The organism is Nonomuraea sp. NPDC049750 (assembly GCF_040659625.1).
Lineage (GTDB): Bacteria > Actinomycetota > Actinomycetes > Streptosporangiales > Streptosporangiaceae > Nonomuraea.
Genome location: NZ_JBFANB010000058.1, coordinates 1 through 47,829, shown reverse-complemented (window position 1 = coordinate 47,829; position 47,829 = coordinate 1). Strand labels below are relative to the sequence as shown.

The following is a 47,829-nucleotide window of genomic DNA, read 5'->3' as shown; positions in this document are numbered from 1 at the left end:
ACCGCAGGCCGCGACCGAGGGCAACCCCTTCGCCGGCAAGGCCAACAGCGGCGCCACCTGGACCAACGACATCAGCCACGGCGATCTGGTCCGCAGCAACCCCGATCAGACCATGACTGTTGACCCCTGCAATCTGCAGCTGCTCTACCAGGGACGTTCCCCCAGCTCGGGCGGCGACTACGGTCTCCTGCCCTACCGGCCGGGTGTGCTGACACTGCAGCGCTAATGGCGTGGCGGGCTCGGGCAAGGGCGGCCCCGCCCGGGTCATGGTGAACCGGGTCCTGGACGCGGCGGACTGGAAGTGTCCGCCGTGCCCAGGACCCAGGACCATGCCCCGCCACCTACCCGCCTGAGGGAGACACCTGGTCAGACCCGCCCCGCGCACGGTCCTGTGCACCCTGGGCGCGCAACCTTGATCTTGTGAGATCCCCGTCGGCCCCACCGTAGCTAGACTGCCGCCATGACCATGGAGTCGTCCCCCCTCACCATCGCCCAGCTCGCCGAGCTGGCCGGAGTCTCCACCGCGACGGTCTCCAAGGTAGTGAACGGCCGATCCGCGGTGTCGTCCGAAACCCGCGCCGCCGTGGAAAAGCTCATCCGCCAGCACGGCTACCGGCGGCAGCGCCGCCGATCCACCTCGCTGGCCCTGGTGGAGCTGGTCTTCCACGCGTTGGAGGGCGACTATCCCGTCGAGATCACCAACGGCGTGGCGGAGGTGGCTCGTGAGCACGAGATCGTGGTGGGAATATCGGACCTCCGCCGCGACCACACCGCTGGAGACGCCTGGGTGGAGGGTGTGCTGCGACGCCGTCCGAGCGGAGTGATCGCCGTGTTCTCCGGTCTGACGGAAACCCAGCACGAAACGCTCGCCCGCCGCGAGATCCCGCTGGTCCTGCTGGATCCGGCCGACGCTTCCGGCAAGAACATCCCGTCGATCGGTGCCGGCAACTGGAACGGCGGGCTCGCGGCCACCCGCCACCTCTTGGAGCTCGGGCATCGCCGCATCGCCATCATCACCGGGCCTGACTCCGCGCTGTCCAGCCGGGCCCGTCTCGACGGCTACCGCACCGCCCTGGACATGGCCGGCGTGCCCGTTGACCCGCGGCTGGTCGCCCGTGGGGACTTTTTGATCGAGGGTGGCCTGGCAGCGGCACTGCGCCTGTTACGCCTGCCCGACCGGCCGACCGCGATCTTCGCCACGAACGACGGTCAGGCCATCGGCGTCTACCACGCGGCTCATCAGCTCGGCCTGCGCATTCCGGACGATCTCAGCGTGATCGGCTTCGACGACATGCCTTCGGTACGGTGGGCCATCCCGCCGCTGACCACCATCCGCCAGCCCCTCAGACAGATGGCCTCCGCGGCCACCTCGATGGTGCTGAAGCTCGCCCATGGCGAGCCGCTGTCACACAGCCGCATCGAACTCGCCACCGAACTCGTCGTCCGCGACAGCACCGGCCCTCCCGCACGCCTGAGCTGAAGCCCGGCCTCCGGGGCAGCGGGGCGGCCGCCTGCTCACAGGTGAGCGTCAGACCGGCGACGGGCCGCTGCTCTCCCGCGCGATCAGTTCCGGCTCGTTCCAGGTCGAAAGGGACAGGGCGGCCTCCGGCTGCAGCCTGCGCAGCAGCAGGCCGAAACACGCGCGGCCGAGACCCTCGAAGTCGAGCCGTACGGTGGTGAGCGAGGGGTAGAGGTAGGCCGACGCCGGGGTGTCCTCGAAGCCGACCACGCTGAGGTCGCCGGGAATATCCCGTCCCGCCTCGCGCGCGGCCCGCATGACGCCCAGGGCGAGATCGTCGCTGCCGCACAGGATGGCGCTCACCGAGTGGTCCGCCAGCAGGGAGCGCACGGCGAGATACCCGGAGCGGGGAGTCCAGCCGGCCTGCAGGGGCTCGGGCAGGGGTCGTCCGGTCGCCCGGAGCGCGTCCTGCCAGCCACGGGTCCGCTGCGGAAGCGCACTGGTGGAGGACGGAATGGCCACGTATTGGACGGTCTTGTGCCCCAAGCTCAGCAGGTGGCGCGTCGCGTGCGCCGCGGCGGCCCGGTCATCCAACCAGACCTCCCATGGATCGTCGCCCGAGCCGCTCTCGGGGCGTTCAACCGCGGCTGTCACCAGCACGTCCGGCGGCAGCGCGCGTAACGCGCGCACGCCGGGGCCGTCGTAGGCGATCACCATGACGGGCTCCTGGGGCCGGTTGAGGCGCAGAGCGATGTCCGTTTCGCTCGCGCCCGGCTCCAGCACGCTGATGCCCACCGAGAAGCCAGCCGCCCTGGCCGCCTCCTCCATGCCGCGCAGCGTGGCGGCGGCGCCGAACAGGGCGGTGTCCGAGGTCAGCACGGTGACCGAGCTCACCGGGCCGCCGGCCAGCGTCCGGGCGAGCCGGTTGGGCCGGTAACCGAGCTCGGCGATGACCTGCATCACCTTGGCCCGGGTTGATGCGCTCACACGGGTCTTGTCGTTGATGACGCGGGAGACGGTCTGCTGGGAGACGCCGGCCACCCGGGCGACGTCCCAGATGCTCGCGGACCGGCCTGGTGGAGTGTCGTTCGGTGGCATGTGACCGGTACCCCCAAAGATGTCGAGGGCCTTCACGTTGTAGGTGTCGGCCGCCTCCGTCAAGGGGTAGCCCGCCTTCCTGAAGTCGGTGACGTCCGCTCCCTTGATTCCTGCCGTCAAGGGAGAATGGCGACGAGAACTCCATCGTCTGGCGGAGGAGGAGCCGGTCCGCGCGAGTTTCCGCGAACCGGCTCTCAGCAGTTTGGTCAGCTACGGGTCCACTTTTGGTTGGATCCGCCCCAGCAGGAGTAGATCTGCACCTTGGTTCCGTTGGCTGTGCCCGCGCCGACGACGTCCAGGCACTTGTTCGCGCCGACCGCGGTGACGGTGTCGTCGGAGTTGATGCGCCATTGCTGGTTCGCCTGGCCGTTGCAGTCCCAGATGATCACGCTGGTGCCGTCCGCCGTGCCGCCGCCGTTGACGTCCAGGCACTTGTTGCCGTAGACCCGCAGCTCACCCAAGCTGGTGGAGGTCCACTGCTGGTTGCCCTGGCCGTTGCAGTCCCAGATCTGGGCTTGGGCGCCGTTGGTCTGGGAGGCGTTGGCCACCTCCAGACATCTGCCGGAAGAGGTGCTCTTGATCGTGCCGCCGCCCGTGGGAGGCGGGGTGGAGCCACCGTTGAGGGCGTTCAGGACGGCGTCGTAGGCGGGTTTCTTGTTGTAGTTGCCGTCGAAGAGCAGGGGTGTGTCGCCGCTGCGCCATGAGTATTTGTCGGTGATGCCCCAGACGGTGATGCCCGTGCAGCGGGAAACCGCCATGCAGGCCTGGGTGACGCGGCGGTAGGCGTCGGCCTGGGCCGAGCCGGAGCCGCCGATGTCCAGCTCGGTGATCTGCACGTCCACGCCGAGCGCGGCGAACTGGGCGATGTTCTGCTGGTAGTTGGCGGGCGGGTTCCCGAAGTGCGACTGCAGGCCCACGCAGTCGATGGGGACGCCGCGGGCTTTGAAGTCGCGAACCATGTTGTAGACGCCGCGGGTCTTGCCGGCGTTGGCGTCGTCGATGTTGTAGTCGTTGTAGCAGAGCTTGACGTTGGGGTCGGCGGCGCGTGCGGCGCGGAAGGCCTCTTCGATGAAGCCGTTGCCGAGCTTCTGGGTGAACACCGAGCTGCGCAGCGTCCCGACCGCGCCACCGTCGGCGAAGGCCTCGTTGACCACGTCCCAGGCGTAGATCTTGCCCTTGTAGTGGCCCATCACCTGGTTGATGTGGTTGGTCATCGCCGAGCGCAGGTCGGCGGCCGACATGTTGCCGTTCACCCATCCGGGCAGTTGAGAGTGCCAGACCAGGGTGTGGCCGCGGATCTTCATGCCTTTGCTCACGGCGTGGTTGACGATCTGGTCGGCCGGGCCCCAGTTGAACGAGCCACGGGAGGGTTCGATGGGGCCCCACTTCATCTCGTTCTCGGCGGTGACCCCGTTGAACTCCCTGTCCCACGTCGTCACATACGCCGACTCGCCGAGATGACCTGCCGCCACCGCGGCGCCGAAATAGCGCCCGCTTTGCGCCGCCGCCGCGCCCAATGTTCCCGCGGCGGCGCCTGCGGGACTGGCTGCCACCAGCGCGGTGAGTATGCCGAGTGCGCCGGCGAGCAACGCCCGGGCGCCCGATGCGAGTACGCGTTTTTCGCCCATGCCTGAGCCTCCACTAGGGGATGCGGAAGAGAGGGTTCGGAAGAGTCCGTGCGAATCAGCACGCTGCCTGCCGCCTGGACCGCGTCACGAGCCGCGCTCCTGCCGTCCACCACCGACCTCGGCAGAAGGCAGCCCGTTCGGGGACTCAGTGTGGAAACCGGCACGAAACATGTCAAGGGTCTCCCGAAAGTTTCGCCGCCTCCCTCGTGACCGTCGGCCGCTCGACTCATGGCCGGCACGCTTCGACACTGGGCGTTTCGTGATGGCCTGCCGCAGGCAGCGTTGATGAACGTTTCATCAGCGCCGGCTCCGTGGACGGTGACGGGTCTCCGGCCGGCGAAAGGAGAGATGTCCCAGCGCCCCGCACCATTTGCGCCTCGATGGCCGCAGTCCCTTGCCGCGGCGCCAGCAGTAACCACTGCGTCCGGTCCTTGACATGCTCCGGGGAAGCATTTAGACGCTGTGTTATCGATAACGCACTTTTCGCCTTGGCCGGCCGACACGACGCCACCTTCCGTACGACTTCATAGCCCGCCCACCGCGCGTCCTCCCCCTCCCGAGAGGCTCCCGCCCATGTCCTCGACGTCGTACTCATTCAGCCGCCGCAGGCTGCTCAGCACGGCCGCGGTCGCCACCGTCAGCGGCCTGCTGGGCACCAGGCCCGCGCTAACGGCCAGTGCTCCGAGCAGCTACACGCCGAGCTGGTCATCGGTCGACCAGCACCCGCCGGCTCCGGAGTGGTTCCAGGACGCCAAGTTCGGCATCTACTTCCACTGGGGCGTGTTCAGCGTTCCCGCCTTCGCCAACGAGTGGTACCCGCGCAACATGTACAACAACGGCTCAAACGAGAACAATCACCACAAGAGCGTCTACGGTGATCCCTCGGTGTGGCCGTACCACAACTTCATCAACGGCGGCCGGGACAAGGCAGGCAACTGGCTGCAGTTCGCGCCGAAGCTGAAGTCCGCCGGCGGCAATTTCGACCCCAACGAGTGGGCCCAGCTGTTCGCCGACGCCGGCGCCAAATTCGCGGGACCGGTGGCCGAGCACCACGACGGCTACTCGATGTGGAACAGCAGGGTGAACGAGTGGAACTCGGTCGCCACCGGGCCCAGACTCGACCTGCTGCGATTACACGCCGACGCTATCCGAGCCAAGGGCCTGAAGTTGCTGGTGTCCCTGCACCACGCGTTCAACTTCACCGGCTTTTACCAGTGGGTTCCGTCGCAGTCCACCACCACCCTCAAGAAGCTGTACGGCCAGCTCGACAGGGCCACGGAGAACCAGCTCTGGTACGACAAGCTCAAGGAGGTCATCGACGGCTACCAGCCCGACATCATCTGGCAGGACTTCAACCTGAGCCAGATCCCCGAGTCCCAGCGCCTGAACTTCCTCGCCTCCTACTACAACCAGGCCATCGGCTGGAACAAGGACGTGGTCGCCACCTACAAGGACGGATTCAACACCAAAGGCGAGGTCTTCGACTACGAACGCGGCGGGCCGGCCGACATCCAGAATCCCTACTGGCTGACCGACGACAGCATCTCCAGCTCCAGCTGGTGCTACACCGCGGGCATCGGCTACTACTCCCTCAACGCCATGCTGCACGCGCTGATCGACCGGGTCAGCAAGAACGGCAACATGCTGCTGAACATCGCCCCCATGGCCGACGGCACCATCCCGTCCGGGCAGCGGTCGATCCTGCTGGGCATCGGGGACTACCTGCAGCGTTTCGGCGAATCCATCTACGCCACCCGAGCCTGGGCGAGCTACGGCGAGGGCCCCACCAAGATGGGCGGCGGCTCCTTCGTCGAGCCACGACCGGGAACCAACCGGGACATCCGCTTCACCCGCAGCAAGGACAACACCGTGTTGTACGCCACCGTGCTGGGCTGGCCGGGCGGCACACTGGACATCACGACGCTGAACTCGAACCGGATCAACCTCGGCAACCTGGCCTCGGCGCAACTCCTGGGCTCCACGGCCGGCTCGTACATCAACCTGCCCAACCGCGCCCAGGACGGTTCCGCCCTGCACATCTCCATGCCCTCGTCCACCGCCCCGTTCAGCGCCCCGGCGTACGTGGTCAAGCTGACCTTCAACGGCCAGATCCCCGCCCCGGGCTCGGGCCCCCTCCCGACCACCTGGGTGAGGATCACCAACGTCACCACCAACCTTTCCCTCGACAGCGGCGGCAACGTCGCCTCCGGCTCGCCGCTCAAGCAGTGGAACTACGACGGCAGCACCAACCTGCAGTGGCAGCCGGCGGACCTGGGCAACGGGTACTACCGGCTCGTCAACCGCACCAACGGCATGGTCGCCGACAGCGGGGGCAACACCGCCAACGGCGCCTACTGCCTGCAAGCCGCCTGGAACAGCGGCAACAACCAACAATGGAGACTCAGCAACCTCGGCAACGGCCGCTACCAGATCATCAACCGCGGGACCGGCACCGCACTGGACAGCGGCGGCAACACCACCGTCGGCTCCAACGTGAAGCTATGGAGTCCCGACTCCAGCACCAACCTGCAATGGACCATCACCGCGGTCTGACGCGATGGCCGCCGACGAGCCACGATGAGACTTTCAGCGTTGACCCGCGGCAGGCGCGCCCTTACACCGTGGCGTGTTATCGATAACGCATCTCTGGATCGACTCCGAGCAGTGCCGCCACCGATGCCGCCTGTCGCGGAGAACACCTCGTCCACGCCGTCTCCCCCCTGCACCCCTTGCGACTGATCCTCCCATCGACGTACGCCGACATCGGATCGGCAGAGAGAGTTGCACGATGTCAAAACGCAGATCCTTAGTGACCGCCTTAGCGGTCGTGGTACTCGCTGTCCTGGTGGCCGCAGGTGGCCCGGCGCTGAGCGCCAGCCTCAGCACGACCGCCACAGGCACAGCCGGCGCCTTGGCGGCCTCTACGGGATGTGGCAAGGCACCAGGGCTGGCCAGTGGTACGCGTTCGATTCAGACCAGCGGCAAGAATCGCAGCTACATTCTCAAGGTCCCCGACAACTACGACATGAACCACCCTTACCGGTTGATCTTCGGCCTCCACTGGCTGGGTGGCACCGCTACCGATGTCGCCACGGGTCAGACCGTGCAACGGGACGTCTGGGCCTACTACGGCCTGCAGCGCCTGGCGAACAACAGTACGATCTTCGTCGCCCCCCAGGGCTTCAACAACGGCTGGGGCAATTCCAACGGTGAAGACCTGACCTTTGTCGACGACATGGTCAGGCAGATCGAGGGTGCTCTGTGCGTCGACACCACGCAGCTGTTCGCCACGGGTTTCAGCTACGGCGGCGCCATGTCGTACGCGATCGCGTGCGCCAGGGCGAACGTCTTCCGTGCGGTCGCGGTCCAGTCCGGCGGGCAGCTGAGCGGGTGCAGTGGCGGCGCCCAGCCCATCGCCTACATGGGGATCCACGGCATCCGGGACGGCGTGCTCAACATCTCCGGCGGACGATCTCTTCGTGACCGGTTCGTCAGGAACAACGGCTGCACCGCCCAGAACCCGCCCGAGCCGGCGCAGGGCAGCCTGACGCACAGAGTCACGACCTATTCGGGGTGCTCGGCCGGGCATCCGGTCGTGTGGGCCGCGTTCGACGAAGGTCACATCGCCGCCCCGCAGGACGGGGCGGGCGGCGACAGCGGCTCCCGGACCTGGGTCCCGGCGGAGGTGTGGAAGTTCTTCACCCAGTTCCAGAGCGGCCCGACACCGACACCAACGCCGACGCCGACACCGGTTCCGGGGGTGTGTTCGGCGACGGTCGAGACCGTCAACAGCTGGGAGGGCGGCTTCCAGTCGACCGTCACGGTCTGGGCGGGCAGCGCGCCGGTCGACGGCTGGACCGTGAAGTGGACCTGGCCCAGTGGACAGAGCATCAGCAGCCTGTGGAACGGCACGCAGAGCGGCTCCGGCTCCGCCGTGACGGTTCGCAACGCCTCCTACAACGGCTCCATAGCGGCGGGCGCGTCCACCACCTTCGGCTTCACCGCCACCGGCACCGCGGCCACTCCCACCGCCACCTGCACCAGCCCTTGACCCTGCGTTCATCGGGGCGGCCGATGCCCCCTCACCGAGGTCGGCCGCCCCGCCCGATGTCCGTCGCTCACCTCAAGGAGGGTCCTTGCGCAAGGTGGGAGTTCTTCTCGCCGCCGGCATTCTCGTAGGCGGTCTGATCGCCCTGGAAGACCAGGCGGGCGCTCTGGAGAACGGGGTCGCCCGCACGCCCCCCATGGGCTGGAACAGCTGGAACACCTTCGGCTGCAACATCAACGAGACGCTGATCAAGCAGATGGCCGACGCCATCGTCGGCTCCGGCCTGCGCGATCTCGGCTACAAGTACGTCGTGGTCGACGACTGCTGGTTCAACCCCACCCGCGACTCCACGGGGAACTTACACGGCGATCCGTCGCGCTTCCCCGGCGGGATGAAGGCCCTCGGCGACTACCTGCACGCCAAAGGGCTGAAGTTCGGCATCTACCAGGTGCCCGTGGACAAGACCTGCGCCCAGTACTTCGGCGGCTACCCGGGCGCCACCGGAAGCCAGGGTCACGAGGTCCAGGACGCCAAGCAGTTCGCCGCCTGGGGCGTCGACTACCTGAAGTACGACTGGTGCTCGCCCAACGGCACCATCGACGACCAGGTCCGTACGTTCGCGAAGATGCGTGACGCGCTGGCGGCGACCGGGCGACCGATCGTCTTCAGCATCAACCCGAACAGCATCCACGCGAAGACCGGGCCTCAGCGCGACTGGGGCGACGTCGCCAACATGTGGCGGACGACCGAGGACATCACCAACAAGTGGAACACCGGCCAGACGAACGGGTACCCGATGGGCATCCAGAACATCGTCGACGTCACCGTCCCACTCGCGTCGTACGCCAAGCCGGGCGCGTTCAACGACCCCGACATGATGGAGATCGGCCGAGGCGGCATGACCGACACCGAGATGCGCAGCCACTTCGCGCTCTGGGCGATCATGGCCTCGCCTCTCATCGCCGGGAACGACCTGCGCACCATGGACTCGGCGACGACGACCATCCTGAAGAACCAGAACCTGATCGCCATCAACCAGGACCCGCTCGGCCTGCAGGCACGCCAGGTCAGCAACGACGGAACCCGGCGCGTGCTGGCCAAGAAGCTCGGCAACGGCGACGTCGCGGTCGCCCTGTTCAACCAGGGCGGCAGCACGACCACGATCAGCACCACCGCGTCCGCGATCGGCCTGGCGGGCGATTCGTTCACCCTGCGCGACGCGTGGACGAACACCGTCAGCACCAGCACCGGTACCATCTCGGCCGGCGTGCCGTCGCACGGCACCGTCGTGTACCGGGTCAGCGGCGGCACCTCCTCGACGCCGACGCCCACGCCGAGCGGTTGTACGGCGACGTACCGGCTGGTCAACGACTGGGGCACCGGCTTCCAGAGCGAGGTGACCGTCAGCAACAACGGGCCGTCCACGCTCAACGGCTGGACCGTGAAGCTGACACTGGCCGGTGGACAGACCATTTCCAGCCTCTGGAACGGCGTGAACACCGGCACCAGCGGCGCGGTCACCGTCAAGAACACCGCCTACAACAGCACCATCGCCGGCGACGGGGCGACGACGTTCGGTTTCACCGCCACCGGCAACGGCTCGACCGCCCCCACCGGCGTCACCTGCACGACCCCGTAGTGGAACCTCGCGCCTCAAGGAAGGTGAGCACCATGCGACAGGCCAGCTCTGTACGCCGACGGATGGCACTCTCGGCTCACCGGCGACGTCTCCACCCCCACTCCCACCATCACGCCACCGCCGCCGCCGTCAAGGCAGCCGTGTGACATCTACGCCTCGGGCGGCACGCCGTGCGTGGCGGCGCACAGCACGACCCGTGCCCTGTACGCCTCCTACAACGGCCCGCTCTACCAGGTGCGCCGCGCCTCCGACAACGCCACCCGGGACATCGGAGTGCTGAGCGCGGGCGGCGGCGCCAACGCCGCGGCACAGGATTCGTTCTGCGCCGGCACGACCTGCCTCATCACCATCATTTACGACCAGTCGGGTCGTAACAACCGCCTCACCCAGGCGCCTCCCGGCGGCTTCCCCGGCCCGGCTCCGGGCGGGTACGACAACCTCGCGAACGCCGCCTAGGCCCCGACCACGGTCTACGGCGGCAAAGCGTACGGTGTCTACGTGGATCCCGGCGTCGGATACCGCAACAACACCACCAACGGCATCGCCAAGGGAGATCAGCCCGAGGGGATGTACGCCATCTTCGACGGCACGCACTACAACGGCGGCTGCTGCTTCGACTACGGCAACGCCGAGACCAACAGCCGTGACAACGGCAACGGCACCATGGAGGCCATCTACTTCGGGAACATCAAGGTCTGGGGCTACGGCGCCGGCAACGGCCCCTGGATCATGGCCGACCTCGAGAACGGCCTGTTCTCCGGGGTGAACCAGAAGTACAACGCCAACGACCCGAGCATCAGCCACCGCTACCTGACGGCCATCATCAAGGGCGAGCCGAACCACTGGTCGATCCGGGGCGGCAACGCGCAGTCTGGCAGCGTGTCGACCTTCTACAACGGGCCACGGCCCAATGTCGCGGGCTACAACCCGATGAAGAAGGAGGGGGCCATCATCCTCGGGATCGGCGGCGACAACAGTCATGGTTCCGCCGGCACCTTCTACGAGGGCGTGATGACCTCCGGCTATCCGTCGGACGCCACCGAGAACGCGGTCCAGGCCAACATCGTCGCCGCCGGCTACCGGTGAATCGTCCTCGGTAGAACCGAGCGCCGCGACTGCGGAACACCCTGAACCATTGCCCCCGCCGTCCAACCGCTGGAGCCGCCGCGAGAGAGCGGGCCGGCTCCAGCGGTTTGGACGTCACATGGCGTTCAGACGCGGGTCCACTTCTGGTTGTTCTGGCCGTTGCACGCCCAGATCTGCACCTTGGTGCCGTTGGCGGTGCCGTTCCCGGAGACGTCCAGGCACTTGTTCGCCCCCACCGCCGTGATGGTGCCGTCGGCGTTGAGGCGCCACTTCTGGTTGTTCTGCCCGTTGCAGTCCCAGATGATCGCCGCGGTGCCGTCCGCCGTCCCGGCCCCGTTCACATCCAGGCACTTGCCGCCGTACACCCGCAGCTCACCCGCGGCGGTCGAGGTCCACTGCTGGCCGGTCTGCCCGTCGCAGTCCCAGATCTGCACCTGCGCGCCGTTCGTCGATGAGGCTCCGTTGAGGCACCGGTTCGACCCCAGACCCCGCAGCGCGCTCGTGCTGCCCGGGGGCGAGCCGTCGCCCTGCCCGACGCCCCTGCCGTTGAGGGTGAACGAGTCCATGTCGAACGAGTTCGCGGACGGCGCCTTGAAGACGACGTAGACATTGTGGGTGCCACCGGGATCGGTGATCGGCACCGCGGGCAGGGACACGTAGGTGTTCCATCCCCCGGTCGCCGGCACGGGGCTGGAGGCGATGAGAGCCCCGGTCGGCGAGTCGGCGTGCAGTTCGATGGACGCCCCGGTGTTGGACGGCGCCGAGACGCGGAAGGACACCGTGTCGATCCCGGACAAGTTGATCGGGCTGAAGGAAGTCCAGTCGTTGTTGGAGATGTCGCCGATGCGCCTGCCGCCTTCGGCTCCGGGCTCGTCGACGATCCGGATTCCGGACGAGCCGGTGAAGTGCTCGGCCTGCTTGTGCTTGGGCTGCAGGGTGATGCCGGCGCTGCCCTTCAGACCGCCCTTGTCGGTGTAGTCGGCGGACAGGACGTAGTAGACGTTGGCGGCCTCGTCATGGCCGGACGCGGTGGTCGTGACCGTCCCGGAGCAACCGGTGTACTGGCCGGTGTCGTGGGCGTGCTGGTCATGGCCGAGCGCCGTGATCACGTTGACCTTGGCGCAGTCGACGGCGCCGTCCTCGGGGTCGGTGACGTTCACCGTGTAGGTCACCTTGTCGCCGAAGTCGATGAACCCGCCGTCGGGCGGAGCCGAGAAGACGACCTTGGGACGGCTGTTGCCGACGACGATGGGCAACGTGACGCTGCCCGTCTTCCCGCCGGAGTCCCGTACGGTCAGCTTGACGGTGTAGGTCCCGTTGGCGCTGTAGGTGTGGGACGGGTTGGCGCTGGTGGAGGTCCCGCCGTCGCCGAAGTCCCACGCGTAGGTGATCGCGTCGCCGTCGGGGTCGGATGAGCCGGCCGAGGAGAACGCCACCGTCAGCGGCGCCGCGCCCGAGTCGGGGTTGGCGCTCGCCTTGGCCAGGGGCACGCGGTTTCCGGCGACGTAGTCGACCCGGTAGACGCTGTCATCGGTGTTCGTGTGGCCGAATCCGTTGCCCCAGTCGGCCATGTACAGGGCGCCGTCCGGACCGAACTTCATGTCGATCGGCGCATGCGGGGCGAGCTGTGCCACGAAGGGGTTGATCTTCAGGAGGTTGCCCGAGGAGTCCAGCCGGAACTCCTTGACGACGTTTCGGCTCCATTCATAGAGGAACGGCGTGCCGTCGAAATACTCGGGGAACTTGCGGTCAGAGCCACTGGCCGGGTCGTAGCGGTAGAAGGGGCCGCCCATCGGGGCGGCACCGCCGCAGCAGTCGATCTCGGGGAACTCGGCCGAGGCGTGGTAGTTGTACCAGACTGTCGCGGGCTTGGCCGTGGGCAGATTGGTCAGCCCAGTGTTGTTGGGCGAGTCGTTGACGGGCGCCGAGCAGTTGAACTTCGCGCCGGAGGTGTTGGTGGCGAAGTTGTAGTCGTTGAACGGGATGTTGTTGCCGACGCAGTACGGCCAGCCGTAGAAGCCCGGCTGCTTGATCAGGTTCCACTCGACGGTGCCCTCGGGACCGCGACTGGGGTTCGCGGCGCCGGCGTCGGGGCCGTAGTCGCCCAGCGAGATCCAGCCCGTCACCTTGTCGACCGAGAAGCGGAACGGGTTGCGGAAGCCCATCGCGTAGATCTCCGGCCGCGTCTTGGCGGTGCCGGACGGGAACAGGTTGCCGGACGGAATCGTGTAGGTGCCGCCGGGCTCGGGGTGGATGCGCAGGATCTTGCCGCGCAGGTCGTTGGTGTTGGCCGCGGACCGCTGGGCGTCGTAATGCTCCCGGCCCGACCGCTCGTCGATCGGGGCGTAGCCGCTGGACCCGTTGGGATTGGTGTCGTCACCCGGGCCGATGTACAGGTTCCCGCCCGGCCCGAACGCGAGGTAGCCGCCAGTGTGGCCGGGCTCGTCGACGTTGCGGTACGCCGGAACCTCGATGATCTTCTTCTCACTCGCCAGGTCGAGGCTGGTGCCGTTGAAGGTGAACCTCGACACCCGGTTCACCTCACCGCCATTGGACGGCGAATAGTTGACGTAGATCCAGCCGTTGGTGGCGAAGTCCGGATCCAGCGCCAGCCCGATGCCACCGTCCTCGCCGCCGTCGTACACCGGCAGGGTGGCGATGACGCGCGTGCCCCCGCCATTGGCGGGGATCAGATTCACCTTGCCCGAGCGCGACATGTAGAAGACCCTGCCGTCGCCGGCCACGTCGAGTTCCATCGGCTGGTCCGGTGCGCCGTCGAGGGTCACCTTCTGGAACCGGGCCGCGACGGTGCCGCCGCAGTCACCCGGCGCCGCACCCGCCGCCCACTTCACCCCACCCAGCAGGTGCTGCTTGAACAGCGGCTCCGAATAGGAGGACGCCTGGTGACCCATCGCGGTGGCCCACACCCGGCCGCCCTCCGGGTTGTGGCACCAGGAGATCGGGTGATCGGCCCCCATCTTGTTCGGCCCCGCGTCATAGGTGGTCTCGTCCGCGCTCACCAGCACGTGCACCGAGCCCCGCAGGTTCTTGTCGAAGTTGTACCACTCCTCCGAGCGCACCCACCGATCCGGCAGCCCTTTCGTGGAAGGGTGAACCTTGTCGGCCACCTTGGCGGTGCCCTGCAGGATCGCCGAATGCGCGGTCATGTGCGCGCCGGCCAGGGCGACCTGGTCCCACCAGGGAAACTGCGCCTCGATGTTCATATCGGTGGCGTTGTGGATCGCGACGACGCCGTGGCCGCCGCGCACGTACGCCTGGAAGGCCTGACGCTGGGCGTCGTTGTCCCACACCATGCCGCTGGTCTGCAACATGATCACCGCGTCGTAGGTGTTCAGGGTCGCGGCCGTGAAGACGGCGGAGTCCTCGCTCTGGTCGAGCTGGAAGTTGTTGTCGGCCGCCATCTGCTGGAACATCGCGATACCGGCGGGGATGGAGTCATGCCGATAGGCGCCGCTCGCGGTCTTGCTGAACAGCAGCACCCTGAACTGCGGAGCGGCCGCGTGCGCCACCAGCGGCACCGCGGACAGCCACAGCCCTAATAAGGCTGCGGCGAGGGCGGAAAGCAGGCGTGATGTTCGCATGAAGGATCTCCTGGGGGGGTTACCGGCAACGGGCGGAGCTGAAGGGTGGGAAGGCATGCGTCGTCTCGGCCGATGCCGGTCGTCTTCAGCAGCGGCCCACCCATCGATCCGGGCGGCGGGGCCTGACCATGCGACAAGGTGTCGAATCGATTCGAAATGAAAATAGGCCGGGCCAACGTACGTGTCAAGCATGCTTATCCGGTCAGCGAATCCAGGACCACCTTTCCGCTTCCACTCGGCCAGGGCCTCACTGCCTTTATCGGAAATCTGCAGGTGCAGGCGGTACCGCCGATGCCGCGCTGTCCCACCGACACCCAATTGGGCAAGGGAAGGTCATTGAATAAGTATGAAACTTTCAAGGCCGGCTGCCGCCGGTTCGCCAAATGAGTCGCTGTCTTGATCAGAGGGTGCGCAGGTAGGCAAGGCCGTCCACGGCGAGCGCGTCCTGGCTTTGCGCGAGGGGCCGCCAGATGGCGGCCGCGGTGGCGATGGTCTGGTTGTAGGCGGTGAACGACTCGATGACGAGCGGCCCTTGATAGCCGACGTCGTGCAGGGCCCCGGTGAAGCCGGGCCAGTCGAAGCGGTCGGCACCCGGCGTGCCGCGATCGGTGCCGCACACCTGCACGTGCGCGATCCGATCCGCCGCGGACCGCACCGCCTGGGCGGGGTCTTTCTCCTCGATGTTCATGTGGTAGGTGTCGAGCGCCAGGTGGCAGTCCTCGGGCAGCGCGTCGAGGGCCTGCTCGACGGTGTTGATGAGGCTGGTCTCGTACCGGTTGAGCGGCTCGACCGCGAGCCTCACCCCGTGCTCGGCCGCGTGGTCCAGGACGGGCCGCAGCCGCTCACGCAACTCGGCGTAGACCTGCCGGCGCTCGTCCGGTGACAGCCGCCACGTACGGCCGACCGAGGCGTACGCCGGCCCCCCGATCACCGGAGAGCCGACGGTCACCGCTACGTCGACGCAGTGCCGCAGATAGTCCTGAGTGTCGCGGACGGTCTCCGGGGAGGCGGCCACGAGCTCGCGCCCCGGCGGCATGACGAGCACCACGGACGCGGCCAGCCCGTGCTCGGCCAGCACCGCCGCGGCCTTGTCCGGGTTCCACTCGCCGGGTTGCTCGACGGGCAGCTCGATGACGTCGAAGCCCCACCCGGCGATGCGGGGCGCGAGCCGCGCCAGGTCGTCGTCGGTCAGCGGGGAGACCCAGACCCAGGTGTTCACTCCGATGGAGAACATGCGTCCCTCTTCGTCGTCGGTTCGCGGAAGGAGCCGATCAGCTCTTCTTCCCGCCCCAGGCCTCCGGGAACCCGGGCAGGTCCTCACAACCGCACAGCGCGTAGTGCAGCGGCGGCATGTTGGGCTTGAGGTAGGTCGACAGGTTCTCGCTGGTGACCTCCGGCTGTGGCAGGTTCCACATCTTGGGCACTTCCTCGCCCTTGAGGATCTTCAGCGCGGCGATGAGCGGGGTGCGCCACTGGTAGGTCGGGTACGTGGGCGCCACGGCGGTGAGGCCGGCATCCTTCCACTTCTGCAGGAAGTCCTGCTGGTCCTCGCCGTTGATCGGCGGCACCGGCACGCCCGCGTCCTCGAACGCCTCGATCGCCGCCACCGCCGTGGCGCCGGAGTCCATCCAGACGCCGTCGATCTTGCCGTGCCGCTGGATGTAGTCACTGACGATGCTCTTGGTCTTGGCGGCGTCGCCGTCGGTGAACTCCACCCCCACCACCTGGAGCCGGCTCTTGTCGAAGACCACCTTCGCCGCCGACCAGCGGGTCTCCAGCACGTCCACGCCGGGCAGGATGCGCAGCGCCAGCACCTTCCCACCCGCCGGCACCTTCTCGACCAGGAATTCGGCGGCGTCGGCGCCGAAGGCGTAGCCGCCGATGGGCTTGATGAACGTCACCGGGCAGTCCGTCTGCACGCCCCGGTCGAACACGATGACGGGCACCTTCGCGCAGGCGGCCGTCACGGCGGGGGTGAGCGTGGCCGTGGTGTTCGGCGAGACGATCAGCGCGTCGCAGTCCTTGGCCTGCAGCTCGGCGATGTCGGAGATCTGCTTGTCGTCCTTGCCCTCGGCGTCGAGGGCCGTGAACTTCTCGATCTCCTTGTGCAGGCCGGCCTCTGCCTGCATCGTCTTCCAGCCGACCTGGCGCCAGGGGTTGTTGACCGCGGCGTTGGAGAAGCACAGGTGGTACGGCCCGTCCTTCTTGTACTTCGCCGTGTCGACCATCTTCGGGGCGATGACCTGCTCCCAGGGCTTGTCCGTGGGGCCCTGCGGCGTCTGGGAGCGCATCGCCAGCTGAGCGTCGAAGTCCGCCTGTACGAAGAACTTCGACTGCGCGCCCGTGCCCGAACCCTGAGCGCTCGCGGCCGGCGCCGCGGGTTGTGTGGTGGCCACCGGCTTGTCGGTGGTGCAGCCGGCGAGGACGAGCGCGGTGGCCGCGGCGACCGCGGCCTTATGACGCGGCATGTGCGTCTCCTCTTCGGGGGGTGAACTTCCGGGGAAGTCGGATGGCTCCCGCCGCGACCGCGGCGATGATGATGACGCCCTGCACGGTGAACTCCAGCGCCCCCGAGATTCCGTACAGGTTGAGCAGGGTGAACAACGCCTCCAGCGTGAAGGCACCGGCCATGGCGGCGAGCACGGAGCCGCGGCCGCCGCCGAGCACCACGCCGCCGAGCACGACCGCGGTGATGGCCGAGAACTCCAGTCCCTGGCCCGCCTGGGCCGAGACGCCGGCGAAGCCGCCGAGCAGGATCGCGGCGACGGCCGCGGCCAGACCGGAGAGCATGAAGGCGAAGATCTTGGCCCGGTCGACCCGGACCCCGGACAGTGCCGCGGCACGCACGTTGTCGCCGGTGGCGATGAGGGTCTTGCCGAAATCGGCACGCATGAGCCAGATCGCCACCGCACCCACGGCCAGCAGGATCAGCACCGACCACGGCAGTGGCCCGAGGCCGCCGCGGCCGAACATCCGAAAGCCCTGCGACAGCGCGCCACGCGGCGCGCCGCCGGTCCAGAGGAAGACCGCCCCGCTGAGGACGAGCAGCATGCCGAGCGTCACGATGAACGACGGCACTCGCAGCTTGGTGGTGACCACGCCGTTGACCAGTCCGACGAAGAGCCCGACGACGATCAGCAGGGCGAGGACAGGCCCGGTGGCGGACTCGTCGCCGTCGATGAGCCGCGCGGCGATCACCACTTCGGCCGTCACCAGCGAGCCGACCGACAGGTCGAACTCGCCGGAGACGATGACGAAATACTGTCCCGCGGCGAGGATCACCAGCGGCGCGGCCCGTTTGAGGAACGCCAGGAACCCGGCGGGCTCCAGGAAGAAGGGGTTGACGACCGCGATCGCGACCAGCAGCACCATGAGGACCGCGAGGATGGGAAGTGCCCGCCTCATGCCGGCCGCCTTGCCCCGCGCCGGGCGTAGACGGCCACCGCGATGACGATGACCACGCCGCGGACCACGTCCTTGCCGAAGGAGTTGATCTCGAGCTGGTTGAAGATGGTGTCCAGGACGGCCAGCAACAGGACCCCGCCCACGGTTCCCGCGACCCCGCCCTTGCCTCCGGCCAGCGCGGTCCCGCCGAGCACGACCGCGGCGATGGACTCCAGGTCGTAGCCCCCGTCCGTGCCGACTGTGGGCGCCCCCGCCCCGAGCCTGGCGGCCAGCAGCAGGCCCGCGATGCCGGCGCAGACCGAGCAGAGCACGTGGATGATCACGATGACGCGGCCCGTACGGATCCCCGACAGCCGGGCGACCTCCTCGTTCCCGCCCACCGCGTAGATCCGGTATCCCAGCCGGGTCCTGCTCAGCAGGAACCAGGCCACGACGGCCACGCTGGCCCAGAGCATGGCGGAGACGGGGATCGGCCCGATGCGGGAGTAGCCGAGGAGCTGGAACGACTCGGGCACCTTGCCCGCCGGGCCGTCGTACAGGTGGTCCACGATGCCCTTGATGATCAGGGCGACGCCGAGCGTGGCGATGAAGGCGTGAACCCGGAGCCCGGTGATGACCAGCCCGTTCACCAGACCCACCAGCGCGCTGATGGCCAGCACCGCGGCGACCGCGGGCACGACTTTCCCGTCCTGGCCCGCCATGATCTCCGCCGCGACCAGCGAGGCCAGGCTGATCAGGTACGCCACGGACAGGTCGAGCGACCCGCCGAGGATCGCCAGCGTCTGCCCGATCGCCACGATGCCGAGGGCCGCCGAACGCTGCTGGATCCCGACGACGCTCTCCATGGTGAGGAACTGGTCGCCATCGAGCGCGACGAGGGCCCAGCCGACCGCGACCAGGCCGAGCAGCGCGAGGAACACCACCTGCGTGGGTTCGCGCAATCGCGCCGCCAGGCCGCCGTGCGCCTCGCCGCGGCGGGCGGGACGGCGGCCGCGCACGAGCAGGTTCATTCAGGCCACCTCTCCGGCGGCCAGGCGCATGATGGCCTCCTCGGAGGCCCCGGCCGGCAACGTGCCCGCGATGCGGCCGTCGCGCAGGACGACGACGCGATCGCTCATGCCGATGAGCTCGGGCAGCTCGGAAGAGATCATCATGATGGCCATGCCGTCATTCGCCAGTTCGCGCATCAGCTCGTGGATCGCGGCCTTGGCCCCGACGTCGACGCCCCGGGTCGGTTCGTCGAAGAGCAGCACCCGCGGCGCCATCGTCATCCATTTGGCGAGCACAACCTTCTGCTGATTGCCTCCGGACAGGTAGCGGACCTCCTGCTCCTGGCGCGCAGGCGAGAGGCGTACCCGTTGGAGCAGGTCGCGCAGGCCGTTGCGGTGCCTGGCGCCGACCGCGCGGGCGACGAGCAGGGCGTTGTCGCGCACTGACTGGCGCAATGCGAGCCCTTCGGCCTTGCGGTCCTCGGTCACCAGCCCGATGCCCATGGCCACGCCTTCCCTGACCGAGCGCGGGCGCGACGGGGTCATCTCGCCCGTGGTGAACGGCTCCGCGCCGAAGATCGCTTTGGCGAGTTCCGATCTGCCGGATCCCTGCAGGCCCGCGATGCCGACGATCTCCCCGGCACGCAGTTCCAGATCGATGTCGCGGAGCTTGAGGTTGCCCGCTGCGCGCAGGCTGAGCCGCACCTCGCCGGCGCCCGCCGAGCGAGGCGGGAAGCAGGTGCCGAGGTCGCGCCCCACCATCAGGCGGATCAGCTCGTCAGGGGTCACCTCGCCGATCGGGCACGTGGTGACGCGCGAGCCGTCCTTGAGGACGGTGATCCGGTCGGCGAGATCGAACACCTCGCGTAATCGGTGGGAGATGTACACGACGGCGACGCCGCGTTCCCTCAGCCGCCCGGTCAGCCGGTAGAGCAGCTCGACCTCGTGCTCGGCGAGCGCCGCGCTGGGCTCGTCCATGACGAGGAGCCGGGCCTTCACCGACAACGCCTTGACGATCTCGACGATCTGCTGCTGTGCCACCGACAGGCGCTTGACCGCGTCGCGGGGGCCGAAGGGGTCCTCACCCAGCTCGTCGAGGAGCCGCGCGGTCGCCGTCTCCATGGCGGTCCGGTCGACCAGGCCGCGCCTGACGGGCTCACGCCCGAGGAAGACGTTCTCGGCGACGGTGCGCTCGGGCAGCAGGTTGAACTCCTGGTGGATGATCGCGATGCCGGAGCGCTGCGCCTCGAGCGGATGGCCGAAGGAGACGGGGCGACCGTCGATCTCGATCGTGCCCTCGTCCGGCGGGTGAATCCCGCAGATGATCTTCATCAGGGTGGACTTGCCGGCGCCGTTCTCGCCGACGACGGCGTGGACCTCACCGGCCATCACGTCCAGGTCCACTCCGGACAGCACCCGCACGCCCAGGAAGCTCTTGCCGATGCCGCGCATGCTCAGCACGCGGCCCACCGGCTATCGACAAGTTTCGGGCTTATATTTCTCATCCTGCGGGATGCTAAGCGGGCTTATATCGACGGTCAAGCAAGGCCCACACCTGTATGAGCGGTGATTCCCGTAAGCGGCGCACGATAAGACAGTGATAAGCCTGCTTATGCTTGACCATCGACAAAAGTAGATCTTACTATCGGAGATACTTACATATCGGATGCCTACCGCATCCGGGGCTAGGCCCGACACGATGGAGCTTTCATGGACAAGCTCGGTGTGTGGCTTATCGGGGCACGGGGATCCGTGGCGACCACTGCCATCGTGGGCGCGGCGGCCATCAGGGCGGGAGCGGCGACCCCGCAAGGATGCGTGAGCGAGTCCCCCGGCTTTCCCGGGCACCTGGTTCCGCTGACCGGCCTGGCCTTCGGCGGCCATGACATCACCGAGACCTCCTTGCGCAAGCGCGCCGAACAGCTGGGCAGAGCAGGGGTCATATCACCGGACCTCCCTGGGCTGCTCGCGTCCGATCTGGACGCCGCCGACGCCGAGATCCGGCCGGGTTACGTCCCCGGCGACGGCGGCCGGGCCGCGACCCGACTGATCGACGACATCGCCGGCTTCCGGGCCCGGCACGGGCTGGCCCGGGTGGTCGTCGTCAACGTGTCGTCGACCGAGCCCCCGGTGGATTCGCGCCCGGAGTTCAAGAGGCTGGCCGACCTCGAGGAGCGGCTCGCCGCGGGGGACGCCGTCCTGCCGCCGAGTTCGCTGTACGCCTATGCCGCCTTCCACGCCGGGTGCGGCTATGTGGAGTTCACCCCCTCCACCGGGCCGACCCTGCCCGCCCTGGCGGAACTCGCCGCCCGGCGGGGCGTGCCGTACGCGGGACGCGACGGCAAGACCGGCGAAACCCTGGTCAAGAGCGCCCTGGCACCCATGTTCGCCGACCGGGCACTTCGGATCCGCTCCTGGTCCGGGCTCAACCTGCTCGGCGGCGGCGACGGGGCGACACTCGCCGATCCGGCCGCCAGGTCCAGCAAGCAGCTGTCCAAGGACCAGGTTGTCGCGAAGGTCCTGGGGGAACCCGTCGAGGGTGAGACGCACATCGACTACGTCCCGGATCTCGGAGAATGGAAGACCGCCTGGGACCACGTGAGCTTCGACGGCTTTCTGGGCGTGCGGATGACGCTGCAGTTCACCTGGCAGGGCTGCGATTCGGCGCTGGCCGCTCCGCTCGTCCTGGACCTGGCCCGGCTGGTCGCCCGTGCGCACGAGAAAGGGCGGCACGGCGTCCTGCCCGAGCTCGGCTACTTCTTCAAGAGCCCGCTGGGGACGGACGAGCACGCCCTGGCCGCCCAGTACGCCCGGCTGCGCGCCTTCGCCGAGGAGCTGTCATGAGGGCGCTGCTCGAGCTGGTCCGCGCACCGGCCGCACTGTCGGTGCCGGGGGACACCATGGCGGGGGCCGCCGCCGCCGGCCGGCGTCCGGCACCCGGCCTGGCCCTGGCGTCGGTGCTCATGTACTGGTCGGGAATGGCGCTCAACGACTGGGCGGACCGTGAAGCGGACGCCGTCGAACGTCCTGAGCGCCCGATCCCGTCAGGCCGGGTCCGCCCGGGCGCCGCGCTCGGGCTCGCGGCCGCCCTGACCTGCGCGGGCCTGGCCACCGCCGCCGTCGCCGGCGGCCGGCGCGCTCTCACCGTCGCCGGTCTGCTGGCCGGCGCGGTGTGGGCCTACGACCTGGGCCTCAAACGAACGGCGGCGGGACCGGCCTCGATGGCGGCCTGCCGCGTGCTCGACGTGCTGCTGGGCGCGGGCGAGCAGGTCAGAGCCGCCGTGCCGATGGCGCTGGCGATAGGTGCGCACACCTACGGGATCAGCGTCCTGGGCCGGACCGAGGTCACGGGGGCGGCACGCGGGATCGCCGAGCGCGCGCTCGTGGCCAGCACCGCTGCGGCCGGGCTCGCGGCCGCCTCCTGCGTGCGCAACCAAGCCGCCGCGCGGGCCGGAGCGGGCGTCCTCATCGCCGGCTATCTCGCCTTCACCCTCCCGGTCCAGGCCGGGTTACGGGCCCGTCCCGACCCCGAGAACGTCCGGCAGGCCGTCCGCCTCAGCATCCTCGGCCTGATACCGCTCCAGGCGGCGGCGGTCGCCGGTGGCGGGCGGTTCACCGCGGCGGGCGCGCTGCTGTGTTCGCTTCCCCTGGGCACGTGGCTCTCATCCCGGCTGGCGACATCGTGAAGTGGGCCTACTGCACCAACGGCTTCGCTGGACTCCTCGAACGCCTGGGCCTCGATGCCGTCGTCGAGACGGGCGGGCGTTACACCCTCGATCCCCTGCGCAAACTCCATCCGACCCTCATCAGCGACGACGCCGAGCGCAGAGTGGAGTTCCTGACCACGGCGATGCGGGTCGCCGCCGACCTGGGCGCTCCCGTGGTGCATCTGTGGAGCGGGGTCCGGCCCGACGGCATGCCGGAGGCGGAGGCGTACACGCGGCTGGTTCGCCAGTGCGCACGACTGCTCGACGAGGCGACCAGGTGGGCGTCACGCTGGGGTTCGAACCCGAACCCGGGATGCTCGTCGCCGACCTGGACGGGTTCGAGCGGCTGCGTACGATGCTCGGCGCCCATACCCGGTTCGGTCTCACCCTCGACATCGGGCACTGCCACTGCGTGGAGCGGGAGGACCTGGACACCTGTGTCCGCCGGGCGCTGCCGTACACCGTGCACGTGCAGATCGAGGACATGCGCCGGGGAGTTCACGAGCACCTGGAATTCGGCGAGGGTGAGATCGACTTCGTGCCGGTGCTCGCCGCTCTGCGCGGCTACTCGGGTCTGGTGGCGGTGGAGCTGGCCCGGCACAGCCATGCGGCCCCGCAGGTCGCCCGCCGCTCGATCGACTTCTTGAGGAGGGCACATGAACGAGCCGGCACAGGAATGGCCGGCACAGGCCGTCCGGCAGGTCGAGGCTGACCCGTACGCGATCCACCGGCTCTTCCCGCAGGCCGAACGGCGGGGCGGCCCTGGCGCCCGGCGCGCGCTGCTCGGCGCGCTGCACGGCGACCACGCGGTGATCCGCAGCCTGTACGAGGCCGGCGACAGCGGCGAGCGACTGGCGATCCTGACCGCTCTGCACGAGCTCGACCTGGGAGGGACGGCGGTCGGGCTGGTGGAGGACGCGCTGCGCACCAATGACGCGCGACTGGTCGCCGCGGCCCTCGGCCCGTACGGCTCGGCGTGGCTGGACGACCACTCCTTCCGGCAGGGGGTGCTCAAGTGCGTCTTCATGTCGATCCCGCTGGCGGCGGTGGCCGAGCTGGACCGCCGCTTCGACGCCGAACTGGCCCGGATGCTGTCGGACTACGCGGCGGAGCTGCGGGCGGCCGGTCGGCCCGTCCCGAGCGACATCCTGGAGAGGAGCTGAATGCGCATCTTCGACCCCCACATCCACATGACCTCCCGGACCACCGACGACTACCAGCGCATGCACGCCGCGGGAGTCCGCGCCGTCGTCGAACCCGCCTTCTGGCTGGGGCAGCCCCGTACCAACGTGGGCAGCTTCCTCGACTACTTCGACGCGCTGCTCGGCTGGGAGCCGTACCGCGCCGCGCAGTACGGCATCCACCACCACTGCGCGCTCGCGCTCAACCCCAAGGAGGCCAACGATCAGCGGTGCGCGGGGGTGCTGGCCGAGTTGCCGCGATACCTGCTGAAGGACTCCGTCGTCGCGGTCGGCGAGATCGGCTACGACTCGATGACGGCGGAAGAGGAACGGGCCTTCGAGGCCCAGCTCGCCCTGGCGCAGGAGAATGACCTTCCGGTGCTCGTGCACACTCCGCATCGGGACAAGGCCGCGGGCACCCGCCGGAGCCTCCATGTGGTACGGGACGCCGGGGTACCCCCCGAACGGGTGCTCATCGACCACCTCAACGAGATGACCGCCGGCATGGTCGCGGACGCGGGCTGCTGGATGGGGTTCTCGATCTACCCCGACACCAAGATGGACCCGGACCGGATGGTGGCCCTGCTCAAGGAGTACGGCACGGACAGGATTCTGGTGAACTCGGCCGCCGACTGGGGACGGAGCGACCCGCTCAAGACGCGCGAGGTGGCCGATGTCATGCTCGCAGCCGGCTTCGGCGGGGACGACGTGGACCGGGTGCTGTGGCGCAATCCGGTCGCCTTCTACGGGCAGAGCGGCCGCCTCGACCTCGAGACCGGCTCGGAAGCCGGCCCCGACCACGCCGGCAACACGATCAGGCGGGGGTGACCATGCGGCTGCGCCATCCGGACGGCTCGACGGTGCACCTGTCCTATTGCACCAACGTCCACGCCGCCGAGGATCTCCCCGGCATCCACGCTCAGTTGTCCGGCGTCGCCGCGCGGGTCAGGCGCCTGCTCGGCGTAGAAAGGCTCGGGCTCGGGCTGTGGCTGTCCCAGTACGCCGCCGCGGACCTCCTCGCCCGGCCCGAGGAACTCGCCGGGCTGCGCGAGCGGCTGACCGCGCTCGGGCTGGAGGTCGTGACCCTCAACGGGTTCCCCTACCGCGGCTTCCACGACGAGATCGTGAAGTACCGTGTCTACACCCCCGACTGGGCCGACGCGGAGCGGTTGCGCTACACGCTCGGGCTCGCCGAGATCCTCGCCGCGCTGCTGCCGGACGACGTCACCGAGGGCACGATCTCGACCCTCCCCCTCGCCTGGCGGACGGGGTGGACGAGAGAGAAAGCGGCGGCGGTCACGGCCAATCTCGACGCGGTCGCCCAGGGCCTGCGCGCGCTGGCCGGCCGTACCGGCAAGGTCATCCGGCTGGGCTTCGAGCCGGAGCCCGGCTGCATCGTCGAGACGACGCCCCAGGCGACCGCCCTGCTGAGCGAGGTGGATCATGACCACCTCGGCCTCTGCCTGGACGCCTGCCACATGGCCGTGGGCTTCGAGGAACCCGGCGCGGGCGCCCGCACCGGGCTGCCCATCGTGAAGCTCCAGGCGTCGTGCGCCTTGGTGGCCCCGCCGGGGGCGCAGCCGGCGCTGGCCGCGTTCGACGAGCCCCGTTTCCTCCACCAGACCCGCTCCGCCACCGGATACGCCGACGACCTGGGCGAGGCCCTGGCCGGTGCTCTGCCCGCGGACGAGAGCTGGCGCGTGCACTTCCACGTCCCGCTGCACGACGCGCCGCCCCCTCCGCTCGCCACCAGCGCCCCCTACTTGCGTGACCTGCTGAACGTGCTCCTCGGCGGAGAACGGCCGCTGACCAGGCACGTCGAGGTGGAGACCTACACGTGGAACGTGCTTCCCGGCGCGCCGGCCGACGTCGCGGAAGGCATCGCCGCCGAGCTCGACTGGATGCGGGGGCAGCTCGCCGCCCTCGGGCTGAAGGAGACGTGATGGCGCCGCTGATCGTGATCAATGTCGTCGGGCTGACCCCGCGCCTGCTCGCGCACATGCCGAACGTGGCGAAGGCGGGCGCGGCGGCCGCGCTGCGGCCCGTGCTCCCGGCCGTCACCTGTTCGATGCAGGCCACCCTGCTGACCGGTTCGATGCCCCGCGACCACGGCATCGTCGGCAACGGGTGGTACTTCCGGGATCTCGGCGAGGTGCTGCTGTGGCGCCAGCACAACGCGCTCATCCAGGGCGACCAGCTGTGGACCGCCGCGCCCGGCCTGCGCACCGCCAACGTCTGCTGGTGGTATGCGATGGGCGCGCCGGCCGACCTGCTCGTCACCCCGCGGCCCGTCTACCACGCCGACGGCCGCAAGTCGCCCGACTGCTACACCCGCCCGCCCTCGCTCCACGACGACCTCGAGGCCGCGCTGGGGCCGTTCCCCCTGTTCACCTACTGGGGCCCCAACGCGGGGATCGCCTCCTCCGAATGGATCATCGCCGCGGCCCGCCGCATCCTGGCCCGCGAACGGCCCGATCTGCTGCTGGTCTACGTGCCTCACCTCGACTACGACCTCCAGCGGTACGGTCCCGCCGGCCCCGAGGCGGTGGCGGCGGCCCGCGCGGTCGACGCCGCGCTGGCTCCGCTCCTCGCCGAGAACGCCGAGGTGGTCGTGCTCTCGGAGTACGGCATCACCCCGGCGTCGCGCCCGGTGGACATCAACCGGGCGCTGCGCACCGCGGGTCTTCTGGAGGTCCACACCCAGGCCGGGATGGAGTACCTCGACCCGTGGACGTCCCGGGCCTTCGCCGTCGCCGACCATCAGGTGGCCCACGTTTATGTGCGCGACCCGGCCGACCTCGACCGCACCCGCGCCGTCATCGCCGAGCTGCCCGGCGTGGACGAGGTGCTCGACCAGGCGGGGAAGGCGAAATACGGGCTCGACCACGAACGCGCCGGCGAGCTCGTCGCGGTGGCGGAACCCGACGCCTGGTTCACCTACTATTACTGGCTCTCCGACGACCGCGCCCCGGATTTCGCCAGGCTCGTGGACATCCACCGCAAGCCCGGCTACGACCCCGCCGAGCTGTTCATGGACCCGAGTGATCCGTTCGTCAAGCTCCGCGCGGCGGCGGCGCTGGCCAGGAAGAAGCTGGGCTTCCGGTACACGATGCGGGTGGTGCCGCTCGACCCGGCGCCGGTGCGGGGCAGTCACGGCCGGCTGCCCGACCTCCCCGACGACGGCCCGCTGATCATCGGCCCGTTCGACCGTGACTCCTACGAGGCGACCGAGGTCAAGGACCTCCTGGCCGGCCTGGCCCGGGGAAGCCGCTGACCGCGGACACCCCGGGCCGCCCTATCGGCCTCAGCCGCGGGTCCAGCGCTGGTTGGTTCCTCCGGTACAGGTCCAGATGCGCGCCTTGGTGCCGTTGGCGGTGCCGCTGACGTCCAGGCACTTGTTCGCACCGACCGCGGTGACGGTGCCGTCGGCGTTCAGGCGCCACTTCTGGTTGTTCTGCCCGTTGCAGTCCCAGATGATCACCGCGGTGCCGTCCGCCGTCCCGGCACCGTTCACATCCAGGCACTTGCCACCAGAGGCCCGCAGCTCACCCGCGGCGGTCGAGGTCCACTGCTGGTTGGACTGCCCGTTGCAGTCCCACAGCTGCGCCTGCGCGCCGTTGGCGGTGCCGCTGACGTCCAGGCACCGGCCGGACCCCACACCCTTGAGGGTGCCCGAGCCGCCCGGTGTGCTGGTCAGTTCCTTGACGCGGATGTTGCGGAACGACACCACGTCGCCGGACCCGTGGTTCTGGATGCCGATGTAGCCTTGCTGGAGCGAGCGGACCGGATCGGTGTTGGTGAAATCATTGATTTTGGTGCCGTTCAGGAACACCTGCAGCCGCTCACCCTCTACCAGCAGCTCATAGGTGTTCCACTGACCCGGCGGGTTCAGCGCCGCGTCGCGGGCGGCGAGGTCGGCGGACTTGAACCCGTAGATCGCCCCGGTCGTCTTGTCCGGGGTGTCGGTCGCGTCGATCTGCACCTCATATCCGGTGTTGAGCGCCGCGTCGGGGTCACTGGTGGCCGGGAAACCGACGACGACGCCGGAGTTGGAGTCGCCGGTCATCTTCCAGTCGAGCTTGACGGAGTAGGAGCGGAACTCCTTGGCGTTGTACCACAGCATGCCCATGCCGCCCTGGGAGGTCAGCGTGGCGTCGCTGTTGGCGAACGACCCCGGCCCGGCCTGCGACCAGCCCGTCGTCGAGCCGTTGTACAACGTCGTGTACCCGGTCTCCGGGCGGCAGTCGGCGTTGGTGGCCTTGGCCGCGTACCGGATTCCGCCGAGCAGCAGCGTGCGGAAGTTCGGATCGGCGTACGACTCCTTGGTGTGACCAAGGCCGGTGTAGAAGGCGCGGCCGGAGGACTGGGGGTGGCACCAGGTGATCGGGTGATCGCCCATGTTGCCGCCGCTGTAGCTGCCCTCGTCCAGGCTCTGCAACACCCGGACGTTCGGGCGGGGGTTGGTGCGGTAGTTGTACCACTCGTCGGTACGTGACCAGGTCGCTCCGAGGTGGGCGGTCGCGGCGTTCGCCCGGTCCTCGGTCCGCACGGTGGCCTGCTGGATGGCCGGATGGTTGTTGAACCAGGCCCCCATCAGCTGCCCGTAGTACGGCCAGTTGTACTCGGTGTCGGCGGCCGAATGCACCCCCAGGTAACCGCCACCGCCGTCCACGTACGTCTGGAAGGCGGCCTGCTGGTTGTCGTTCAGCACATCACCGGTGGTGCTGAGGAACACCACCGCCTTGTACTGGGCCAGGTTGGCCGTGGTGAAGGCGTTCGCGTCCTCGGTGGCGTCGACGGCGAAGTCGTTGGCGGCGCCCAGGTCGCGGATGGCCTGGATCCCGTTGGGGATCGAGTCGTGCCGGAACGCGGCCGTCTTGGAGAACACCAGCACCTTGAAGGCGGCGGCCTGGGCGGGGATCGCGGGGATTACCGTCGCGGCGGCGGTGATCGCCACCACCGCCATTGACAGGCGTCGCAGCACAGATGTCTTTCGGTCGCTCCCCGCGACGCGCCCGAGCGCGGCGGGGATGAGGGGTCGCAGCATGGGTGTCCTTTCAGACGCGGGTCCAGCGCTGGTTGGTTCCTCCGGTACAGGTCCAGATGCGCGCCTTGGTGCCGTTGGCGGTGCCGCTGACGTCCAGGCACTTGTTCGCGCCGACCGCGGTGACGGTGCCGTCGGCGTTCAGGCGCCACTTCTGGTTGTTCTGCCCGTTGCAGTCCCAGATGATCACCGCGGTGCCGTCCGCCGTCCCGGCACCGTTCACATCCAGGCACTTGCCACCAGAGGCCCGCAGCTCACCCGCGGCGGTCGAGGTCCACTGCTGGTTGGACTGCCCGTTGCAGTCCCACAGCTGCGCCTGCGCGCCGTTGGCGGTGCCGCTGACGTCCAGGCACCGGCCAGACTCCGCACCCTTCACGGCACTCGTGCTCCCCGAGGGCGGGGTGCCGGTGTCGAGAGTGAAGGCGTCCACGTCGAACAGGTAACCCTGTCCGGTCGGGCCACGGAAGACCAGATAGAGCGTGGTGGTGCCGGTCGGCGCGCCGCTGAGGTTCGCCGAGACGTCGGCGAAGGTGTCCCAGCTGCCGGTGCTCGCCACGTTCACCGTTCCCAGCAGTGTGCCCGTCGCTGAGCCCGCGCGCACCTCGATCCGGCCGCCCGCGCCGGCCGAGGACACCCGGGCGGTGACCCTTGTCGCGTTGCCGAGGTTGTACGGCTGGAAGGAGATCCAGTCGCCGTCGTCGGTGAAGCCGACCGTCTTGCCGCCTTCCGCGGTGGCGTGGTCAGCCGTCTGGACGCCCTGCTGGACGCCGAAGTGCTCGGCCTGCCGGTGCCGCGGCTGGAGCGTACGGTCGCTGGTGGAGGTCAGACCGCCCTTGTCGGTGTAGGAGGCCACGAAGACGCCGTAGATGTTGGCCGCGGCGTCATGCTCACCGTCCACCGGCACGGAGATGGAGCCCGAGCAGCCGGTCGTGGAGGTGATCTGGTGGCGGTGGCTGTCGTGGCCGAGGAAGTAGGCGACGGTGACCCCGGCGCAGTCGATCGTGCCGTCCTCCGGGTCGGTGACGGTGACCTGGAAGGGCACGGTGTCACCGAAGGAGAACAGCTGCCCGGCGGCAGGGGTGGTGAGGATGACCGTCGGCGCGGTGTTGCCGACGTTCACGATCACATTAGCCGTGCCGGTGAGCCCCTGCGGGTCCCGGACCGTGAGCGTCGCCGTGTAGGCGCCGTTCGTGGTGTAGGTCTTGCTCGGATTCGCCGCCGTGGAGGTGGTGCCGTCGCCGAAGTTCCACGAGTACGTCAGCGCGCCACCCTCCGGGTCGGAGCTGCCCGCCGAGGAGAAGGCCACCGTCAGCGGAGCCGGTCCCGACGTCTTGTCGGCGGACGCCTTGGCGATCGGATTGCGGTTGGCACTGCCGATGTACTCGATGCGATACAGCGCCTGGTTGTTGTTGCCGTCGCCGTAGTCGAGGACGTACAGGGCCCCGTCGGGGCCGAAGGCCATGTCCATCACCTGCGTCCCCGACCAGGGGAACGCCGAGATCGCCCCATAGGCGCCGTCCGGCTTGACCTCGATCGTCTTGATCCAGCGCCGGCCGTACTCACCGGCGAAATACCGCCCGTCGAGCGTCTGGGGGAACTTGACGGCCGAGTTCAGGTTGGGGTCGTAACGGTAGACCGGGCCACCCATCGGCGACTCCGACCCCGAGCCGAACTCCGGCGGACTTCCGGCGTCCCCCGCGTACCTGATCCAGGCCGGCCTCGCCGGAGGAAGCGTGGTCAGACCGGTGTTACGGAAGGAGTTGTTGGTCGGGCCGCCCGCGCAGTTGTACTTCGGACCGGTGCTGTTGGTGGCGAAGTTCCATTCGTTGTAGGTCTCGCTGGTGGTGTTCGTACCCGTGCAGTACGGCCAGCCGTAGTTGCCCGCAGAGGTGATGCGGTCGAACTCCACCTGCCCGCTCGGTCCTCGGTTGGCGTTGGTCACGCCCGCGTCCGGCCCGTAGTCGCCGAGGTAGACGATGCCGGTCGCCTTGTCCACGCTCATCCGGAACGGGTTGCGGAAGCCCATCGCGTAGATCTCCGGCCGGGTCTTCGCCGTCCCCGGCGGGAACAGGTTGCCGCTGGGAATCGTGTAGGTGCCGTCGGGCTGCGGCTTGATCCGCAGGAGCTTGCCGCGCAGGTCGTTGGTGTTGCCGGCCGAGCGCTGGGCGTCGAACTGCGGGTTGCGGTCGGTCCGCTCGTCCAGCGGGGAGTAGCCGCTCGACTCGAAGGGGTTGCTGTCGTCGCCGGTGGTCAGATAGAGGTTTCCGGCGGCGTCGAAGTCGAGGTCCCCGCCCACGTGACAGCACAGGCCGCGGTCGTTCTGGACCTGCAGGACCACCTTCTCGCTGGCCATGTCGAGAGTGTCGTCCGGCTTGAGCACGAACCGGGACACGTGCAGCTCGCCCTTCCACTGGTCGAACTGCGCCTGCGTACCGTTGCTCGGCGCATCACCGTTGGGCGTGCTCAGCCGCGGCGAGTAGTAGAGCCAGATGTATCGGTTGGACGCGAAGTCGGGGTCCACCGCCACGCCCTGCAGGCCCTCTTCGTCGTGGCTGTAGACGTTGAGCTTGCCGGCCACCTTCGTGTTGCCGTTGACATCGGTGACGCGCACCGTGCCGTCGCGCGCCGTGTGCACCACCGACCGGTTCGGCATCACGGCCAGCGACATCGCCTCACCCAGCTCGGCACCTCCCGAGGCGAGAGACACCTGCTGGTAGTCGGCCGCCGCGATCACGAGGGCGTTCGCCGGGGCGGCGTTCAGCGCGAGCGCTCCGGGAATGATCAGCGCCATCGTGGTCAGCAAGGTGAGCCACGGACGTCGGTGCATGTGCGTTCCTCTGCTATCGAATCGGTTCGAGCGAAAGGAGGGCCCGCCTCTCGTCCCCGAGAGTGAGGCGCCGAGGGTGCGTCGCCGGACGGTGTCAGGCGCGGGTCCACTTCTGATTGGTGCCGCCGGTGCAGGTCCAGATGCGCGCCTTGGTGCCGTTGGCGGTGCCGCTGACGTCCAGGCACTTGTTCGCGCCGACCGCGGTGATGGTGCCGTCGGTGTTGAGGCGCCATTTCTGGTTGTTCTGCCCGTTGCAGTCCCAGATGATCACACTGGTGCCGTCCGCGGTGCCGGCCCCGTTCACGTCCAGGCACTTGCCGCCGTAGACCCGCAGCTCACCGCTCGCGGTCGCCGTCCACTGCTGGTTGGCCTGGCCGTTGCAGTCCCAGATCTGCGCCTGCGCGCCGTTCGCCTGCGAGGCTCCGCTGACGTCCAGGCACCGCCCCGACCCCGCACCCTTGAACGCACTCGCGCCCCCCGAAGGCTGACCCTGGGGACCGGCGGACGCCATCACCGCCTGGGCACCCGCCGGCCAGGCGCCGTTGGCGACGGTGACGTTGTTGTTCACCACATTGCCGCGGTCGCCGTTGGTCACGTTGGTGCTGCCGTTGGTCGACCAGTTGCCGGTGACGGTGAAGTTCCCCATGTTCTCGCCGCCCCAGTAGTTGGCGGTTGCCCAGGTGCCGGTGTTCGAGAGCACGTTGCCGTTGACGGTGTAGTACTTGGAGCCTTCGTCGAAGTAGATCCCGAACCAGCCGTTGGTCCGGAGGCAGTGGTTGCCGCTGATCACCGCGTTCGGGTTCCACGACAGCGTGTAGATACAGCCCCCATCGGTCATCTGCTGCATGACGTCATGCACATAGTTGCCGATGAGCTTGTTGCCGGACGCGGTGGTGGGCGTGGTGTAACGCGGCTGGTAGTTGTACAGGCCGCGGTTGGCGTACTGGTTGCTGCCGCCCGGCTCGTTGGCGCCCCAGCCGTACCCGATCGACATGCCGGTGTACGGCAGGTTGTAGACCTCGTTGTGCGACACGTCGGTGCCGGTGACGTAGGTGGTCAGGACCGAGACGATGCCGCGGTGGTCCAGGCCGAGGTCGTGGATGCGGTTGTTGCTGACGGTGATGTTCCGGTTGACCATCCGCTGGTCACCGGGGTGGTGCGCGTCGGCGCGCACGCCGCCGGCCACGATGCCGCCGGCCGAGCTCTGGGCGATCTCGGACCGGGTGACCGTGATGTCGGCGGCGCCCAGGCCGACACCGCTGGCATGCGCGTTGGCGTCGTTGCCGATGCCCACGGCCGTCTGACCGAGGTTGACGAACCGGGAGTCGGTGAAGGTGATGTTGTTGGCCGCGGACACCTGTACGGCGGCCGGCATCTGGTACCAGTTCGGCCGCGCGGCCTCGAACTGCTGGCAGCCCTCCTGGCAGGAGGTCAGCCTGTCGGCGGGCCAGTTCCAGTTACCCGCGATGTAGGCGCCGGTCTGCTGGTCCGCGTAGCCCTGGTTGCCGCTGGGCCCGAGCCAGGTCGTCCCGCTGAACGTGATCCCGCTGAACGTGATGTGGTGCGCGGGCGCGTCGTAGGTGCCTCCGACGTTCACCAGGGACTGGAGAATCGGCAGCTCGACGCTGACATTGCTCATGTTCTGCCCGGCAACCGGGATGTAGTACAGGACGCCGGTGCCGGGGTTGATGTACCACTCCCCCGGTGCGTCCAGGAACTCGTAGGCGTTCTCCAGGTACAGCGGACCCGCCCGGTGCGGCTGCGTGAAGGTGTCGTACCCGAAGGTGTTGTTGTTCCAGCCGGGCTGCTGCATCGTGATGAAGTTCCCGCTGATGCTCTGCACCGTCACATACCGGTCCGTGAACGAGCCCACGCTCTCCATCTCGACCCGGTTCTGGTTGGCCAGGTTGTTCAGATAGTTCAGCGCGCTGTTGCCGAACCTCAGGCCGGTGCTGCTCGCGGTGAAGTCCGACCGGTTCACGGCCGTACGCGCCCGCGTGGCGAGGGCGCCGTTGACGTACAGCTGCCGGGTGTCGATCCCGGCGCCGACGTCGGCGCGCCAGATGTTCTTCCCCGAGTCGGCCACGGTCCATCCGGTGACCGCCCTGGCTCCGCTGATGACGGGATGGGCGCCCGCCGCAGCCTGCCATTTGACGGAGTAGCCGTTGTTCCCGGAATCGGCGGCGGCCAGCCGGAGCGGCGCGGAGAGCCGGTACACCCCGTCGGCCAGTTCCACGACGATGTCACCGGACATCGCGCCGTTCAGCGAACGTACCGCCGCCTGCGCCGCGGCCGGCGAGCACGGCTGGGCGGACGTGCAGGCGGTGCCGGTGCCGGCGGGTGACGCGTACAGGGTCGTGGTGGCCGCCAGGGCTGGGGTGGCGGGGGCGATGAGGGCGAAGGCCGCGGCCAGCGCCGCGGCGACGATGCCGATCAGAGCCGGTCTCAGTGCCGTGACGGGCGAAGGTGACTGCACAGTTGTTCCTTTGGGGGGTACGGGTGTGGCCAGGTCACGCCCTGCTGCTCAGGCAGGTGACACCCTTCTGAGGGTCCTCGCCTCTAATTACGTTGTGAGTAGCGATAGCCGTCAAGACCTTAAGCCCGCTTATTTCACCATTTGCACACCTAGCGCCTGGCCATAGTTAGCCGCATTTCTTCTTTACCAGCGGTAATGCCAGCCATCGCGGTTACCCGCGCCGATCGTCCTCGTATGAACCGTTCATATGTGTCGTACTCATCGGCAATACCTCTGAGCTTGGGAGGAACCCACATCAGTCATACTTTGCAGGGAACGGCGAGGAGGAAGCACGGTGACCGACACCCCGCGCGAGAGCGGATACCGGCCGGGCTACGAGGTGGCCGCCGAGCAGGTACTTGAATACATCGTCCGGCTCGGCCTGCGCCCGGGCGACCGCATGCCGACCGAGATCGAGCTGGCCGGGCAACTGGGCACCAGCCGCACCGTGGTGCGCGAGGCCGTGAAGATACTCTCCGCGCTCGGCCGGGTACGCGCCCAGAAGGGCCGCGGCCTGTACGTGGCCGACGACGAGGGGATGTTCGGCACCGGGCGCTGGGCCTCCTTCTTCCTCCCGACCGACCTCGACCACGTCTACATGCTGTTCGAGTTCCGCAGGGCGCAGGAGATGGAGACCAGCAGGCTGGCCGCCCGCCGCGCCACTCCGGCGGAGCTGAGGGCCATCGAGGAGGCGGCCGGCGTGTGCCGCCACGGCTTCGAGACCGGCCAAGAAGACCTGTTCAACAAGGGCGACGACACCTTTCACACCGCCATCGCCACGGCCTCGCACAACATGTTCCTCCAGGTGGCGGTGCGGGAGGCGCGCAGGCTGCAGGCGCAGTCCAACCTCATCGGGCTGCGCGGCTCGGTGGGCGGGCATGCCGCCAAGGCCGTCGAGGAGCACGACGCCATCTACCAGGCCATCCGCGCCGGCGACCCGGAAGCGGCCGCCCAGGCCGCGGCCACGCACATCGACAACACCCTCGACGACTACCGGAGAGAGATCCAGCAGCGCCTCTTCTCCTCCCAGTGATCCGGCCCTCCGAACCGGTTCGCCCCGCTGGGAACTGACGAGACCTGATCAGCCGGGCCGACGGCGGATGAACGTTTCATCGAGCCCGGCTATGAGCGTGGCCGATGAGTGCCGCCGGGCAGGGGTTCCGGCAGGCAGCCGGACAGGACCGAGCCTTGACACGCCGTCCGCCCGTCGTATGTGCTTCGCCGTACACCGCTGTCTCCCCCTCCTCAGTTGATCAGTACGTTGGCGAATCGATTCGCACCGGTCTCCGAGCGCGGCTGTCTCCGTCTCGCCCTACCTCCAAGGAGTACGACAATGCAGCCTTCATCCGTTCCCTTACCGGGCCGTGTGAGGCGTTCTCGGGCGGCCGTCGTCGCAGCCGTGGTGGCGGCGCTGGCAACGCTCCTGGCCACCGCCCTGACCTGGTCGGCACCGGCCTCGGCAGCGACGACGCCGCTGGTGGGCGTGGGCTCGGGGCGTTGCCTGGATGTCAGCGCCTCGCAGACGAACGGCGCGCAGGCGCAGATCTGGGACTGCAACGGCCAGTCCAACCAGCAGTGGACCTCGACCGCCGCGGGTGAGCTGCGGGTGTACGGCACCAAGTGCCTGGACGTTTACGGCGCCGGCACCGCCGACGGCACCAGCGTGATCATCTGGGACTGCAACGGACAGAACAACCAGAAATGGCGCCTCAACGCCGACGGCACCATCACCGCGGTCGGCGCGAACAAGTGCCTGGACGTCTCCGGGAACGGCACCGCCAACGGCACCAAGGTGCAGATCTGGACATGCCACGGCGGCACCAACCAGAAATGGACCACCGGAGCCGAGCCCACCCCGACGCCGACCCCGACCCCGCAGCCGCCCGGTGCGCGCCCGTGCGACATCTACGCCTCCGGCGGCACGCCGTGCGTGGCCGCGCACAGCACGACACGGGCGCTCTACGGCTCCTACAACGGCAGCCTGTACCAGGTCAGGCGCTCCTCCGACAACACGACCAGGAACATCGGCGTGCTGACCGCGGGCGGTGTCGCCGACGCAGCGGCCCAGGACTCGTTCTGCACCGGCACCACGTGCGTCATGACCGTCGTGTACGACCAGTCCGGGCGGGGCAACGACCTGTGGTACCAAGGATCCAGCGTGGTCCCCGGCTCCCCTCAGAGCAGGCCCGCGATCGCGACCACCGAGTCGCTCACCGTCGGCGGCGGCAAGGCGTACTCGCTCTACATCAATCCCGGCAACAGCTACTGGCGTGACGGCCATCTGACCGGCGTGCCCACGGGGACCGCGCCCGAGGGCATGTACATGGTGACCAGCGGCACCCACGTCAACGGCGGCTGCTGCTTCGACTACGGCAACAGCGAGACGACCAGGAAGGCCGACGCCGCCGGCGCGATGGACGCCATCAACTTCAGCACCCAGTGCTGGTTCGGCGGCTGTTCCGGGGGCGGCCCCTGGGTCCAGGCCGACCTGGAATGGGGTCTGTACCCAGGCGGCAGCCAGTCGTGGAACCCCAACCAGCGGGCCCTCCCCCACAAGTTCGTCACCGCCACGCTGAAGAACAACGGCACCAGCCGGTTCGCCATCAAGGGCGGCAACGCGCAGTCCGGCAGTCTGTACACCCTGTACGACGGCCAGCTGCCCAACGGCTACAACCCGATGAAGAAGCAGGGGGCCATCATCTTGGGCAGCGGCGGCGACTGCTGCAAGCCCGATGGCGGCGCCAATCTCAGCGCCGGAACCTTCTACGAAGGAGCCATGGTCGCCGGCTATCCCACCGACGCCACCGAGAACGCCGTCCAGACCAACGTCAGCGCCGCCGGCTACCGCTGACCCGGTCTCACGAACCTTCGGCGAACCCGGACGCCTCCCCCTGCTCGACCCAGCAGGGGGAGGCGGTGACCGGCACCCGGCGAGGGGCACCTGGCACTAGGCCTGATGGAAGCCGCCGGTGACCTCCAGCAGCCGTCGTCCGGCGTGCTCCGGCCGGATGTTGGGGCCTTCCGCGGCCCTGGCGTCCGGTCGGCGGGTGAACGCGTTGATCGCGTTCTGGTCGATCGTGATGCCGAGACCCGGCGCGTCTCCGAGGATGAAGGCGCCGTCCTCGATGTACAGGTCGAGCGACATCCCGACCGGCGGGTGCAGATCCTGCAGCTCGCTGGCCAGGTGGTTCGGCACCGACGTCGCGGCGTGCAGCAGCCCGACCGGCGTGGTGCCGATCGGGCTGACCGGCAGGTCATGGGCGTGCGCCAGGGCGGACACCCGGAGGAAGTGGGTCACCCCCCAGACCGCGGCCGTCTGTACGATGTCGACCGCCCCCGTGGCCAACAGCGGACGGAACTGCTCGAGCCCGGTCAGGTTCTCCCCGGTGGCGACGGAGGCGCGGATCCCGTTGCCGACGACGGCCAGGCCTTCGGCGTCCCACCGCCGTACCGGCTCTTCGATCCAGGTGAGATCCAGGGTGCGTTCGAGCTCGCAGACGTGCCGGACCGCCTGCTTGCGGGTCCAGGCCTCGTTCACGTCGAGCATCAGGCCCGGCCGCGATCCGTGCCTCGCCTCGGTCAGGACGTCCCGTACCAGTGTCAGGCGGTGCCGGTCGCGCTCGATGTCGAGGCCGCCCTTGAGCTTGGCCGCCCGCAGGCCGTGCTGGGCGTAGACCTGGTACGCCGAGACGAGTTCGTCGTCGGTCAGGCCGATGTCGAGGCCCGACGCGTAGGCGGGAACCTGCCGGTCGCGTCCGCCGAGCAGCCGCCAGAGCGGTTCACCGGCCGCCTGTGCCTTGATGTCCCACAGGGCGGTGTCGAGCGCGCCGATCGTGCCGAACACGGCGCCGGCGTGGCCCGCCTTGAACGTCTGCCGCAGCATGCGGTCGTACAGAGCCGTCACGCCGCGCGGGTCCTCCCCCTCGATCGCGGCGAACACGGTGTCGATCTCGACGTGCGGCCCGAGGCCGATGCCGGTGATCCCCTCGTCGGTGTCCACCATGACGACCGGCACCGAGACGACACCGTCGGCGAAGACGCCGTTGGCGTCACCGACAGGACGGCCCCATCTCTGGACCGTCGTCGTGGTCCGATATGCCGTGATGCGCATGTCAGCCTTTCGTGGAACCGGCGGTGACGCCGTCGGCGATCTGCCGCTGGAGGAACAGATAGATCATCAGTACGGGTACCGCGGCGATCAGAACTCCCGAGGCGAAGGTGGGGATGTCGTCGGAATATTGTCCGCGCAGCGCGTTGACCCCGATCATGAGGGTGCGATGCTCGGGCGACGGCATCATCAGCAGGGAGATGAGCACGTCGTTCCAGCAGAACAAGGCGTCGAGGATGCCGACCGACAGCAGCGCCGGAACTCCCAGCGGCAGCATGATCCGCCGGTACACGCCGTACACCGTGTTCCCGTCGATCCTGGCCGCGTCGACGATCTCCACCGGAATGGTCCTGTAGTGGCTCGTCATCAGGAAGACGGTGAACGGCAGGAACTGCGCGACGTAGGCCAGGATCAGCCCCGGATAGGTGTCGATGAGCCCGCTGTCGGCCATGACCCTGGTGAGCGGCACCATGATCACCTGGAAGGGGATGAACAGCCCCGCGAGACAGCCCAGGAAGATCACCGAGGATCCGCGGAAGCGCAGTTGGCTCAGCGCGAAGCCTGCCATCGATCCCAGCAGCAACAACAAGGTCACGGCGAAGGCCACGACGATGAGCGAGTTGACGAAGTAGCGTGCCATTCCCGCGCCGGCCCACGCCTCGGCGAGGTTGTCCCAGCGCAGGGCACCCGCTGGGGAGAACCGGTCGAGGATGTAGTCGCGGCGGGTCTTCATCGCGACGTTGGCGGTGAACACGAGAGGGTAGATCGTCGCCAGCGCGAGACCGGCCATGGAGACAGCGGCCACCCACCTGGCCGGACGCCTGCCGGGCATCAGTCCTGCCTCCCCGCGCGCCGGAGCAGAGTGATCTGCAGGAGCCCCACCACGAGCATGACGACGAAGAGAACCGTCGAGGCGGCCGAGGCGAGCGCCGGCTGGTTCAGCTGTCCCTGCTGGTGCCAGATGTAGAACTCCGGCAGGTAGGTCGAACCCTCCGGGCCTCCGCCGGTCATGACGAAGAGCAGGCCGAACATGGAGGTCAGCATGCCGATCATGGTGGTCACGAAGACGAACTGGATGGTGCGCGTCAGGCTCGGGATGATCACGTGCCAGACGATCTGGCCGACCGAGGCGCCGTCCACGCGGGCGGCGTCCAGCAGCGAGGCGTCCAGGGTGCTGAACCCGGCGAGGAACACCACCAGAGCCATCCCGAACGTCGCCCATATGTGCACGCCGACAACCGTGAACATGGCGATGCCCGGATCGCCGAGCCAGTCGACCGGGCCGACACCGACCGCCCCGAGGACGGCGTTCAACGGGCCGTCGAACCCGAGCATGAGGTTGAAGATCGCACCGACGATCACCGGTGAGAGCACGGCCGGGAAGAAGTAGACGCTGCGGTAGACCCGGTGACCGGGCACCCGCAGATAGATGAAGGTCGCGAGCAGGCCGGGGATCGCCACCGCCACGGGCAGCAGCAGCACCAGCAGCCCGACATTGGCCAGCGAGGTGCGGAACAACGGGTCACCGGCCAGCTCCAGGTAGTTGCCCAGGCCGACAGGTGTTCCGTTGAGCTCTCCGTCACCCGTGAAGGAGAAGTTGACCCCCAGGACCAGCGGCCACAGCCGCAGCACCACGATGATCAGTACGGCCGGGGCCACCAGAACGTAGGGTGCGAGGCGCTCCGCGCGCCCCCTACGGGCGTCCTGGCGGTGTCCCAGCTGCTTGACGGTCGCCCTGTCGGCCCGCCCGGAGCCAGCCGGTCGGACCAACGGCGGCGGACCTCCGATCGGCACCCGGTCAGCCCGTCCGGTCGGAGGCGGCCAACTGCTCCACAGCCTTCTCCACGGTGGTCGAACCACTCAGGAGCTGCTGGGACAGTCTTCCCATCAGGTCCAGAGTCTTTGAGGACAGCGCGACATGCAGGGCGGGCTTGCCGGTCTTGATCTCGGGCACGATCGCGGCGACGGCCGGACCCGCCTGAGAGACGTCGATCGTCGTGTCGGACGCGATCGCGCCGGCCTTGGCGTAGAACGCGGTCAAGGCGTCGGTCGAGGTCAGGGATCGCACCAGATCGGCGGCCAGCTTCGGGTCCTTCGTCCACTTGGCGACGGCGTAGCCGATGCCGCCGTCGTACGGAAGGCTGGGCGTGGCTCCGCCGGTGACGACCGGGGCCGGCATGACGCCGATCTTGTCGGGCGGCAGGAACTCGGCGAAGTCCTTCCAGTGCCCGACGTCCGACATCAGCCCGATGATGTGCGCGGCCTTACCGGTCTCGAAGACTCGGAAGATGTCGGTGAACATCGCGGTGGAGTTGGCACCGTCGTTGTTCAGCCCTTTGTCGCCGGTGTCCTTCCACAGCTGAAAGATCCGCTTCACGTGGGGGGAGGTCCAGTCACGCTTCCCGGCGATCCAGTTGTCGTACTCCTGAGGCGTCAGGATGCCGGAGCCGAGGCCCGACATGAAGAACTGGATGCCGATGCCTTCCTTGTTGCCGAGCGCGAAGCACGCGGCTCCGGTCGCCTTCTTGATGGCGGCGCAGCCGCTGACCAACTCCTCCCAGGTCTTGGGCGGGTTCGCCGGGTCGAGACCGGCCTTCTCGTAGAGCGCCTTGTTGTAGTAGATCGGGTGGCCCTGCAGGGTCACCGGCGCAGCGTAGGTCTTGCCGTCCTTGCTGAAGGCGTCCCAGCCCGCCAACCGGCTCTTGTCCTCGCTCACGTACTGGTCCAGCGGAAGGAGCGCGGCGACCCGATCGCGGAGCTGTCCGCCCCCGTTGAACAGCATGACGTCGGGTCCCTTGCTGGACTGAATGGCCGTGCCGAGCAAGGTGTAGTACTGGTCGAAGGGCTGGGCGACGAACTCGACGGTGACGCCGGGATGCCGCTTGGCGAAGTCGGCCTTCGCCTTCTCGATGTAGGTGGCCGCCGCCGGTTCGCCGGACTTCCAGTCCCACACCACGAGCTTCCGCGACTTGGGCTGCGAGTCTCCGCCGGCCGGGGACTCCGTCCGCGCCGCACTCCCGCAGCCGGCCACGGCCAGTCCCGCGGCAAGCAGGACCGACCACAACGCTCGCTGCTTCATAGCTGTTCACCCTCCGAGAGCGGCCGATACGCCCGGCCGTCCCCGGGAAACATAATTCGTATGACGTATTACGGTCAAGAGGGGACATGTAGACTGATCCAGGCCACGGGAGGGGGATATGACGGCATCGCAGGAAACGGGCAGCGCTGTCCCGGCACCGGCCTGGGCCCAGCGTCCGGCCAGTCTCGCCAAAGCGGTGACCGCCGAGCTGGTGGAGCGCATCGTTCGCGGCGTGCACCCGCCGGGGACGCCGCTGCCCACCGAGCCCGCGCTGTGCGAAGCCTTCTCCGTGAGCCGCACCGTCGTCCGGGAAGCGGTGAAAGTCCTGCAGGAGAAGGGACTGGTACGGGTCCGTCAGGGCTCCGGCACCATGGTGACCCCTCCGGTGATGTGGGACATGCTCGACGAGCTCGTCCTCGCCGCGGCCATCGCCGCGGACGAGAGCCTGGCGATCCTCGACGACCTCGTCGTCACGCGGCGCGTGCTGGAGTCCGACATGGCCAACGTCGCCGCCCGCCTGGCCGGGCCGGACACCATCGAGCAGCTGCGCGCACTGGTGGATCGGATGGACGAGCTCGTGGCCGACCCGGTCACGTACGCCGAAAGCGACCGCGCCTTCCACGACACGATCATGCGGGCGTCGGGAAACCGCATCGCCCGTGGCGTCGTACGGGCGATGGAAAGCCAGGTCATCAACACCGCCCGGTACATGGGCCGGACCGAGCGAGCCCTGTGCGTGGCGTCGAACCTCGGCCACCGCCGCGTCTACGAACGCATCGCCGCCCACGATCCCGCGGGCGCCGCCGAGGCGATGTTCCATCACATCACCGAGGCCTGGATCGTCCGCCGCAGCGGATCGGCCGATCCCGTACGGCTCCTGCGTTAGCACGGGTACGCCCCGCGAGACCGGGCGCGCGGAACGATTCGATTGACCGCCGTGAAAGTTTCATCGCGACGCGCCAGTGGTGGCCATGGCCGCTTCTCCTGGTCAGGCGCCGGAGCGACGGGGTCATCTCAGACGCAGACCCTCAATGTCGTGAAGGCCGAGCCTTGACAGGTCTTGTCACGGTCCTATTTGCTCCGCTGCATCATCGCCTCCAGCCGCCAGGAAGAAAGGAGGTCCCATTACGGAGGCGTTGAGTGAGCGCTAACACCCTCACTTCCGGAAAATTCCGGAAAAGGCGGTAGAAGTGGCTTCCCTTTTACGTTGTCCTGCCAAAAAAAGGGAAAGGAATTTCCGTGATGTCGAGGCTTAGATACCTCCTCACCGCTATCGCTTCCGCTGTACTGCTCGTCGTCCTGGCCACGGTGCATACGGCGCTGGGCGACAGCGCGTCCCCGCCTCTCGCACAGCAGAGCGCCCTAGCGGGCACCGCTGGATGCGGCAAGGCCCCGACGCTGAGAAGCGGTACTCAGTCGATTACCACCAGCGGGAAAAATCGCAGCTATATCCTGAGAATTCCAGACAACTACAACAACACAACCCCTTACCGATTAATCTTCGGATTCCACTGGAATGGCGGCACCGCCAACGATGTCGACGGGGGCGGAACCAGTGGGTACCCCTGGTCCTATTACGGGCTCAGGGCATTGTCGAACAACACCGCGATCTTCGTCGCGCCCCAGGGCTTCAACAACGGCTGGGCCAACTCGGGCGGCGAGGACATCACCTTCGTCGACGACATGATCCGCCGTATCGAGGCGGACCTCTGTGTGGACACCTCCCAGCGCTTCGCCATGGGCTTCAGCTACGGCGGTGGCATGAGCTACTCGCTCGCGTGCAGCAGGGCGACGGTCTTCCGCGCCGTGGCGGTCTACTCCGGCGGGCAGCTCAGCGGGTGCAGCGGCGGCAACGAGCCCATCGCGTACATCGGGCTGCACGGCCTCAGGGATCCGGTGCTCAACATCTCCACGGGCCGGTCGCTACGTGACAGGTTCGTCAGGAACAACGGCTGCACCCCCCAGAACCCGCCGGAGCCGGCGCAAGGCAGCCTTACGCACATCGTCACCAACTACTCGGGGTGCCGGGCCGGGTATCCGGTCGCATGGGCGGCGTTCGACGCCGGCCATACCCCCGGTCCCGTGGACGGCAAGCCCGGCGACTTGGAGCCCGGCGAGAAGTCCTGGACCAGGCCAGTGGTGTGGAACTTCTTCGCACAGTTCGGAGGCAGCGACCCGAATCCGACGCCGACGCCGACAGTTGATCCGCCGACGACAGGCGCGTTCAAGGGTGTGGGGTCGGGGCGGTGCCTGGACGTCAGCGGAGCCTCGCAGGCCAACGGCGCGCAGGCGCAGATCTGGGACTGCAACGGGCAGGCCAACCAGCAGTGGGCTGCCACCAGTTCCGGTGAGCTGCGGGTCTACGGCGGCAAGTGCCTGGACGTGAACGGGGCCGGGACGGCGGACGGCACCGCGGTGATCATCTGGGACTGCAATGGGCAGAGCAACCAGAAGTGGCGCCCCAACGCCGACGGGAGCATCACGGCGGTGGGGGCGAACAAGTGCCTGGACGTGTCCGGGTACGGCACCGCCAACGGCACCAAGGTGCAGATCTGGACCTGCACCGGCGCCACCAACCAGCAATGGACCCGCGTCTGACAACCCGTGACGGCTGACCACGCGCCATCGCCGGGACGAGTCATCGCCCCGGCGATGGCCACGAGCACACAGGCACGTACGCGGTGCAGGGCTCGTGCTCGTAACCGACGGAGGCCGACCGCCCGCGAAACCCCCATGGGCTTGGAGAACCGAGATGTCTGATTTATCGCGAAGACAAGTGCTGAGATTCGGCGCGGCTGGAGCCGGAGCCGCGCTGCTGCCGTTGCAATGGACGGCCGCGGCCCGGGCCGGGTCGGTAGCGCCTCCGGAGGTGCGCGCCGCGAACGACCTGGCGCTCTGGTACGACAAGAGCGCCGGCACGGAGTGGCTGCGTGCGCTTCCGATCGGAAACGGCCGCCTGGGCGCCATGGTGTTCGGCAACGTCGACACCGAGCGGCTGCAGCTCAACGAGGACACCATCTGGGCCGGCGGGCCGTACGACCAGAGCAACACGAAGGGTGCGGGGGCGCTGGGGCAGATCCGGCAGCTCGTCTTCCAGAACCAGTGGAGCCAGGCCCAGAGCCTCGTCGACCAGAACATGCTGGGCAACCCCGCCGGGCAGCTCGCCTACCAGCCCGTCGGCAACCTCCGGCTCACCTTCGGCAGCGCCTCCGGGGCCTCGGAGTATAACCGTCTCCTCGACCTGACCACGGCCACCACGACGGTGACGTACCTGCAGAACGGCGTACGGTACAAGCGCGAAGTCCTCGCCAGCGCGCCCGACCAGGCGATCGCCATGCGCCTGACCGCCGACAAGCCAGGCTCGATCACGTTCTCCGCGACGTTCGACAGCCCGCAGCGGACGACACGCTCCAGCCCGGACGGCACGACAGTGGCGCTCGACGGGATCTCCGGCGACCAGCGGGGCATCGCGGGCAAGGTGAAGTTCCTGGCGCTGGCCCGGGCGGTCGCCACAGGCGGCAGCGTCAGCAGCTCCGGCGGCACGCTCCAGGTGCGAGCCGCCGACAGCGTGACAGTGCTGATCTCCATCGGCTCCAGTTACGTGAACTACACAAATGTCAGCGGGGACTACCAGGGCATCGCCCGGCGCCACCTGGACGCCGCCGACGACAGGACCTACGACGACCTGCGTTCCCGGCATGTCGCCGACTACCAGCGGCTGTTCGGGCGGACGACGCTCGACCTCGGCCGCACGTCGGCGGCCGACCAGCCGACCGACGTCCGGATCGCGCAGCACGCGAGCACCAACGACCCGCAGTTCTCCGCGCTGCTGTTCCAGTACGGCCGCTACCTGCTGATCTCATCGTCGCGTCCGGGCACCCAGCCGGCCAACCTGCAAGGCATCTGGAACGACTCACTCACCCCATCGTGGGACTCCAAGTACACGCTCAACGCCAACCTGCCGATGAACTACTGGCCGACCGACACGACGAACCTGCCGGAGTGCTACGAACCGGTGTTCAAGATGATCAACGACCTCACGGTCACCGGCGCCCGTACCGCCCGGGTGGAGTACAACGCCGGCGGCTGGGTGACCCACCACAACACCGACGGCTGGCGGGCCTCGTCGGTCGTCGACTTCGCCGCGGCGGGCATGTGGCAGACCGGCGGCGCGTGGCTGTCGACCATGATCTGGGATCACTACCTGTTCACCGGCGACCTCGATTTCCTGCGGCAGTACTACCCGGCCATGAAGGGGGCCGCGCAGTTCTTCCTGGAGACCCTCGTGCAGGAGCCGAGCCTGGGTTACCTGGTCACGAACCCATCGAACTCCCCCGAACTCAACCACCACGCGGGCGTCAGCATCTGCGCCGGACCCACGATGGACAACCAGATCCTGCGTGACCTGTTCAACGGCTGTGCCAACGCCGCCCAGGCACTCAACGTCGACGCCGACTTCCGTACGCGGGTCCTGGCCGCCCGGGACCGGCTCGCGCCGATGAAGGTGGGCTCGCGCGGCAACATCCAGGAGTGGCTGTACGACTGGGTCGAGACCGAGCAGAACCACCGGCACATCTCCCACCTCTACGGCCTGCACCCCAGCAACCAGATCACCAAGCGCGGCACCCCCGCGCTGTACACCGCCGCGCGGCGGACCCTCGAACTGCGCGGTGACGACGGTACGGGCTGGTCGCTGGCCTGGAAGATCAACTACTGGGCGCGGATGGAAGAGGGCACGCGGGCGCACGACCTGATCCGCGCTCTCGTGACGACGGCCCGGCTCGCGCCGAACATGTTCGACCTGCACCCGCCGTTCCAGATCGACGGTAACTTCGGCGCGACGTCCGGCATCGCCGAGATGCTGCTGCAGAGCCACAACGGCGAGCTGCACGTGCTGCCCGCGCTGCCGTCGGCCTGGCCGAGCGGGAAGGTCCAGGGTCTTCGGGGACGCGGCGGCTACACCGTGGACGCGACGTGGAGCTCCGGGGGGGCCACCGAGATCCTCATCAGGTTCGACCGTGACGGGACGGTCAACGTGCGCTGCCGGATCTTCGCCGGTACCTACCAGGTGGTCGACACCACGACCGGCGACACCGTCAGCGTCGCCAAACCCGAGAACGACGTCATCAGATTGACCGGCCAGGCCGGTCGTACGTACCGCGTGACCGGGTCCGGCCCCGTGCCGCCGAGCTACGTGCGGATCACCAACGCGACCACCGGCCTGGCGCTGGACAGTGGCGGAAATGTCGCCTCCGGGGCGAACCTCAAGCAGTGGAACTGGGACGGCAGCACCAACCTGCAGTGGCAGCTCGTGGACCTGGGCGGCGGGTGGTACCGCATCGTCAACCGGGCCAACGGCATGGTCGCCGACAGCTTCGGCAACACCGCCAACGGAGCCAACGCCAGGCAGGCGGCGTGGGACGGCGGCAACAACCAGCAGTGGCGCCTCAACAGCACGGGCAATGGCCGCAACCAGATCATCAACCGCGGCACCGGCACGGCCCTCGACGGCATGGGCAACAGCACAGCCGGCTCCACCGTGGGCATGTGGACGCCGAACAACAGCACCAACAACCAATGGACCATCACGGGCGGGTGAACCCGACGACGCTCGCAGACCGTCGCGCGCGCTTCGCCGCAACCGGCCACCGGTTGCGGCGAAGCCATGGGCCTACCGACGCGGCTTCAGGAACGTCCGTTCCAGGTCCACTTCTGGTTGTTGCCGCCCGAGCAGGAGTACAGCTGGATCTGGGTGCCGTTGCCGGTGCCCGCGCCGACGGCGTCCAGGCACAGCCCCGACTGCACGCCGACGATGGTCCCGTCGGAGTTGACGCGCCACTTCTGGTTGTCGCCGCCCCAGCAGCTGTAAATCTGCACCTTCGCGCCGTTCCCGGTGCCGGCGGCATCCAGGCACTTGTTGCCGTACACCTTGACCTCACCCGCGGAGGTCGAGCTCCACTGCTGGTTGGACTGGCCGTTGCAGTCCCACAACTGCACCTGAGTGCCATCCGTGGTGGTGGCGTTGGGCACGTCCAGGCAGCGACCGGAGGCCACACCCCTGATCTGACCATTGTCGCCGGGCGGCGTCGGAGTCGGAGTGGGCGTGGGGCCGGGGTTGGCGGCGTTGAGGGCGTTGAGGACCGCGTCGTAGGCGGGCTTCTTGTTGCCGCCGTTGAACAGCAGCGGGGTGTCACCGGACCGCCAGGAGTCCTGGTCGCGTACTCCCCACACCGTGATGCCGGCGCAACGGGCCACCGCCAGGCAGTCGTTGACCACGGCGGCGTAGGTCTGCGGAGAGGCGCCCTGGATGTCCAGCTCAGTGATCTGCACGTCCACCCCGAGGGCGGCGAAGCTGGAGATGGTGGTGCGGTAGTTGCTGTTGTACGGGCTGCCGCTGTTGAAGTGCGACTGCAG

34 protein-coding genes and 1 pseudogene are annotated in these 47,829 nt (G+C 68.4%); 19 read left to right on the top strand and 16 right to left on the bottom strand.

Going from position 1 to position 47,829, the window contains the following annotated elements; all coding sequences use genetic code 11:
• Positions 1-226 (top strand): non-reducing end alpha-L-arabinofuranosidase family hydrolase (locus AB0J16_RS58355; RefSeq protein WP_358557665.1); only part of this gene is annotated, 226 nt, incomplete at its 5' end.
• 234 nt (positions 227-460) lie between these two features.
• On the top strand, positions 461-1,480 hold the full coding sequence (locus AB0J16_RS58350; protein ID WP_358557662.1) for a LacI family DNA-binding transcriptional regulator: 1,020 nt from the start codon (positions 461-463) through the stop codon (positions 1,478-1,480).
• A gap of 48 nt (positions 1,481-1,528) precedes the next feature.
• On the opposite strand, the gene AB0J16_RS58345 is transcribed toward AB0J16_RS58350, so the two are convergent.
• Positions 1,529-2,677, bottom strand: a complete 1,149-nt coding sequence (locus AB0J16_RS58345) for a LacI family DNA-binding transcriptional regulator (RefSeq protein WP_358557659.1) — start codon at positions 2,675-2,677, stop codon at positions 1,529-1,531.
• A gap of 86 nt (positions 2,678-2,763) precedes the next feature.
• Positions 2,764-4,185, bottom strand: coding sequence for an endo-1,4-beta-xylanase (locus AB0J16_RS58340; RefSeq protein WP_358557657.1), 1,422 nt, complete (start codon positions 4,183-4,185; stop codon positions 2,764-2,766).
• Positions 4,186-4,758: 573 nt separating this feature from the next.
• On the opposite strand from AB0J16_RS58340, the gene AB0J16_RS58335 reads away from it, so the two are divergent.
• The 4 genes and pseudogenes from AB0J16_RS58335 to AB0J16_RS58320 all read left to right on the top strand — a co-directional run bounded on the left by AB0J16_RS58335 (position 4,759) and on the right by AB0J16_RS58320 (position 10,958).
• Positions 4,759-6,738, top strand: a complete 1,980-nt coding sequence (locus tag AB0J16_RS58335; protein ID WP_358557654.1) for an alpha-L-fucosidase — start codon at positions 4,759-4,761, stop codon at positions 6,736-6,738.
• Positions 6,739-6,994: 256 nt separating this feature from the next.
• Positions 6,995-8,236, top strand: a complete 1,242-nt coding sequence (locus AB0J16_RS58330; protein ID WP_358557652.1) for a cellulose binding domain-containing protein — start codon at positions 6,995-6,997, stop codon at positions 8,234-8,236.
• Positions 8,237-8,330: 94 nt separating this feature from the next.
• Positions 8,331-9,872, top strand: coding sequence for a cellulose binding domain-containing protein (locus AB0J16_RS58325; protein ID WP_358557673.1), 1,542 nt, complete (start codon positions 8,331-8,333; stop codon positions 9,870-9,872).
• A 48-nt stretch (positions 9,873-9,920) separates the two neighbouring features.
• Positions 9,921-10,958, top strand: a pseudogene (locus tag AB0J16_RS58320) (arabinofuranosidase catalytic domain-containing protein).
• Positions 10,959-11,083: 125 nt separating this feature from the next.
• On the opposite strand, the gene AB0J16_RS58315 reads toward AB0J16_RS58320, so the two are convergent.
• Positions 11,084-14,560 (bottom strand): ThuA domain-containing protein, encoded by a 3,477-nt coding sequence (locus AB0J16_RS58315; protein WP_358557649.1) that lies wholly within the window; start codon positions 14,558-14,560, stop codon positions 11,084-11,086.
• A gap of 138 nt (positions 14,561-14,698) precedes the next feature.
• Here AB0J16_RS58315 and AB0J16_RS58310 point away from each other — a divergent pair, with 138 nt between their 5' ends.
• Positions 14,699-14,947 (top strand): hypothetical protein, encoded by a 249-nt coding sequence (locus AB0J16_RS58310; protein WP_358557646.1) that lies wholly within the window; start codon positions 14,699-14,701, stop codon positions 14,945-14,947.
• 13 nt (positions 14,948-14,960) lie between these two features.
• Here AB0J16_RS58310 and AB0J16_RS58305 read toward each other — a convergent pair whose 3' ends face one another.
• From AB0J16_RS58305 to AB0J16_RS58285, 5 genes are read right to left on the bottom strand one after another with little or no spacing between them, the layout of a single operon-like run.
• On the bottom strand, positions 14,961-15,794 hold the full coding sequence (locus tag AB0J16_RS58305; RefSeq protein WP_358557643.1) for a sugar phosphate isomerase/epimerase family protein: 834 nt from the start codon (positions 15,792-15,794) through the stop codon (positions 14,961-14,963).
• A gap of 37 nt (positions 15,795-15,831) precedes the next feature.
• Positions 15,832-17,028: an ABC transporter substrate-binding protein gene (locus AB0J16_RS58300; protein WP_358557640.1), complete on the bottom strand. Its 1,197-nt coding sequence runs from the start codon at positions 17,026-17,028 to the stop codon at positions 15,832-15,834.
• On the bottom strand, positions 17,015-17,965 hold the full coding sequence (locus AB0J16_RS58295; RefSeq protein ID WP_358557637.1) for an ABC transporter permease: 951 nt from the start codon (positions 17,963-17,965) through the stop codon (positions 17,015-17,017). The genes AB0J16_RS58300 and AB0J16_RS58295 overlap by 14 nt, the downstream gene beginning before the upstream one ends.
• The gene (locus tag AB0J16_RS58290) at positions 17,962-18,975 is read right to left on the bottom strand and encodes an ABC transporter permease (protein ID WP_358557635.1); all 1,014 of its coding nucleotides are present in this window, start codon (positions 18,973-18,975) and stop codon (positions 17,962-17,964) included. Before AB0J16_RS58290 ends, AB0J16_RS58295 begins: the two co-directional genes overlap by 4 nt.
• Positions 18,976-20,406 (bottom strand): sugar ABC transporter ATP-binding protein, encoded by a 1,431-nt coding sequence (locus AB0J16_RS58285; protein ID WP_358557670.1) that lies wholly within the window; start codon positions 20,404-20,406, stop codon positions 18,976-18,978.
• A 258-nt stretch (positions 20,407-20,664) separates the two neighbouring features.
• On the opposite strand from AB0J16_RS58285, the gene AB0J16_RS58280 reads away from it, so the two are divergent.
• The 7 genes from AB0J16_RS58280 to AB0J16_RS58250 are packed head-to-tail and all read left to right on the top strand — an operon-like array spanning position 20,665 to position 27,116.
• Positions 20,665-21,798, top strand: coding sequence for an inositol-3-phosphate synthase (locus AB0J16_RS58280; RefSeq protein ID WP_358557632.1), 1,134 nt, complete (start codon positions 20,665-20,667; stop codon positions 21,796-21,798).
• Positions 21,795-22,640, top strand: a complete 846-nt coding sequence (locus tag AB0J16_RS58275; protein WP_358557629.1) for an SCO3242 family prenyltransferase — start codon at positions 21,795-21,797, stop codon at positions 22,638-22,640. Before AB0J16_RS58280 ends, AB0J16_RS58275 begins: the two co-directional genes overlap by 4 nt.
• Complete coding sequence (locus tag AB0J16_RS58270) at positions 22,555-23,373, top strand: TIM barrel protein (RefSeq protein ID WP_358557626.1); 819 nt, start codon at positions 22,555-22,557, stop codon at positions 23,371-23,373. The genes AB0J16_RS58275 and AB0J16_RS58270 overlap by 86 nt, the downstream gene beginning before the upstream one ends.
• Positions 23,318-23,824: an EboA domain-containing protein gene (locus tag AB0J16_RS58265; protein WP_358557623.1), complete on the top strand. Its 507-nt coding sequence runs from the start codon at positions 23,318-23,320 to the stop codon at positions 23,822-23,824. The genes AB0J16_RS58270 and AB0J16_RS58265 overlap by 56 nt, the downstream gene beginning before the upstream one ends.
• A complete protein-coding gene (locus tag AB0J16_RS58260; RefSeq protein ID WP_358557620.1) occupies positions 23,825-24,670 on the top strand; it encodes a TatD family hydrolase in 846 nt (281 codons plus the stop codon).
• A gap of 2 nt (positions 24,671-24,672) precedes the next feature.
• Positions 24,673-25,785: a metabolite traffic protein EboE gene (gene eboE / locus AB0J16_RS58255; RefSeq protein ID WP_358557667.1), complete on the top strand. Its 1,113-nt coding sequence runs from the start codon at positions 24,673-24,675 to the stop codon at positions 25,783-25,785.
• The gene (locus AB0J16_RS58250) at positions 25,785-27,116 is read left to right on the top strand and encodes a nucleotide pyrophosphatase/phosphodiesterase family protein (protein ID WP_358557617.1); all 1,332 of its coding nucleotides are present in this window, start codon (positions 25,785-25,787) and stop codon (positions 27,114-27,116) included. Before eboE ends, AB0J16_RS58250 begins: the two co-directional genes overlap by 1 nt.
• Before the next feature lie 30 nt (positions 27,117-27,146).
• Here AB0J16_RS58250 and AB0J16_RS58245 read toward each other — a convergent pair whose 3' ends face one another.
• The 3 genes from AB0J16_RS58245 to AB0J16_RS58235 all read right to left on the bottom strand — a co-directional run bounded on the left by AB0J16_RS58245 (position 27,147) and on the right by AB0J16_RS58235 (position 34,189).
• Positions 27,147-28,889: a ThuA domain-containing protein gene (locus AB0J16_RS58245; RefSeq protein ID WP_358557614.1), complete on the bottom strand. Its 1,743-nt coding sequence runs from the start codon at positions 28,887-28,889 to the stop codon at positions 27,147-27,149.
• A 10-nt stretch (positions 28,890-28,899) separates the two neighbouring features.
• On the bottom strand, positions 28,900-31,713 hold the full coding sequence (locus tag AB0J16_RS58240) for a carbohydrate-binding protein (RefSeq protein ID WP_358557611.1): 2,814 nt from the start codon (positions 31,711-31,713) through the stop codon (positions 28,900-28,902).
• 94 nt (positions 31,714-31,807) lie between these two features.
• Complete coding sequence (locus AB0J16_RS58235; protein ID WP_358557609.1) at positions 31,808-34,189, bottom strand: RICIN domain-containing protein; 2,382 nt, start codon at positions 34,187-34,189, stop codon at positions 31,808-31,810.
• Between the two features lie 334 nt (positions 34,190-34,523).
• Here AB0J16_RS58235 and AB0J16_RS58230 point away from each other — a divergent pair, with 334 nt between their 5' ends.
• Both AB0J16_RS58230 and AB0J16_RS58225 read left to right on the top strand, forming a co-directional pair.
• Positions 34,524-35,261, top strand: a complete 738-nt coding sequence (locus AB0J16_RS58230) for a FadR/GntR family transcriptional regulator (protein WP_358557606.1) — start codon at positions 34,524-34,526, stop codon at positions 35,259-35,261.
• Between the two features lie 333 nt (positions 35,262-35,594).
• Positions 35,595-37,079, top strand: coding sequence for an arabinofuranosidase catalytic domain-containing protein (locus tag AB0J16_RS58225; protein WP_358557603.1), 1,485 nt, complete (start codon positions 35,595-35,597; stop codon positions 37,077-37,079).
• Positions 37,080-37,175: 96 nt separating this feature from the next.
• On the opposite strand, the gene AB0J16_RS58220 is transcribed toward AB0J16_RS58225, so the two are convergent.
• Genes AB0J16_RS58220 through AB0J16_RS58205 form a run of 4 tightly spaced genes read right to left on the bottom strand, consistent with a single transcriptional unit; the run spans position 37,176 to position 41,415 of the window.
• Complete coding sequence (locus tag AB0J16_RS58220; protein ID WP_358557600.1) at positions 37,176-38,339, bottom strand: mandelate racemase/muconate lactonizing enzyme family protein; 1,164 nt, start codon at positions 38,337-38,339, stop codon at positions 37,176-37,178.
• 1 nt (position 38,340) lies between these two features.
• The gene (locus AB0J16_RS58215; protein ID WP_358557598.1) at positions 38,341-39,168 is read right to left on the bottom strand and encodes a carbohydrate ABC transporter permease; all 828 of its coding nucleotides are present in this window, start codon (positions 39,166-39,168) and stop codon (positions 38,341-38,343) included.
• Positions 39,168-40,106 carry a sugar ABC transporter permease gene (locus AB0J16_RS58210; protein ID WP_358557595.1) on the bottom strand — a complete coding sequence of 313 codons (939 nt, stop codon included), beginning with the start codon at positions 40,104-40,106 and terminating at the stop codon, positions 39,168-39,170. Before AB0J16_RS58210 ends, AB0J16_RS58215 begins: the two co-directional genes overlap by 1 nt.
• Positions 40,107-40,134: 28 nt before the next feature.
• On the bottom strand, positions 40,135-41,415 hold the full coding sequence (locus AB0J16_RS58205; RefSeq protein ID WP_358557592.1) for an extracellular solute-binding protein: 1,281 nt from the start codon (positions 41,413-41,415) through the stop codon (positions 40,135-40,137).
• A gap of 118 nt (positions 41,416-41,533) precedes the next feature.
• Here AB0J16_RS58205 and AB0J16_RS58200 point away from each other — a divergent pair, with 118 nt between their 5' ends.
• The 3 genes from AB0J16_RS58200 (at position 41,534) to AB0J16_RS58190 (ending at position 47,014) form a co-directional block, all read left to right on the top strand.
• Positions 41,534-42,301, top strand: coding sequence for a FadR/GntR family transcriptional regulator (locus tag AB0J16_RS58200; RefSeq protein ID WP_358557589.1), 768 nt, complete (start codon positions 41,534-41,536; stop codon positions 42,299-42,301).
• 704 nt (positions 42,302-43,005) lie between these two features.
• Entirely contained in the window at positions 43,006-44,013 is a 1,008-nt protein-coding gene (locus tag AB0J16_RS58195) for a lectin (protein WP_358557586.1), read from the top strand.
• A 178-nt stretch (positions 44,014-44,191) separates the two neighbouring features.
• Entirely contained in the window at positions 44,192-47,014 is a 2,823-nt protein-coding gene (locus AB0J16_RS58190) for a glycoside hydrolase N-terminal domain-containing protein (RefSeq protein ID WP_358557583.1), read from the top strand.
• Between the two features lie 86 nt (positions 47,015-47,100).
• Here the strand turns inward: AB0J16_RS58190 and AB0J16_RS58185 are convergent.
• Positions 47,101-47,829: ricin-type beta-trefoil lectin domain protein (locus AB0J16_RS58185; RefSeq protein WP_358557580.1), on the bottom strand; the 729-nt coding region annotated here is incomplete at its 5' end.

Coding starts and splice junctions, on each gene's coding strand:
- AB0J16_RS58350 (WP_358557662.1), top strand. CDS start 461: ATGACCATGGAGTCGTCCCCCCTCACCATCGCCCAGCTCGCCGAGCTG.
- AB0J16_RS58340 (WP_358557657.1), bottom strand. CDS start 4,185: ATGGGCGAAAAACGCGTACTCGCATCGGGCGCCCGGGCGTTGCTCGCC.
- AB0J16_RS58335 (WP_358557654.1), top strand. CDS start 4,759: ATGTCCTCGACGTCGTACTCATTCAGCCGCCGCAGGCTGCTCAGCACG.
- AB0J16_RS58315 (WP_358557649.1), bottom strand. CDS start 14,560: ATGCGAACATCACGCCTGCTTTCCGCCCTCGCCGCAGCCTTATTAGGG.
- AB0J16_RS58305 (WP_358557643.1), bottom strand. CDS start 15,794: ATGTTCTCCATCGGAGTGAACACCTGGGTCTGGGTCTCCCCGCTGACC.
- AB0J16_RS58300 (WP_358557640.1), bottom strand. CDS start 17,028: ATGCCGCGTCATAAGGCCGCGGTCGCCGCGGCCACCGCGCTCGTCCTC.
- AB0J16_RS58295 (WP_358557637.1), bottom strand. CDS start 17,965: ATGAGGCGGGCACTTCCCATCCTCGCGGTCCTCATGGTGCTGCTGGTC.
- AB0J16_RS58290 (WP_358557635.1), bottom strand. CDS start 18,975: ATGAACCTGCTCGTGCGCGGCCGCCGTCCCGCCCGCCGCGGCGAGGCG.
- AB0J16_RS58285 (WP_358557670.1), bottom strand. CDS start 20,406: ATGCGCGGCATCGGCAAGAGCTTCCTGGGCGTGCGGGTGCTGTCCGGA.
- AB0J16_RS58280 (WP_358557632.1), top strand. CDS start 20,665: ATGGACAAGCTCGGTGTGTGGCTTATCGGGGCACGGGGATCCGTGGCG.
- AB0J16_RS58275 (WP_358557629.1), top strand. CDS start 21,795: ATGAGGGCGCTGCTCGAGCTGGTCCGCGCACCGGCCGCACTGTCGGTG.
- AB0J16_RS58265 (WP_358557623.1), top strand. CDS start 23,318: ATGAACGAGCCGGCACAGGAATGGCCGGCACAGGCCGTCCGGCAGGTC.
- AB0J16_RS58260 (WP_358557620.1), top strand. CDS start 23,825: ATGCGCATCTTCGACCCCCACATCCACATGACCTCCCGGACCACCGAC.
- eboE (WP_358557667.1), top strand. CDS start 24,673: ATGCGGCTGCGCCATCCGGACGGCTCGACGGTGCACCTGTCCTATTGC.
- AB0J16_RS58250 (WP_358557617.1), top strand. CDS start 25,785: ATGGCGCCGCTGATCGTGATCAATGTCGTCGGGCTGACCCCGCGCCTG.
- AB0J16_RS58245 (WP_358557614.1), bottom strand. CDS start 28,889: ATGCTGCGACCCCTCATCCCCGCCGCGCTCGGGCGCGTCGCGGGGAGC.
- AB0J16_RS58240 (WP_358557611.1), bottom strand. CDS start 31,713: ATGCACCGACGTCCGTGGCTCACCTTGCTGACCACGATGGCGCTGATC.
- AB0J16_RS58220 (WP_358557600.1), bottom strand. CDS start 38,339: ATGCGCATCACGGCATATCGGACCACGACGACGGTCCAGAGATGGGGC.
- AB0J16_RS58215 (WP_358557598.1), bottom strand. CDS start 39,168: ATGCCCGGCAGGCGTCCGGCCAGGTGGGTGGCCGCTGTCTCCATGGCC.
- AB0J16_RS58205 (WP_358557592.1), bottom strand. CDS start 41,415: ATGAAGCAGCGAGCGTTGTGGTCGGTCCTGCTTGCCGCGGGACTGGCC.
- AB0J16_RS58200 (WP_358557589.1), top strand. CDS start 41,534: ATGACGGCATCGCAGGAAACGGGCAGCGCTGTCCCGGCACCGGCCTGG.